We start from the raw sequence: 57,355 nt of genomic DNA on the forward strand, positions 1-57,355 counted from the left end.
GGTCCCACGCACGCAACTCGACTTGGTCACGTTGTGCGCGCATCAATCTCGGCGAGACCTCAGCCTGTGCACGCGGCTGCCCGGCCTCTGCCGGCACCGGCACCGCACCTTGCTCGAACAGTTCCCCCGTGCCTTCTTCACTCCCCGTCGCCTTGGTGTTTGTGCTCATGGGCTCCTCAACGTCAAACACGGGGATTGGTTCACACCTTCTGAGCCTGTCGAAGCCCTCGTGCCGTGCGCGCGACCCTTCGACAAGCTCTCAAGAAACAGCACACCCCCGTTCGCCCTGAGCCTGTCGAAGGGCCCGATCATCCTGAGCTTGTCGAAGGACCTGAGCAGCGACCGAGCTTGTCGAGGGCGCGTCCGTCGAAGGGTTGCGTCCGAAGCGGGGCAGGCCTTCGACAAGCTCAGTCCGACCCTTCGACAGGCTCAGGGCGAACGGGGTTTCTTTGCAACTGCTGGGTCCCTTCGAGGACCTCTTGGGCTCAGGGCGAACGGGTCTGTTTCTGACCGCGATCACGAAAAAACGTTGTCCAGCTGGCGAATCCACGCTGCTTTCTGACCACCATCCACGAAACTCGCCTCGAAGCTGTTCTTCGCCAGCTGATGCGCCTGCCGCGCCCCGAGCGCCGGCAGCGCCTCGAAGGTCGCGAGGAAGTTCGCGTTCATGTAGCCGCCGAAATACGCCGGATCATCCGAGTTGACCGTCGCGCACAGGCCCGCATCGAGCAGGGCCCCCAACTGGTGCGCCGCCATGTCCGGGTACACGCACAGCTTCACGTTCGACAGCGGGCACACCGTCAGCGGCACGCGCTCGGCGGCCAGCCGCTTGACCAGCGCCGGGTCTTCGACGCAGCGCACGCCGTGGTCGATGCGCTCGACCTTCAGCACGTCGAGCGCGCTCCAGATGTAGGCGGGCGGGCCTTCCTCGCCGGCATGCGCGACCAGCCTCAGCCCGAGCTCGCGGCACTTCGCGAACACCCGCGCGAACTTCTCCGGCGGGTGGCCGCGCTCGCTGCTGTCGAGGCCGACGCCGATGAAGCGCTCGCGAAACGGCAGCGCCTGTTCCAGCGTCTCGAACGCCGCCTCTTCGCTCAGGTGCCGCAGGAAGCACAGGATCAGCGCGCTGCTGACGCCCAGCTCGCGCTTCGCCACCTCGCCCGCGCGCGTCAGCCCGTTGATCACGGTCTCGAAGCTCACGCCGCGCTCGGTGTGCGTCTGCGGATCGAAGAACAGCTCGGCATGCACGACGTTGTCGGCGGCCGCGCGGCGGAAGTAGGCCATCGCCATGTCGAAGAAGTCCTCCTCCTTCAGCAGCACGCTGGCACCGGCGTAGTAGATGTCGAGGAAGCTCTGCAGGTCGGTGAACGCATAGGCCTCGCGCAGCGCCTCGACGCTCGCGTACCGGATCGCCACGCCGTTGCGCTGCGCCAGCGCGAAGATCAGCTCCGGCTCCAGCGAGCCCTCGATGTGGATGTGCAGCTCGGCCTTCGGCATCGCGCACAGCAAGGCGGGCAGGCGGTCGCGGGGGATGGCGTCGAGGTTCATGTCAGGGCTCCAAAACAGATGCCGCGTTCGCTGAGGAAGCGGCGGTAGGCGGCCGAACTGCGGTCGGCCGCGCAATGGACCTCGCCGCCCGCGAGCGGCAGCCGCCTGGGCTGCTGCGACTCGAGGACGGGCTGGTCCTGCGTGAAGATGGTGTGCTGGAACGCGCGCAGCGCGTCGTCGCTGGAATCGTGGTCGGTCACCGCGAGGCGGAACCAGACGCGGCTGCGTTCCTCGTCGAGCGGGCAGACGAACAGGCCGATCACGTCGCGATAGTCCCCCTGCGCCTGCGGCAGCTTGGTCAGCACCGCGCTGAACGGCGCCGTCAGCTCGTAGCGGTAGTCGACCCAGCTGCCTTCGGTCGACAGCCGGTTGCTCTGCGGTTGCCAGGCCTTGCAGCCGGTCGCGACGAAGCCGGTGGGCGTGGGCTGAACGGTGTAGGCGGGCGTCTGCGGCTGCGCGCGTTCGCCGAGCCAGCCGTCGTGCACGAAGCCGAAGTGCGACAGGTCGAGGAAGTTCTCGACGATGCGGCCGGCACTGGTCGCCACGTCGTACGGGCCGCACAGCAGCTTGCGCAGTTGCGGGGCGGCCTCGGCCTCGAAGGCGGGCAGCGGCGTGTCACCGGGCTGCAGCCGCACCCACACGAGGCCGTGCGCCTCCTGCGCTTCATGCGCGCAGGCCGCGTGCGAGGGCGGCGGCGTGAACGACGGCTGCGACGCGATCAGCACGCAGCCGCCATCGCCGCCGAAGCGCCAGCCGTGGTACGGGCATTCGAGTGCCGCGCGGCCGTCGTGCTGCACGATCCGGCCGAGCGAGAGCCGCGTGCCGCGGTGCGGGCAGCGGTCAGTGAAGACCCGTGCGCGACCGGCGTCGTCGCGCCACAGCACCAGGTCCTGCGACAGCAGGCGCACCGGCAGCGGGGAGGTGCCGAGCGCCTCGCTGCCGGCCACCGGGTGCCACAGCGTCGCTTCGATCAAGGCCTACTTGCCTCCAGGAACCTTGCCTTCGACGCCCTTGACGAAGAACTTGATCCCGCTCATGAACTTGTCATCGGCGACCTCGTCCTTCTTCAGTACCTCCTTGCCGTCGCTGCCGACGATCGGGCCCTTCCAGATCGCGAAGCTGCCGTCCTTCAGGCCGGCCTTCACCTTCTCGACCTTGTCCTTCAGCTCGGCCGGTACCTTGTCGGAGATCGACACCAGGTCGATCGCGCCTTCCTTGACGCCCCACCACGACGCGCTGTTGCCGGTCCACTTGCCGTCCAGTGCATCCTTGGTCGCCTTGATGTAGTACGGCCCCCAGTTGATGACGCTCGAGGCCAGGTGGGCCTTCGGGCCGTAGGCGGTCATGTCGCTGTCCCAGCCGAACGCGTACTTGCCGGCCTTCTCGGCCGTCTGCAGCACCGCGCTCGAATCGGTGTTCTGCATCAGCACGTCGGCGCCGCCGTTGATCAGCGATTGCGCGGCCTCGGTCTCCTTCGGCGGGTTGAACCATTCGTTGACCCAGACCACCTTGGTCTTGATCTTCGGGTTCACCGACTGCGCACCCAGCGTGAAGCTGTTGATGTTGCGGATCACCTCGGGAATCGGGATCGAGCCGACCACGCCCAGCGTGTTGGTCTTGGTCATGCCGCCGGCGATCACGCCGGCCATGTACGCGCCTTCATAGGTGCGGCTGTCGTAGGTGCGCATGTTCTCGGCCTGCTTGAAACCGGTGGCATGCTCGAACTTCACGTCCTTCAGGTCGGCCGCGACCTTCAGCATCGGTTCCATGTAGCCGAAGGTGGTGCCGAAGATCAGCTTGTTGCCCTGGCCGGCCATGTCGCGGAACACCCGTTCGGCATCGGCCGCCTCGGGCACCTTCTCGACGAAGCTGGTCTGGATCTTGTCGCCGAATTCCTTCTCGAGCGCCTTGCGCGCGTTGTCGTGCGCGAAGGTCCAGCCGCCGTCACCGACCGGGCCGACGTAGGCGAACGCGATCTTCAGCGGCTCGGGCTTCGGCGCCGGGGCCGACGCGGCGGCCACCGGGGTCGGCGCCGGCGCGGGCGCCTCTTCCTTCTTGCCGCAGCCCACCAGCGCCGTGCCGGCCGCCAGCGTGCTCCACCCTGCGAGCTTCAGCAGGGCACGTTTCGAGATTGAGGTCATGGGAACTCCAGGTGAGGAACGCAAGAATTTATCAGCAGCTAGCTGCCCGGGAAAAAGGGCTTGCCCAATGAGGCCGGCATGTTCACGCGGATCCAGCCGGCATTGCGCGAGATCAGCACCAGCACGACGATGGTCGACAGGTAGGGCAGCATCGTCAGCAGCTGCGCCGAGACCTGCACGCCTTCGCCCTGCAGGTAGAACTGCAGCATCGTCACGCCGCCGAACAGGTAGGCGCCGAGCAAGACGCGTGCCGGTCGCCAGGTCGCGAAGGTGGTGAGGGCCAGCGCGATCCAGCCCTTGCCGGCGATCATGCCCTCGACCCACAGCGGCGTGTAGACCACCGAGATGTAGGCGCCCGACAGCCCGCACAGCGCGCCGCCGGCCAGCACCGCGGCGAGGCGGATGCGGCGCACCGGGTAGCCGAGCGCATGCGCCGATTCGGGCGATTCGCCGACCGCGCGCAGCACCAGTCCGGCGCGCGAGCGGTACAGGAACCACGCGAGCCCGGCCGTCAGCGCGATCGCCGCATACACCATCGGGTGCTGGCGGAACAGCGCCGGGCCGAGCAGCGGGATGTCGGCCAGGAACGGCAGCTCGAAGTGCGCCCGCTCGCTCAGCTTCGCCTGCACGAAATTGATGCCGAGGAAGGCCGAGAAGCCGCTGCCGAACAGGCTGAGCGCGAGGCCGGTCGCGTACTGGTTGGTGTTGAGCCAGATCACCAGCACGCCGAAGGTGGCGGCCAGCAGCGCGCCGGCCCCGGCACCGGCGGCGAACGCCAGCCAGTCGTTGCCGGTGTGCACCGCGGTCGCGAAGCCGGCGATCGCGGCGATCAGCATCATCCCCTCGGCACCGAGGTTGACGATGCCGGCGCGCTCGTTGATCAGCAGCCCGAGCGCAGCCAGCGCCAGCACGGTGCCGGAGTTCAGCGTCGCGGCGATCAGCAGGGCGATGGCGTCCATCAGGCTTGTCCTTCGACTGGCACGTGCGCCGGCTTCCAGCGGAGGCGGTAGTGGATCAGCGTGTCGCAGGCCAGCAGCGTGAACAGCAGCAGGCCCTGGAACACGCCGGTCAGCGATTTCGGCAGGCCGAGGCGCGACTGCGCGAGCTCGCCGCCGATGTAGAACATGCTCATCAGGATCGCCGAGAACACGATGCCCACCGGGTGCAGCCGGCCGACGAACGCGACGATGATGGCCGCGAAACCGTAGCCGGCCGGCACGTGCGGCGTCAGCTGCCCGAGCGGCCCGGCCGCCTCCAGCCCGCCAGCGAGCCCCGCCATGCCACCCGACAGCAGCAGCGCCGTCCACAGCGCGCGCCGTGACGAGAAGCCGGCATAGCGCGCCGCGGCCGGCGCCAGCCCGCCGACCTGCAGCTGGAAGCCGGCGTAGGTGCGGAACAGGAAGGCCCAGAAGCCGGCCACCGCGAGCAGCGCGATCACCAGGCCGATGTTGACGCGCGAGCCGGCGAACAGGCGCGGGATCTTGGTCGCCTCGAGGAAGGTGATGGTCTGCGGAAAGTTGTAGCCGTCCGGGTCCTTCCACGGGCCGTACACCAGGTAGCCGAGCACCTGGTCGGCGACATAGACGAGCATCAGGCTGACCAGGATCTCGTTGGCGTTGAAGCGGTCGCGCAGCAGCGCGACGATCGCGGCCCAGGCCATGCCGCCGAGCACGCCGGCCAACAGGATCGGCACGACGATCCAGCGCCCCGTGCCCGGCTCGGCCAGCATCGCGACGCCGCCGGAGGCGATCGCCCCGAGCACGAACTGCCCCTCGGCGCCGATGTTCCAGACGTTGGAGCGGAAGCACACCGCCAGCCCGAGCGCGATCAGCAGCAGCGGCGTCGCCTTGACGGCCAGCTCCGACAGCGCGTACACGCTCTTCAGCGGCTCGACGAAGAACACCTGCAGCCCGCGCAGCGGGTCCTTGCCGAGCAGCAGGAACAGCACGACGCCGATCACCACCGTGATCGCCAGCGCCAGCAGCGGCGAGGCGACCGACATCACGCGGCTCGGCGCCGGGCGCGGCTCAAGCTTCAGCATGCTTGGCCTCCTGGTGGAAGGCCGCGCCGCGCGGCGCCCACAGCCCGCTCATCCATTCGCCGATCTGCTCCACCGTTGCCTGCGAGGTCGCGATCGACGGCGACACGCGGCCCTGCGCGATCACCACCAGCCGGTCGCAGACCTCGAACAGCTCGTCGAGTTCTTCGCTGACGACCAGCACCGCGCAGCCTTCGTCGCGCAGCTTCAGCAGCTCGCCGCGGATCTGCGCGGCCGCGCCGACGTCGACGCCCCAGGTCGGCTGCGAGACGATCAGCAGGCGCGGCGCGGCGTCGATCTCGCGGCCGACGATGAACTTCTGCAGGTTGCCGCCCGACAGGCTCTTGGCCGGCGCGTCGGGGCCGCCGGCCTTCACGTTGAAGCGCTGGATCAGCCGGTTCGCGAGCGCGGCGACCTCGGCGGTGCGGATCCAGCCCTGCGCCGTCACCGCGGTGGTGCGCGTCAGCAGCGTGTTCTGCGCGAGCGACAGCGACGGCACCGCGCCGCGGCCGAGGCGTTCCTCCGGCACGAAATTCAGCCCCTGCGCGCGGCGGCGGCGCGGCGACTGGCGGCCCACCGGCCGGTCGAACAGCACGATGCTCTCGGCCTCGGCGCGCGGGTCCTCGCCCGAGAGCGCCGCCATCAGCTCCTGCTGGCCGTTGCCGGAGACGCCGGCGATGCCGACGATCTCGCCGCAGCGCACGTCGAAGCTGATGCCGTGCAGGTCCATGCCGAACTGGTCGCGCTTCGGCACGCCGAGCTCGCGCACCGACAGCGCCACGTCGCCGAGCCGCGCCTGCAGGTGCTGCAGCTGCGGCGGCTCGGCGCCGATCATCAGGCGCGACAGGCTGGCGTTGGTCTCCTGCGTCGGGTCGACCTCGCCGGTGACGCGGCCGCCGCGCAGCACGGTGCAGTGGTGGCACAGCGCGCGGATCTCGTCGAGCTTGTGGCTGATGTAGAGGATGCTGCAGCCCTCGGCGGCGAGCTGGCGCAGCGTGATGAACAGCGTCTCGACGGCCTGCGGCGTCAGCACCGAGGTCGGCTCGTCGAGGATCAGCAGCTTCGGGTTCGTCATCAGCGCGCGCACGATCTCGACGCGCTGGCGCTCGCCGACCGACAGCGTGTGGACCGGGCGCAGCGGGTCGACCTCGAGGCCGTAGACGCGGGCGACCTCGGTGATGCGCTGCGTCACGGCGGCGAGCGTCAGGGACTTGTCGAGGCCGAGCCAGACGTTCTCGGCGGCGGTGAGGGTGTCGAACAGGCTGAAGTGCTGGAACACCATGCTGATGCCCAGCGCGCGCGCCTCCTGCGGGTTGCGGATCTCGACCGGCAGGCCGTTCCAGCGGATCACGCCGGCATCGGGGCGGACGGCGCCGTAGATCATCTTCATCATCGTCGACTTGCCGGCGCCGTTCTCGCCGAGCACGGCATGGATCTCGCCCGGCTTGACGCGCAGGTTGACGCGGTCGTTGGCCTTGACGGCGGGGTAGCTCTTGCTGAGGTCGGTCAGTTCCAGTCGAAGCATCGCTGTCCCCTCAATCGCGTCGCCCATGCCGTTGCACTCCGTTCACCCACGTCGACACCAGATTCCGCTCGTCCGCCAGCGTCATCCACGCAAAAACCTTCTCATGCAAGCCCCGCGCCACCTCCATCCGACGCTCGGCGACCGACCCCACCGCCCAGTCCCAGACGCACAGGTCGGCGACCCGCCCGATCTCCAGCGAGCCGATCTCGTCGGCCAGCCCGAGCACCTTGGCCGCGCCCCGCGTGCAGGCGTGCAGCGCCTTCCACGCCGTCAGCCGCTCGCCGGCCATCGCCTGCACCCGGTAGGCATCGCTCGCCGCGCGCAGCAGGCACAGGCTGGTGCCGCCGCCCACGTCGGTCGCCAGGCTCACCGCGCAACCGGCCGCCTCGGCCGCGCGCCAGCCGAACAGCCCGCTGCCGAGGAACAGGTTCGACGACGGGCTGTGGGCGATCTGCGCACCGCTCGCGTGGATCGCGGCCCGGTCGGCATCGTCCAGCCAGATGCCGTGCGCCAGCACGCTGCGCTCGTTCAGCAGCCCGGCGCGGGCATACACGTCGAGGTAGCTGCGCGCCTCGGGGAACAGCTCGGCCACCCACAGCACCTCGTCGCGGTTCTCGGCCACGTGGGTCTGCATGTAGATGCCGGGGTACGCCGCGCACAGCCGGCCGGCCATCGCGAGCTGTTCCGGCGTGCTGGTCGGCGCGAAGCGCACCGTCACCGCATAGGCCAGCCGGCCGCTGCCGTGCCAGCGCTCGATCAGCTCGACGCAATCGCGCTCGGCCTGGTCGACGTCGTCGCGCAACCCATCGGGTGCATGCCGGTCCATCAGCACCTTGCCGGCGATCAGCCGCATGCCGCGCGCCTGCGCGCCGGCCAGCAGCCGGTCGGCGCTGACCTTGTGCACCGTGGGGAACACGACCGCGGCGGTCGTGCCGTGCGCCAGCAGCGCATCGAGGAAGCGCGCGGCGCCGCGCTCGGCCTCGCCGTCGTCGGCGTAGCGGCGCTCGGCCGGGAAGGTGTAGGTGTCCAGCCAGTCGAGCAGCGCGGTGCCGTAGCTCGCGATCACGTCGAGCTGCGGGCTGTGCACGTGGGTGTCGATGAAGCCGGGCATCAGCAGCCGGCCGCGGTGGTCGTGCAGCTGCCAGCTGGCGTCGGGCGTGTCGTGCTGCGCGCCGGCGATGCGGCCGTCCTCGACCAGCAGCCAGTGGTCGGGGCGAAAGCGCACGGCCGGCGACTCGGTGGCGCCCCAGTCGGGTGCGGCGGTGAAGTCGAGCAGGTCGGCACGCAGCGCGATGCGGCGGGGTGTCATGCGGGAAGGATCCTCGGGCGGGCCCGTGAATTGCAAAGCCAGGGCGTCGGGGCGCATCGTATCCCGGCGGCGACGGAGGTTTACCCTTGCGGAGTCTGTCCTATGCTTGTCGAGCAACCCCGGATTTCCATGAGCACACAGCCCATTCGCTTCTTCCACCGCGGCGAGGTCGTCGAGGTGAGCGGCGTTCATCCGACGCGCTCGGTGCTCGACTGGCTGCGCGAGGACGCGCACTGCACCGGCACCAAGGAGGGTTGCAACGAGGGCGATTGCGGTGCCTGCACGGTGGTGGTGGGCGAACTGGTGGATGAACAGACGCCGCCGTCGCAGCGCGTCGGCGGCCTCGCGCTGCGCACCGTCAACGCCTGCATCCAGTTCCTGCCGACGCTGGCCGGCAAGGCGCTGTTCACGGTCGAAGACCTGAAGGACCAGGCCGGTGGCGTGCTGCACCCGGTGCAGCAGGCGATGGTCGAGTGCCACGGCTCGCAGTGCGGCTTCTGCACCCCGGGCTTCGTGATGTCGCTGTGGGCCGGCTACGAAGGCCACCGCGCCTGCGGGCAGATGCCGACCCGCCAGCAGCTGGCCGACGAGCTGTCGGGCAACCTGTGCCGCTGCACCGGCTACCGGCCGATCCTCGATGCCGGCGAGCGCATGTTCCGGCTGCCGCCGGTGTCGCTCGACACCGCGCCGGTGGTCGCCGCATTGCAATCGCTCGCAAGCAGCGGCGACGGCCTGCACTACGCCGGCTTCAACCGCCAGCGCGACGGCGCCCCGCGCGTCGACGACTACTTCGCGCCGCGCACGCTGGAGGCGCTGGCGACGCTGCGCGAGCAGCACCCGAAGGCGACGCTGCTGGCCGGCTCGACCGACATCGGGCTGTGGGTCAACAAGCAGTTCCGCGACCTCGGCGAGATCCTCTACCTGGGCGACGTGGGCGAGCTGAAGCGCATCGACGAGCGCGACGGCCACCTGCACATCGGCGCCGGCGCGTCGCTCGAAGACGCCTGGTCGGCGCTCGCGCGGCGCATCCCGGCGTTGACCGAGGTGTGGCTGCGGTTCGCGTCGCCGCCGATCCGGCATGCCGGCACGATGGGCGGCAACGTGGCGAACGGCTCGCCGATCGGCGATTCGGCGCCGGTGCTGCTCGCGCTCGACGCCGAGCTGGTGCTGCGCCGCGGCAGCAAGGCGCGGCGCGTGCCGCTCGCGGCCTTCTACCTCGACTACATGAAGAACCAGCTGCAGCCCGGCGAGTTCGTGCAGGAGATCGTGGTGCCTTTGGCCGCCATGACAACGACAGCGCGGCGGCAGACCCGCGCCTACAAGATCAGCAAGCGCAACGACTGCGACATCTCTGCGGTGTGCGCCGGCCTGTCGATCGCGCTCGCGGCCGACGGCACGGTCGCGCAGGTGCGGCTCGCGTTCGGCGGCATGGCGGGCATCGTCCAGCGCGCCGCGCAGGCCGAGGCGGCGCTGCAGGACCGGGCCTGGGACGAAGGCGCGCTGAAGGCCGCGCAGGCCGCGCTGGCGCACGACTTCGCGCCGCTCACCGACATGCGCGCCAGCGCCGCCTACCGGATGCAGGTCGCGCAGAACCTGCTGCGGCGCTTCTGGCTGGAGACGCGGGCGGTGGATCCGCTGCCGGTCGAGGCCACGCGGGCCTGGAGCGTGGTCGCATGAACAAGCCGCTCGATCCGTTCCTGCAGGCCACCGGGCCCGAGGCCGAAGCCATCGCGCTGCGCGAGGGCGCGCGCGTCGGCATCAGCCGCCCGCATGAGTCGGCGCACCTGCACGTCGCCGGCGAGGCGGCCTACATCGACGACCTGCCGGAGCTGGCCGGCACGCTGCACGCGGCGCTCGGGCTGTCGCCGATCGCGCATGGCCGGCTGCAGGCCATCGACCTCGCGCTGCTGCGCGCGCAGCCGGGCGTCGTCGCGGTGCTGACCGCCGCCGACATCCCCGGTGCCAACGACTGCGGGCCGATCCTGCACGACGACCCGATCCTCGCCGACGGCGAGCTGCGCTACCTCGGCCAGCCGGTGTTCGCGGTGATCGCGACGACGCGCGATGCGGCGCGCCGTGCCGCGGCCCGGGCCAAGGCGGTGCTGAAGGTGGAGCCGCTGCCGCCGATCCTGACGCCCGAGGCCGCGCATGCGGCGGGCGCCTACGTGCTGCCGCCGATGCACCTGGTGCGCAGCACGCAGGACGGCGGCGCACGGGCCGCGATCGACGCGGCGCCGCACCGCCTGAAGGACACGCTGAGCGTCGGCGGCCAGGAGCAGTTCTACCTCGAAGGCCAGATCAGCTACGCGATCCCGAAGGAAGACCGCGGGCTGCTGCTGCACTGCTCGACGCAGCACCCGAGCGAGATGCAGCACCTGGTGGCACATGCGCTGCAGCTGAACTCGCACCACGTGCAGGTGGAATGCCGGCGCATGGGCGGTGGCTTCGGCGGCAAGGAATCGCAGTCGGCGCTGTTCGCCTGCGTGGCCGCGGTGGCCGCGCAGAAGCTGCGCCGGCCGGTCAAGCTGCGGGTCGACCGCGACGATGACTTCCTGATCACCGGCCGGCGCCACTGCTTCTGGTACGAGTACGAGGTGGGCTACGACGACGACGGCCGCATCCTCGGCAGCGAGGTGACGATGGTGTCGCGCGCCGGGCATTCGGCCGATTTGTCGGGCCCGGTGATGACGCGCGCGCTGTGCCACTTCGACAACGCCTACTGGCTGCCCGACGTGGCCATGCACGGCTTTTGCGGCAAGACCAACACGCAGAGCAACACCGCGTTCCGCGGCTTCGGCGGGCCGCAGGGCGCGATCGCGATCGAGAACATCATCGACAGCGTCGCGCGCGCGCTCGGCAAGGACGCGCTGGACGTGCGGCGTGTCAACTTCTACGGCACGGACGCGAATCGCACCACGCCCTATGGCCAGTCGGTCGACGACAACATCCTGCACGAGCTGTGCGCGCAGCTCGAGGCCGACAGCGACTACCGCGCACGCCGAGAGGCTGCCGCCGCGTTCAACCGCGCGAACCCGGTGCTGCAGCGCGGCCTCGCGTTCACGCCGGTCAAGTTCGGCATCTCGTTCAACGTGAAGCACCTGAACCAGGCCGGCGCGCTGGTGCACGTGTATGCCGACGGCTCGATCCTGGTGAACCACGGCGGCACCGAGATGGGCCAGGGGTTGAACACCAAGGTGGCCCAGGTGGTGGCGCACGAGCTGGGCGTCGGCTTCGAGCGGGTGCGCGTCAGCGCGACCGACACGCACAAGGTCGTCAACACCTCGGCCACCGCCGCCTCGACCGGCAGCGACCTGAATGGCAAGGCGGCGCAGGACGCGGCGCGCCAGATCCGCGAACGGCTGGCCGACGTGGCCGCGCAACGGCTGGCCTGCCGCGCCGACGAGTTGCGCTTCGCGAACGACGAGGTGACCGGCCCGGCCGGGCGCATCGGCTTCGTCGAGCTGGTGATGCAGGCCTATCTGGCACGCGTGCAGCTGTGGTCCGACGGCTTCTACGCGACGCCCGGCCTGCACTGGGACAGCGCGACGCTGACCGGCCGGCCGTTCTTCTACTTCGCGTACGGCGCCGCGGTCAGCGAGGTGTTGGTGGATACCCTGACGGGCGAGTGGAAGCTGCTGCGCGCCGACGTGCTGCACGACGCCGGCCGCTCGCTGAACCCGGCCGTCGACATCGGCCAGGTCGAGGGCGCGTTCATCCAGGGCATGGGCTGGCTGACCAGCGAGGAGCTGGTGTGGCACCCGCAGACGGGGCTGCTCGCGACGCATGCGCCGAGCACCTACAAGATCCCGACCGCCAACGACTGCCCGGCCGTCTTCAACGTGCGGCTGTACGACGGCGAGAACGTCGAGGACAGCATCCACCGCAGCAAGGCGGTCGGCGAGCCGCCGCTGCTGCTGCCGTTCTCGGTGTTCTTCGCGATCCGCGATGCGGTGTCGGCGCTCGGCGGGCACCGCATCGACCCGCCGCTGCGCGCGCCGGCGACGCCGGAGGCGATCCTCGATGCGATCACCGCGGTGCGCGCGGCCGTCTGACAGGCTCTCGGCGCAAGCAGACGCAACCGAACGCAACGTGGTCGAGCAAACAGCGCAAGACGGGCCGTATTCGTGCGGTATTCACGCACGAACCCCCGGGCCGAGGGAGACGGCAAAAGAGCTGCCGTCGATATCCTTGGCGTCGATTCGCAGGCGTCCGCACCGGGCGCCGATGTCCGGTCGATCCTCCGCGAGCTCCAGCCGTCTTCATGAGCGCCACCTCTTCAGCGTCCACTTCTGCTTTCGCCCCCGTTGCCACGCCGCCCGCTTCGCCGGTGGTGTTCTCGCGGGCGGCCGCCACCGACAGCCAGCTGATGAAGGGCTGGGACGGCCTGCTCAGCGACAGCGGGCATGTCTACCGCATCTACCAGTCGCCGGAGTGGTGGAACCACCTGGTCGCCACCCGACCGGCCGACGACCTGCTGCTCGGCGTGCTGCCGGCGCAAGCGGGCGCCGAGGTCGGCGTGGTGCCGATGGACGTGCAGCCGTACCCGCTCGCGTTCTCGGCCGGCCGCTGGACCTTCGCCTCGCTGAAGCTGCGCGCGGCTCACTTGCTGGGCGGCGCGCCGCTGGTGGCCGGCCGGCCGCAGGCGCTGGCCGACGTGGTCGAGCGGCTGTGGCGCGAGCGCCCCGACCTGGACGCGCTGTTCCTGAAGGGCATTCCCGCGGGTTGCAGCGCCTGGGCCGGCTGGGAGGCCCAGCTGCGCCAGCGCGGCGGCTCGCTGCTGTACAGCGAGCATGGCAAGCGCCCGCTGTACACGATCGCGCTGCCCGAGACCTTCGACGCCTACCTGGCGCGCTTCGGCAGCAAGAAGCGCTACAACCTGCGCCGCCAGGTGCGGGTGCTGGAAGAGCAGATGCCGGGGCTGGAGCTGGTGCGTGTCGATGCCGAGGAGCAGGTCGCCGAGTTCGTGCGGCAGGCCCAGCACATCGCGAAGCGCACCTGGCAGCACCAGGCGATCGGCCCGCTCGGCATCGAGCGCGACGACATCGCGCTGCGGCTGTCCGACCTGGCGCGCCGCGGGCTGCTGCGCAGCTACGTGCTGCGCAGCGGTGGGCGGGCGCTGGCCTTCGTGCTGGGCTACCAGGGGCGCGGCGTGTTCCATTACGCCGACATCGGCCACGACGCGGAGCTGTCGAAGTTCAGCCCCGGCACCGTGCTGCTGTACCGGCTGATCGAAGACCTGATTGCGCACCAGCGCCCGCAGACGCTGAACTTCGGCATCGGCGTGTCGGAATACAAGCGCCAGTTCGCGACCGAGGTGCGCGAGGAGACCTCGCTGCTGATCCTGCGCGACACGCTGCGCAACCGGCTGCGCGTCGGGCTGCACCGCGGCTGGCGCGGGCTGCTGACGAAAGCCAAGGCGGCGCTGCGCCGGCCGAAGCTGGTGCTGGCCGGCGTGCTGACGCACGAGGCGGTGTACGAACTGGTCGGCACGGTGATCAACTCGCCGCTGCCGGTGCTGGTGGGCTGACGGAGGTCTCCCGATGAGCGCGCTGCGCCGTGAGGCGTTGGCGCTGCTCGCGGCCGGTGTCCCCGCGATGGACGTGCAGGTGCTGTCGCACCGCGGCTCGGTGCCGCGCGAGACCGGCACGCACATGCTGGTGACGCGCGATGCGGTGCTCGGCACGATCGGCGGCGGTCACCTGGAACTGGCGGCGATCGCGCAGGCGCGGCAGCGGCTGGAGGCCGGCGACACCAGCCCCCATGACGCCGAGTTCGCGCTCGGCCCCTCGCTCGGCCAGTGCTGCGGCGGCGCGTTGACGCTGCGCACGCAGCGCCTCGGCAAAGCGGTGCTGGCAGCGTGGCGCGACAACGCCCCGCGCTTCTTCCTGCAGCTGTACGGCGCCGGCCACGTGGGCCGCGCGATCGTCGCGCTGCTGGATGGCATCGACTGCCGGGTGCAGTGGATCGACGAGCGCGACAGCGAGTTCCCCGCGCAACCGCTGCCGCCGCACATCGAGCGCCTGTGCGTCGAACCGGTGGAGGCCGAGGTGGCGCAGGCGCCGCCCGGCACGCACTACCTCGTGCTGACCCACAGCCACGACCTGGACCTGCGCATCACCGAGGCCATCCTGCGCCGCGGCGATTTCGCGTACCTCGGCCTGATCGGCAGCCGCACCAAGCGCGCGCGCTTCATGCATCGCTTCGAGGAACGCGGGGTGCCGGCCGAGGCGCTGGCGCGGCTGACCTGCCCGATCGGCGTGCCGGGCATTGCCGGCAAGGAGCCGGAGGTGATCGCGGTGGCGGTGGTGGCGCAGCTGCTGCAAGGGTGAAGACCGGCGCGGCCCAGTCCTACAGGCAGGGCGGCTGCCTTCCGATGTCGGTGGGGGTGGATGCTTCCTACAGTGAAGGGATCCGCAACCCTGACCCCGAACGGAGATGGCCATGCTTCAGAAAGTCGCCCCTGACAAGAATTCGAACGACAAGAACGAGCGCAAAGGACAGACGCTGCGCCTTGACGAGACCGCGCTGGAGGCCGCCCGCAAGCGCACCGAAGACGGCGCCGTGACGCCGAGCTTCGGGCCCTGGCGCGACGACATCGTCAAGCTGCTGAACGATGCGCTGGCCACCGAGCTGGTCTGCGTGCTGCGCTACAAGCGCCACCACTTCACCGCGCACGGCATGTCGTCGCCGGCGATCGCGGCCGAGTTCATGGTGCACGCGAACGAAGAGGCAGCGCATGGCGACCTGATCGCCGAGCGCATCGTGCAGCTCGGTGGCGAGCCCGACTTCGCGCCGAACACGCTGCTCGAACGCAGCCATGCGCAGTACGACGACTCGTCCGACCTGAAGGCGATGATCCGCGCCAACCTGGTGGCCGAACGCGTCGCGGTGGAGGCCTACCGCCAGATGATCGCGCTGATCGGCGACAAGGACCCGACCACGCGACGCATGCTGGAAGGCATCCTCAGCGACGAGGAGGAGCATGCCGACGAGATGAAGGACCTGCTGGAGCAGTGAACTCCCGGCCGGGTCACAGCACCAGCGTCGCGCGGAAGTCGTTGACGTTGGTGAAGGTCGGGCCCGGTACCACCAGGTCGCCGAGCGGCGCGAAGAAGTTGTACGCGTCGTTGCGATCCAGTCGATCGCGCGCACTGAGCCCGAGGGCCTCGGCGCGCGCGAGCGTGTCGGGCGTGACGATCGCCCCGGCGTTGTCCTCGACGCCGTCGATCCCGTCGGTGTCCGCCGCCAGCACGAACACGCCCGGCTGCCCTTGCAGCGCGAGTGCGCAGCCGAGCAGGAACTCGGTGGCCCGCCCGCCGCGGCCGCCCTTGCTGGCGACCGTCACCGTGGTTTCTCCGCCCGACAGGATCACGCACGGCGTCCTGAACGGCTGCCCGCGCTTCGCGACCTGCCGCGCGAGCGCCGCGTGCACCTTGCCGACCTCGCGCGATTCGCCCTCGATCTCGTCGCCGAGGATGTGCGCCTCGATGCCCGCTGAGCGGGCCAGCGCAGCGGCGGCTTCGAGCGACTGCTGCGGCGTCGCGATCATCCGCACCTCGTGGCCGGCGAAGCGCACATCGCCGGGCTTCGGCGTTTCGAAGGCGCCGCTCTCCAACCCGGCCCGCGCGGCGGCCGACACCTCGATGCCGTAGCGCGCCAGGATCGCCAGCGCATCGGCGCAGGTCGTCGCATCGGGCACCGTCGGGCCGCTCGCGATCACCTCGGGCGAGTCGCCCGGCACGTCGGAGATCAGCAGCGTGAGCACCTTGGCCGGCGCGCACATCGCCGCCAGCCGCCCGCCCTTGATGGCCGACAGGTGCTTGCGCACGCAGTTCATCTCGTCGATCGCGGCGCCGCTCTTCAGCAGCGCCTTGTTGATCGCCTGCTTCTCTTCGAGCGTGACGCCGTCGGCCGGCAGCGCGAGCAGCGCCGAGCCGCCGCCGGACACCAGGCAGAGCACCAGGTCGTCGGCCGTCAGCCCTTGCGCGAGCGCCGCGATGCGCTGCGCCGCCTGGCGCCCGGCGGCATCGGGCACCGGGTGGGCCGCCTCGACGACCTCGATGCGCCCCGGCTGCGCGCGGTAGCCCGGCGGCACATGGCCGTAGCGCGTGACCACCAGCCCCGACAGCGGGGCGTCAGCGGGCCACAGCGCATCGAGCGCCTCGGCCATCGCGCCGCCCGCCTTGCCGGCGCCCAGCACCAGCGTGCGCCCGCGCGGCGGTGGCGGCAGGAAGGCGCCCAGCGTCTGCGCCGGCAGGGCCCGCGCGACCGCGGCGTCGTACAGCGCGCGAAGAAATCCACGGGGATCGGTGTGCGGCGAGGGTGCAGTCATGGCCCAATTATCGAATGGCCATCGACATGCAGGCGGTGCTCGACCGCATCCACGACGAAGCGCAGCCCTTGCTCGAGCAGGGCGAGGTCGCGCGCTACATCCCCGAACTCGCGAAGGTGCCGAAGCACCGCTTCGGCATGGCCGTCAGCATGCTCGACGGGCGGCTCTACACCGTCGGCGATGCGCGCGAGGATTTCTCGATCCAGTCGGTCTCGAAGCTGTTCTCGCTGACGCTGGCGTTCCAGCTGGTCGGCGACACGCTGTGGGAGCGCGTCGGGCGCGAGCCCTCGGGCACCGCGTTCAACTCGCTGGTGCAGCTCGAGACCGAGCAGGGCAAACCGCGCAACCCGTTCCTGAACGCCGGCGCGCTGGTCGTGACCGACGTGCTGAGCACCCGCTTCGTGCAGCCCGAGATGGCGCTGGTGGAGTTCGTGCGGCGGCTGTCGGGCAACCCGGCGCTGCAGTACGACGACGCGGTCGCGCGCTCGGAGCTGGCCACCGGCTCGCGCAACCGCGCGATGGGGCATTTCATGCACAGCTTCGGCAACCTGAAGAACCCGGTCGACGCGGTGATCGAGGCCTACTGCCGGCACTGCGCGATCCGCATGAACTGCGTCGACCTGGCGCGAGCGGTGGGTTTTCTCGCGAACGGCGGCGTGAGCCCGGTGAATGGCGAGCAGGTGGTGGACGCGAGTTCGGCCAAGCGGCTGTCGGCGCTGATGCTGACCTGCGGCACCTACGACGCGGCCGGCGATTTCGCCTACCGCGTCGGCATCCCGGCCAAGAGCGGCGTGGGCGGTGGCATCGTCGCGCACATCCCGCGCACGCTGGGCGTGTGCGTCTGGTCGCCGGGGCTGGAGCACACCGGCAATTCGCTCGCGGGCAGTTTCGCGCTGGAGCGGTTCACGTCGCTGATCGGGCAGTCGTTGTTCTGAGTAGCCCAAGCCCATGAAGGGCCTGGCGGTTGCAGGAAGACCCCGTTCAGCCTGAGCAAAGCAGGTCCGTGAAGGAACCGGACGGCGGCAAAGAAACACCGTTCGCCCTGAGCTTGTCGAAGGGTAGGACTGAGCTTGGCGAAGGCCCTGCGCGCTTCGGGCTCAACCCTTCGACGGACGGGCCCTCGACAAGCTCGGTCCCTGCTCAGGCCCTTCGGCAAGCTCAGGACGATCGGGCCCTTCGACAGGCTCAGGGCGAACGGGTTTTGTGCAGCTTCTTGAGAGGCATGACGCCGTCGATCTCATCCCAAAGCTCACCCCGTGTTGCGCAACCCCGCCGCCACCCCATTGATGGAGATGTGGATCCCGCGCTGCACCCGCTCGTTCGCCGGATCGCCCTCGCGCCGCTGGCGGTAGCGCCGCATCAGCTCGACCTGCAGGTGGTTCAGCGGATCGAGGTACGGGAAGCGGTGCTCGATCGAGCGCGCGAGCGACGGGTTCGACGCGAGCCGATGCTTCTCGCCGGTGATCAACGACACCGCGTCGCTGGTGCGCTGCCACTCGGCCTGGATCAGCCCGAAGATCTTCCGGCCCAGCTTCTTGTCCTCGACCAGGTCGACATAGCGCGCCGCGATGCCGAGGTCGCTCTTGGCCAGCACCATGTCCAGGTTCGACAGCAGCGTGCGGAAGAACGGCCACTGCTTGTGCATGCGCTGCAGCAGCACCAGCCGCTCCTTGCGCTCGGCCGGCACCTTGCCGAGAAAGGCCTCGATCGCCGAACCGAAACCGCACCAGCCCGGCAGCGCGACGCGGCACTGCCCCCAGCTGAAGCTCCACGGGATCGCGCGCAGGTCCTCGATCGCGCGGGTGGCCTTGCGCGACGCCGGGCGCGAGCCGATGTTCAACTCGGCGATCTCGCGGATCGGCGTGGCCGAGAAGAAGTAGTCGGTGAAGCCCGGGGTCTCGTAGACCAGCTTGCGGTAGGCCGCCATGCTGGCCTCGCTGATCGCCGCGGCGGCGTCCAGGAAGCTCTTCGGCGCGCTCTTGGTCGGGTGCAGCAGCGTCGCCTCGAGCGTCGCGGCCACCAGCGTCTCGAGGTTGCGCCGGCCGATCTCCGGGTGCGCGTATTTCGACGAGATCACCTCGCCCTGTTCGGTCAGCCGGATCTGGCCGTTCACCGTGCCCGGCGGCTGCGCCAGGATCGCCTGGTAGCTCGGGCCGCCGCCCCGTCCCACGGTACCGCCGCGGCCATGGAACAGGCGCAGCGTGATGCCGTGCTGCTCGCCCAGCTTGCCGAACAGCTCGACCAGCGCGATCTCGGTGCGGTACAGCTCCCAGTTGCTGGTAAACGAGCCGCCGTCCTTGTTGCTGTCGCTGTAGCCGAGCATCACGTCCTGCTCGCGGCCGGAGCGCTTGATCAGGTCGGCGATGCCCGGCAGCGCGTAGTAGTCGCGCATGATCGGCTCGGCGTTGCGCAGGTCGCCGATGGTCTCGAACAGCGGCGAGACGATCAGCTGGCACACGGCGCCGTCATCCAGCGTGCCGTGCATCAGCCCGGTCTCCTTCTGCAGCAGCAGCACCTCCAGCAGGTCGCTCACGTCTTCGGTGTGCGAAATGATGTAGTGGCGCAGCGCCTCGCGGCCGTAGCGGTCGAGCATCTTCAGCGCCGCCTCGAAGATCGCCAGTTCGCCAACGCTGTGCTCCGAGTACGCCGCGCCGTGCACGCGCAGCGGACGCGCGTCGTTCAGCAGCTTCATCAGCAGCGTGCGACGCGCGGGCTCGTCGAGCAAGGGGTAGTCGGCCTCGATCTTCGCGGTCTTCAGCAGCTCGGCGACCACCGCCTCGTGCTTGTCCGAACTCTGGCGCAGGTCGACAGTGGCCAGGTGGAAGCCGAACACCTGCACCGCGCGCATCAGCGGCCGAAGGCGTGGCGCGATCAGCGCATCGGCATGGTGCGAGCGCAGCGAGGTCTCGATCACCTTCAGGTCGGCCCCGAAATCGTCGCTGCGCCGGTACGGGTCCTGCGGCGCCACCGCATGGCGCAGCGCCTCGGTGCCGGTGAAGGCCTGCAGCGTCGCGGCCAGCCGCGCATACATGCCGATCAGCGCGCGGCGGTAGGGCTCGTCCTCGCGGTGCGCGCTGTGGTCGGGCGAGCGCTCGGCCAGCGCCTGCATCGCGGCCGTCACCGGCGCGAGCGTGGCCGAGATCGACAGTTCCGCCCCCAGCTCGTGCACCTCGGTCAGGTAGAAGCGCAGCACCGTCTCGCTCTGCCGGCGCAGCGCCATCTGCAGCGTCTCGGCGCTGACATTGGGGTTGCCGTCGCGGTCACCGCCGATCCAGTTGCCCATGCGGAAGAACGGCGCGATCGGGTGGCCGGGCAGCGCTTCCTCGATCTCCTGGTAGAGCTTCGGGATCTGGCGCAGGAAGGTGGCCTGGTAGTAGCTGAGCGCGTTCTCGATCTCGTCGGCCACCGTCAGCTTGGTGTAGCGCAGCATGCGCGTCTGCCACAGCTGCGTGACGCGGGCGCGCAGCAGCGCCTCGTTGTCGGCCAGCTCGCGCGCGCTGCGCAGCTCGTCGCGCTGGCCCACCAGCTCGGCGATGGCGCGCTCGGCGTCGAGGATGCTCTTGCGCTGCACCTCGGTGGGATGGGCCGTCAGCACCGGCGAGATGAAGGCGCGCTGCAGCACGCCGGCGATGTCGGCCGCGCGCACGTCGGCCTCGGCCAGGCGCTCGAAGCTCATCGCGAGCGAGCCTTCCTGCAGGTGGCCCTGGCGCTCGTGGTGCTCGCGGCGGCGCACGTGGTGGCGGTCTTCGGCGATGTTGGCCAGGTGCGAGAAGTAGCTGAAGGCGCGAATCACGCTGACCGTCTGGTCGCCGCTCAGGCTCTTGAGCAGCCGGTCGAAGGTCTTGCCGGCCTGCGCGTCGCGCTTCAGCCGGTACGCCACCGACAGCTGCCGGATGCGCTCGATCAGGTCGAACGCGCCCTGGCCCTCCTGCTCGCGGATCACGTCGCCGAGGATGCGGCCGAGCAGGCGGATGTCGTCGACCAGCGGGCGGTTCTTGTCGGCGGCCTCGGCAGCGCTCTCGCGGGCCGGCTTGGCCGAGGCCTTGCGGGCAGCAGTGCGGACGGCGGTCTTGGGGGCAGGTGTGGCACGTGGCATCTTTGTCCTCAGGGCCTCGTCGAGGCTGTAACTTGGTTACGAACCGCGATGGTATCAGCGCGGCAACAGGGATCAGCCATACCGTCAGGCAAGAGGTGGGCCTGATAGCATTTGCCGATGTCTTCGCTGCCCGAACCCCTCGTCATCGCCACGCGCGAAAGCCGCCTCGCCCTCTGGCAGGCCGAACATGTGCGCGACCTGCTGCAACAACGCTTCGGGCTGCGCGTCGAGCTGCTCGGCATGACGACCCGCGGTGACCAGATCCTCGACCGCACGCTGTCGAAGGTCGGCGGCAAGGGCCTGTTCGTCAAGGAACTCGAGGCCGCGCTCGAAGACGGCCGTGCGCACCTGGCCGTGCATTCGCTGAAGGACGTGCCGATGGACCTGCCGGACGGCTTCGAGCTGGCCGCGGTGCTGGAGCGCGAGGACCCGCGCGATGCCTTCGTCTCCAACCGGTTCGCGACGCTGGCCGAGCTGCCGCAGGGCGCCTGCGTCGGCACCTCGAGCCTGCGGCGCGTGTCGCAGCTGCTGGCCAGCCGGCCTGACCTGCGCATCGAGCCGCTGCGCGGCAATCTGGACACCCGGCTGCGCAAGCTCGACGACGGCCAGTACGACGCGATCGTGCTCGCCGCGGCCGGGCTGAAGCGGCTGGGCCTCGCGCAGCGCATCCGTTCGGTGTTCGCGGTCGACGAGATGATTCCGGCAGCCGGGCAGGGCGCCCTCGGCATCGAGATCCGCGGCGACCAGCCGGCGCTGCGCGACACGCTGGCGCAACTGAGCGACCGGCCGACCTGGTGGGTGGCCCAGGCGGAGCGCGCGGTGTCGCGCTCGCTGGGCGGCAGCTGCAGCATGCCGCTGGCCGCGCATGCGGTGTGGGATGGCGCGCAGCTGCGCATCACCGCCGCGCTCGGCCATGTCGACGACCCGGCGCGCCCGCTGCTGTACACGACGGCCGCGGCCGTGGTGGCCGACGATGGCGCGGCCCGTGGTCTGGGCGAACTCGCCGCGGCGCAACTGAGGTCTGCGGGTGCCGATGCCTACCTCGGCACCGGCTGACGTCGATTCGCCGCTGCGCGTGCTGGTCACGCGGCCTGCGGCCCAGGCGCGCGAGTGGGTCGACGGGCTGCGCGCGGCCGGGCTCGATGCGCAGGCCCTGCCGCTGATCGACATCCGGCCGATCGACGATCCCGCTGCGCTGCACGCCGCCTGGCACGGGCTGGCGGAGGTCGGGCTCGTGATGTTCGTGAGCCCGAATGCGGCCGAGCAGTTCTTCGCGCATCGCCCGCCTGGGGCCGTGTGGCCGGCGGCGCTGCAGGCCGCTTCGCCGGGCCCGGGCACGACGCGCGTGCTGCGTGCGCTGGGCGTGGCGCAGGTCGTCGAGCCGGCGGCCGATGCGCTGCAGTTCGATTCGGAGGCGCTGTGGGCGCAGCTGCGCAGGCAGGCCTGGACGGGGCGCCGCGTGCTGATGGTGCGGGGCACCAGCGGGCGCGACTGGCTGGCCGATCGCCTTCGCGAGCAGGGCGCCGAGGTGTCGCTGGTGTGCGCCTATGGCCGCAGCGCGCCGGTGTTCGACGACGCCGGCAGCGCGCTGCTGCAGGCCGCGCTCGACCGCCCGGCGCGGCATCTGTGGTTCTTCAGCAGCTCCGAAGCGGTCGACCACCTGGAGGCCCTGGTGCCGTCGGCGAGCTGGGCCGCGGCCCGCGCGCTCGCGACGCACCCGCGGATCGCCGCCCGCGCGCGGGCCCTCGGCCTCGGGCAGGTGCTCGAATCCCGGCCGTCTCTCGCGGAAGTGGTGGCCTGCATACAATCGATCGCATCGTGACCGACCCCGTCTCCTCTCCGAACGCCCTCACCGAGCCGGTGCAGACAGCATCCACGCCGGCCGTGGCCGTGCGCCGCCTGCCCGGCTGGCTCGCGCCGGCGGTGCTCGCGCTGCTGGTGCTGCTGATCGTCATCGCGCTGGTGCAGGCCTGGTCGGCGCAGCAGCGGGTGCGCACGCTTGAACAAGAACTGGTGCGCCGCCAGCAAGACAGCGGCCGGCTGTCCGGCGAGGCGCAATTGATGGCGCGCCAGGCCCAGGAGGTCGCACGCGACAGTGCGGCCAAGGTCGCGCTGCTCGAGGCCAAGCTGTCCGAGGTCGCGATCCAGCGCAGCCAGCTCGAGGACCTGATCCAGTCGCTGTCGCGATCGCGCGACGAGAACGTGCTGGTCGACATCGACGCCGGCCTGCGCGTCGCGCAGCAACAGGCGGCGATCACCGGCAGCGCCGAACCGCTGGTGGCCGCGCTGAAGCAGGCCGACGAACGCCTGGCCCGCTACAGCCAGCCGCGGCTCGACGGCGTGCGCCGCGCGATCGCGCGCGACATCGACCGCGTCAGGTCGGTCGGCGTGGCCGACATCGGCGGGCTGTCGATCAAGGTCGACGAGGTGGTGCGGCTGGTCGACGAACTGCCCTTGCTGTCGCAGGCCGAGCCGCGGCGCGAGACACCCAAGCCGGCGGCCTCGGCGGCTTCGGTGCCGCGTCCGAGCGCGCGCAGCGCCTCGCCGGTGGGCAGCACGCCGACGCCGGTGGGCGGCGGGCTGGCCGAACTGTCCGATCGCCTGGGCGCTCTGTTCGACCGCGTCTGGGGTGAGACCCGCTCGCTGGTGCGCGTGAGCCGCGTCGACAACCCGGACGCGATGTGGCTGGCGCCCGAGCAGGCCTTCTTCCTGCGCGAGAACCTGAAGCTGCGGCTGCTGAATGCGCGGCTGGCGGTGCTGAGCCGGCAGTTCGATGCGGCGCAGACCGACCTGCTGAGCGCCCAGCAGGCGCTGGAGCGCTACTTCGACCGCAGCTCGCGCCGCACGACGGTGGCGCTCGAGCTGGTGAAGCAGGTGGCGGCCGGCGCGCGCCAGGTGGTGCTGCCGCGTCCCGACGACACGCTCGCGGCGCTGGCCACCGCGACGGCCGGACGTTGACCTGAATCCCCCGCTGCCGATGCGTGCTGTCATCTGGTTCGTGCTGTTGTTCGTGCTGGCGGTGGTCAGCGCGTCGGTGCTCGGCACCAACGACGGCCTCGCCTCGTTCTACTGGGGCTCATGGCGGCTCGACGTCTCGCTGAACCTGTTCCTGATCGCGCTGGTGGCGACCTGCTTCGCGCTGGTCGCGGTGATCCAGGCGATCAATGCGCTGATCGGGCTGCCGAGAAGGGCGCATGAATGGCGCGTCGCGCGCCGCGACCGCACCGCGCAGGCGGCGCTGCGCGATGCGCTGTCGCAGTACTTCGGCGGGCGCTACAGCCGGGCGCAGAAATCGGCGCAGCGCGCGCTGCTGATCCAGAGCGACACGCCCGACCTGGTGCAGGACAACGAATTCACCGTGCTCGGCCACCTGCTGGCCGCCGGCAGCCTGCACAAGCTGCAGGATCGCGCGCATCGCGACGAGCAACTGCGCCTGGCGCTCGACCTGTCGAGCCGCAGCGGCCTCGCGCGGCCGGCCGAAGAAGGTGCGCGCCTGCTGGCGGCCGAATGGGCGCTCGACGACCGCGATGCGGCGCGCGCGCTCGAACTGCTGGGCGAGTTGCCGCCGGGGGTCGCGCGCCGCACGCATGCGCTGCGGCTGCGCCTGCAGGCCACGCGCCTCGCGCGCCAGCCGCACGAGGCGCTGAAGACCGCGCGGCTGCTGGCCAAGCACCAGGCCTTCTCGAAGGAGGCGGCGCAGGGGCTGCTGCGCTCGCTCGCGTTCGAATCGCTCGATGGCGCGCGCGATGCCGACCAGGTGCGGCGCGTGTGGCTGTCGCTCGAGGCGGTCGACCGGCGCGACCCGTTCGTCGCGGCGCGCACCGCGACGCGGCTGTCGAAGTTCGGCGCGCAGGCCGACGCGCGCAATGCGCTGCGGCCGTTCTGGGAGCGGCTGGGCGAACTCGGCATCGACGAGCGCTGTGCGCTGGCCGAGGCGCTGGTCGCGTCGATCGACGGCATCGGCGCCGATTGGCTGCCGCGGCTGGAAGCTTCTCTGCAGGCGTTCCCGCGCGAGCCGGCGCTCGCGCATGCGGTGGGCCGGGCGCTGGCGCAGCGCGAGCTGTGGGGCAAGGCGCGGCTGCTGCTGCAGCAGGCCGCCGATGCCGAAGAGTTGCCGATGGCCGCGCGCCGCGACGCCTGGGTGCTGCTCGCGCACCTGGCCGAGCAGCAGGGCGATGTCGAGCGCACCGCCGATTGCTATCGACACGCCGCAACGCTGGCGGAGATCTGAAAAAGTCGTGCTACACTGCGAGGCTCAGCGGCTGTAGCTCAGTTGGATAGAGTACTTGGCTACGAACCAAGGGGTCGTGGGTTCGAATCCTGCCAGCCGCACCAAAAAACAAGAAATGATTCAACGCCTTAGAGGTTCACGCCTCTAGGGCGTTTTTTCTTGCCGGGGGACTTTTGGGGGAGTGGCCGTCGCGCGAGCCGCCTCCTGCTCCATCCGCAGCGTGGCCAGGCTCTTGTTCCAGCGGCCCGAATCCTCCTTGATCTTCTCCAGCGCCGCGTGAAGCTCCACGACCTGAGCCATGCTGTAGTGATGCGTCATCGAGCGGCTTGAGTGCCAGAAGATGTCGCTGCAGGTCGCCTCGGATACGCCAGCCTCACGCAGCCGCATGCCAGTGGTGTGACGGAGGTCGTGAACGTGCAAATCTCCAAGTCCGGCCTTCTTCCGTGCTCGCTGCGACGCCGTGTTGTTCATGGTTCCCAACCCCGTCCCGATGCCCACGAGATCAAGGCCGATGCCGCCACGCAGTGGGTGCTCGACATGACCGAGATCCGGCGCGATGTCTTGCCTTCCAGGAGCCGTGGGCAAGTGCCATCGCGCACGAGATCGTGCAGGGCATGCGCGCGCGGTTTGGTGGTGACGATGTCTACGTGCTGGCGCCAGACAAGTCGGCGCGAGACGAGCGCGTGCGGGAGATGTTCAACGGCAGGAACATCAAGCAGCTGATGCAGCTGTTCGGACTAGCGCGGTCCACGGTTTACCGGATCGTCGGTCAGCGAGGGCAGTAGCGTCAGCAGAACACGAGTCTGGGTTCGCATTTCTAAGTGACCTGTCTAGGCTATCGCATGTTCGGCCGGAACAATGGCCTGCCACACCGCCGGGATCTCGGCCCCTCTTGTCTCAAAGAGGCAGGTCCAGGCAACGCAGCAAAGCACCAAGTGCTACTGGCGTCCGACGGTGCCGGCCTCAACTCCCCGATCATTGCCACATCGGCCGATCAAGTCCGCCATCCTGACGAGTTCCGGGACCGAGGCCGCCTTCATTTTGCGCATGACCTGACCGCGATGGAGCTTTACGGTAGCTTCGGTGACATTGACTCTTTCGGCAATCTGCTTGTTCAGCAGCCCGGCGGTGACGAGTGCCATGACTTGGCGCTCGCGTTCTGTGAGCAGAGCGTGTCTTGAACGCAGTGCCGCGACGCGCTCGACGTCACCACGCCTTTGGGTCGTCAGCTTGATGGCGCGATTGACCGCATCCAGCAGGTCCTGCTCGCGCACCGGCTTGGTGAGGACATCGACCGCACCTGCCTTCATTGCTCGCACGGCCATCTCTACGTCGACGTGGCCACTGATGAGTACGACCGACTGCGCAGCGCCGCTTCGCGCCAGCGCCTCTTGGAATTCAAGACCGCTTTGCCCGGGCAGCCGGATGTCGAGCACGATGCAGGACGGTCCGTGGGGTGGCTCGGCGGCCAGGAAGGCTTGCACGGAGCCATAGGTTCTAGTCAGGAGCCCAACCGATTCGAAGAGGCCGCGCAGCGCCTCGCACACGCTGGTGTCATCATCGATCACGACGACGGTCGCCGGCTGGTCGTCCGGATGCTTGATCATCGAGCCGCTCCCGCAGCCAGGGGAACGGTGAAGCTGAAGGTGCTGCCGCGCGGAGAATGGTTCGAGGCAGAGATCGATCCCCCATGGGCCTCGACGATGGACCGGCAGATCGACAAGCCCATGCCGATGCCTCCCGCCTTGGTGCTGAAGAAGGCTTCGAAGATCCGATCCATGTGATCCTGCTCGAGGCCCGTGCCCGTGTCCTGAACGCTGACCCGGGCGAACCTGTCGGGGCCGGCCGCACTGCGGATCGTCAGTTGCCCACCCATCCGTACTCCAACCGCGTCGGGCTCGGTCATCGCCTCCACGCTGTTCATCACCAGATTCAGCAGCACCTGCTGCAGCTGCGTGCGATCGCCGAGCACGATCGGGGCCTCAGGTCCGGCCTGGAAACTCGCATCGATGCCGCGGCGCCGAAACTCGCCGTTCAACACCAGCAGCACCTCCCGGATCGCTTCGTGCAGATCGGTCGGCGTCATCCGCGTGGGTTCCTTGCGCGCCAATGCGCGAATGCTTGCGACGATCTCCCCGGCGCGATGCCCGTCCCGGACAACGCGTTCGGCGGCCTGCCGCGCGCGAACCGCGTCGAACTGCTTCTCATCGAGCCAGCGCAGGCAGGTCCCCGCGTTGGTGACGATCGCCATCAGCGGCTGGTTGACCTCGTGCGCGATCGAAACCGCCAATTCGCCCAAGGTGGTAACTCGCGAGACCCGGGCAAGCTCACTCTGGCTGCGGCGCAGTTCCTCTTCGGCGCGCTTGCGGTCTTCGATCTCGATGAGCGCGCCGTACCATTTCACGACAGCGCCGTGGGCGTCCAGTAGCGGGCACTGCCGCAAGGTGAACCATCGGTACTCGCCGTCCGCACGCAGAATGCGCGCGTCGACTTCCTCGCCGCGCTTGCTGGAACGTACGCGATCCCAGATGCTGCGCATCGCCTCAAGATCGTCCGGGTGGAAGATGCGGTAGAAGCCTTCGTCCATCACGTCTTCGAATCGAAGACCGCAGAAGTCGAGCAGGTTCTTGCTCCAGAAGTCGACCTCGCCATCTGCCGTGGCCGACCACGCCATCGCGGGAATCGTGTCGATGATCAACTTGAGCCGGTGCTCGCTCGCCTTGAGTGCATCCTCGGCGCGCTGCAGTTCTTCGAACTCCACGTTCGCGCCGACCCAGCGCACCACGCCGTTCGCATCGGTGATCTTCTGCCCGGCGAAATAGAACCAGCGGTACTCCCCATCGAATCGCCGGATGCGTCCCTTCAGGCCCAACTGGTCCTTCGTCGCGAGGCAGTCCTTCCAGATGTCCACCATGCCTTCCACATCGTCGGGATGGTAGAAGTCGAGGAAGCCCCACTCGAGGATCTGTTCGGGTTCGACGCCGACATAGGCGGCCCACTGTCGGTTCACGAATTCAGCCGAGCCATCCGGTCGGGCCACCCATGCGAGCACCGGAAGCGAGTCGATGATGAGGCGAAGGTTCTGCTCGCTGGCGAGAAGTGCCGACCTGGCTTCCTCCAGGGCGTTTTCGGCGCGCTTGCGGTCTTCGATGTCCAGCACGACGCCGTACCACTTCACGACCTTGCCCTGCGAGTTCAGCAGGGGGTTCTGCCGCAGCGTGCACCATCGGTAGTGGCCATCGGCACGCCGGAGCCTGCCTTCGACTTCCCGCGAGCGCTTCGACGCCATGATGTCCTGCCAGGTGGACAGCAGTGCGGCCACGTCGTCCGGATGAAAGATGCGATAGAAGCCAAGCCCGAGGATCTCGTCGGCAGGCAGCCCGACGAAGTCCACGAAATGCTGGTTGCAAAAATCCAGCATGCCGTCCGAAGTCGCCGACCATGCGATGGCCGGGATGGTGTTGATGATGAGGTTGAGCCGCCATTCGCTTTCTGCGAGCGCCTCGCCCGTGGGCTTCTCGACGCGTGTATCAGCAGGCGGCCTGCGGTCGGTGAGCTCGCGGACCTCGCGGCACGCGAGGCTCGCCTGGGTCGCCGCGATCTTCAGGCGCAGCGACTCGAGACGTTGTGGAAACCCCGCTCGCCGGGAGCCTGTCACCAGCACGCCCATGCCGGCGATGTCGCCCATCGCCACGGCCACGACGGATAGCACGTCGCTGCCGAGCGGCAGGGTTGATGGCCCGAGCTGCGGGTTGTCTGCAAGCCATTCATCGACCGAACGCCGGATGGTTTCGGGATCGTGCGCGGTTGCGGGCGTCTTGCCGGTGCGCAGGAAGATGTGCACCGTCTCGCTGAAGCGCAGTCCGGCGAAGTCCAGGTCCAGCATGTCGACCAACGTCTCCAGGACGTCTTCGACGATGGAGGTCGGGTCAAGTCCCTGCCACGTCGCAGGCAGGTGGGTCAGGTGCTCGATGTCGTCGTGGCACTGCTGCAGCTGCTGCTCTTCGGCGGCCGCACGGGAAGGCGATGTGATGTGGGCGTGTGCACTCATGGCTCGACTGCGAGCGATGAGCATACCGCGCCGAAGGTGGGCATGAACCTCGACCAAGGTCGAGGAGCTTGCGACTTTCCGCGAGGGCAGGACGACCAACGGCCAATCCCGCGAACCCCGATCGTGGATTCTCGGCAGAGACGCTCGCGATTCGGACCCGGGCAACGACCTCCAGCCAGCGATCGTCGATCAAAGGAGGATTGAGCGCGTGCAGCGCAGGGGAATAGGCTTCAGTGGCCGGACCAATGACCCTCTACGACGCGAGGCACGCATGCACCTATCGATCAACGAACATCTTCCGGATCTCTTGGGAGATCGGGAGCACGTCTTCTTCGAGCGCGAAGTGCCCCGTGTCGAGAAAGCGCAGTCGCGCGCTGGGAATGTCCCGAAGATAGGCGTGCGCACCCGCAGGAAGAAAGATCGGATCGTTCCTGCCCCACACGATGAGCGTCTTCAGCGGGCGTGTTCGCATGAAGGCTTGCCAGTGCGGGTAGTCGATGACGTTGCTGAAGTAGTCCGACATCAGGCCGATCTGGATTCTCCGGGCGTCGGGGTTCTCGAGGAGCCATGCGTCCAGAGTCCATCCGGTGGGGTCGATGGACGCGAAGTCCCGGCTGCCGGTCCGGTACATGAACATCGTGAAGTCACGGGACACGAGCTGCTCGACCTGCCGGCGCCCTTCCGGGCTGAGGCCCTTCGCACGGGCGCGCATGCCGTCGAGCTGGTCCGCTGCAATGCCTTCGACATACGCGTTGGCGTTCTGGATGATCAGACCCTCGACCGCCGCCGGATTCTTCACGGCCATGCGAAAGCCCACGGGGCCGCCGAAGTCCTGCAGGTAAAGGGTGTAGCGCTGCAATCCAATCTGGGAGGCGAACGCAGCCATCACGTTGGCCAGGTTGTCGAATGTGGGCGTGAACGTCTCGGCAGGTGGGGCCTCGCTGAAGCCCGCGCCCGGGTAGTCGGGTGCCACCAGATGGAAGTCGTTCGAAAGCAGCGGAATCAGCTCCCGGTACATGTGCGAGGAGGAAGGAAAGCCGTGCAGCAGCAGCAGCGTCGGCTTGCGAGGGTCGCCCGCTTCGCGATAGAAGATCCGGATTCCTTTCACGACGGCCGTCCGGTACTGCACGCGCGACGTCTGCGGCGACTCGCCGGCCGATGCGGCGCGACCGGCGTGGCTGACGGTGCACGCGCCGAGGCAGCAGCTCAGGACGGCGGCAGCGAGTGCTCGCCAAAGAAGGTTCGAATGCATGGTTCGCAGCTTTCAGGGTTCGAGATGGCACATCGAACCGAGCCTATCCCGAGGCCATGCGCCATGCGCCCTTCCTGCGGCCTGCATGCAGGTGGCCCGAGGGCGTAGGGCGCGCGCTACCGACTTCCGAGGCATCGAGATTTCACCGCAGTTAACTCGCGCTGGTTGCATCGGAAGACGACCATGCAGAAACCACATGAATGGAGCATTGCGATGTCTTCGAACACACCCACGGTGATAGAGCTGGCCCACGACGATCCCGTCATCGAGGCGGGGTTGCGCTACATCCTCGGCGCATGGCCCGAATTCGAGTTGCGGTCTGCGACCGACCTGGATTGCACAGACCGGGCGCGCAGCGCACCTGCCGACGTGTTTATCCTCGACCACGATAGTGGTGTCCGTAGGGCAGCGAGCCTCCAGGCCGATTGCCGACAGGGCGCCAAGCTGATGGTTGTTGCCATGAAGGGCCAGGAGCTCGACGTGCGAAGCGCGCTGGAAGTGGGCATCCGCGGCTACGTGGTGGTCGGCTGCTCGGCGGACGAGATCGTGAGCGCCGCCCGGGCCGTGGCGGCCGGGCGTCGGTATCTGTGCAGCGCTGCGACGCTTCGCATGGTCGACAGCCTGTCGCGGCAGGCCCTGACCGTGCGAGAGGATGAGGTGCTGGCGCTGGTTCGCCGTGGCCACAACAACAAGGAGGTGGCCCGCTCGCTGGGGATCTCGGTGGGAACGGTCAAGGCACACATGCGAGGGCTTCTGTCGAAGCTTGGTGCGCGATGCAGAACCGAAGCGCTCTGGATCGCGTCGCAGCAGGGATTGGCCCCGCGTCCGTCACGCGCAGCATCCGCTCGACCCTCGGTGGCCGCCCGGATGCCGGCCGCCGAAATGAACAAGTTCCAGGGAGCACTCGAATGTTCACGCTCGACCGTCTGAGCTGGAGGGATTCCCCCCAGGCGCGCGCTCTGCATCGACTCTGCCTGCTGCTGCTGTGCTCGGCTTACATCCAGGGCGGCCTGGAGAAGGCCCTGGATTTCGACGATGCCATCGCGGAGATGACCGCATTCGGCTTGAGGCCTGCGTGGTTGCTCGTGGTGGCGGCCATCGCCATCGAGCTGGCGGGTTCCGTACTGGTGCTTGTCGGCCGCGGGCGCAGCGTCGGCGCGTTGCTGCTCGCAGCCTTTACGCTGGTCGCGACGCTCATCGCGAATCGGTTCTGGGAGGCACAGGGCGTGCCACGCACGATGTTGACGCACGCCTTCTTCGAGCACCTCGGGCTGGCCGGTGCGCTCGTGCTTGTCGCCTGGAACGACCGCCTCGAGCGCGACGCCGGATTTCGTCAGAGTCCGAGGGCGCTCAGGCCAGCGTGATCGTCTGGCCGCCGGCCGAGCGGCCAGAAGAACTTGCGGTCCGATTCCGCGATGGGGAGGTCGTTGATGCAGGCATACCGGTGGGCCATCAGGCCCGCCTCATTGAATTCCCAGTTCTCGTTGCCATAGCTGCGATACCAGTTCATCGAGTCGTCATGCCATTCGTAGGCGAAGCGCACGGCGATCCGATTGGCGTCGAACGCCCAGAGTTCCTTGATCAATCGGTACTCGAACTCGCGCTGCCATTTCCGTTGCAGCAGGGCCTGCGCGGCCGATCGCCCGGTCGCGAATTCCGAGCGATTCCGCCAATGGGTGTCCTCGCTGTAGGCCAGCGCCACGCGTGCCGGATCTCGTGTGTTCCAGCCATCTTCGGCCAAGCGGATCTTCTGGATCGCGGTGTCGCGCGAAAACGGAGGAAGTGGGGGACGTGTTTCCATGGAGGACACCTTGGTGTTGAAGTTTGAGTGGCTCCATCGTCGCCAGTCATTGGGACGCAGGCATCCGGCTGCGGGCTGGATGAACGCTGCACCTAAAGGCGGGGAGGCACCTGGATTCCTCAGATGGCGTGGGATGCTGCGCGCCTGCATCGTCATCGTGTTGTGCTGCCCCGCCGCCTGGGCCCTGCCGGCGCAGCACGGCATCGCGCAGCTGTATCACACCCGGTGGACCGCCCAGGATGGCGTGCCGACAGGCATCGAGGCCCTTGCCCAGACCCGCGATGGCTTTCTATGGTTGGGCACCTCGGGTGGACTGTTCCGCTTCGATGGCGTGCAGTTCGAGCGCTTCTCAGGCGCCGGTGGCGTCCCGCTCCTATCGCAGGACATTACCGGGTTGCATGTGGCCGCGGATGGCGGTCTGTGGATCGGGCATCACCTTGGTGGCGTGAGCCATCTGCTCGAAGGTCGCCTGGTCAACTACGGGCAGGCCCAGGGACTGCCGAGATCGTCCGTGGCGGGCATGGCGAAGGCAGGGGACGGCACCCTGTGGGCCGGGACGACCCGCGGGTTGTTTCGACTCGTTGGTGGACGGTGGCAGCCGGCGAATGCCACCTGGAAGGTTCCTGCGGATCCGGTGGACGAGATCCTCCTGGATCGCGATCGCACGCTGTGGGTCATGAGCAATGACCAGATCTTCTACCTTCGAGATGGAGCGAACCGGTTCGAGAAACTACCCGTCGCGGTGCCTCGCAGCAATTCCCAGACGATGCTCCTCCATCCTGGCGGGGCAGCCATGGTGTGCACGTCCGAACGCGTGCGCACGCTGACATTGACCACGCCGCCCGTGTCCGGTGCCGCCGTCCCTGCATGGGCTGACCAGGGCATCGCGAACAGTGCGGAGGCCCGGTGTGCCTTCGACCGCGAAGGCCACCTGTGGGTCGGAGGCGCCAAGGGCGCCGCGCGAGGTGAGGGACCCGGATTCGTGCCCCTCACCGGTGAATCCGTCTCCCGGATACTCGAGGATCGCGAAGGGAACATGTGGTTCGCCACGCGCGGCGGACTCGACCGATTTCGCGCACCGGTGTTCCTGAAACTGCCATTGGATGCGGGATCCAACGAGTTCTGGCTGGCACCCGCCGGTCAAGGCGACGCATGGATCGGCACTGCCCTCGGGAACATTTTCCGCTCGCAGCGCGCCTCGCCTGAGCCGATCGGCTTCGGACATCTGGCCGGAACGGGACTCGCCGCCCTCTACAGCGACCCGTCGGGCACGCTATGGGCGGCCGGGGGCGATTCGCTCTGGAAGCTTCGAGCCGATCGACGCTGGCAGCGGCTGGCGCATCGCGGAGCGCGCGCCTCTTCTTCCTTCAACTACGCCGGCATCCAGGCCATGACGCAGGACGCACAGGGTGCGATGTGGGTGTCCGTGCTTCGGGTCGGCGTCTATCGTGTGGTCGGCGAGGAGTGGACCTTGTGGGGAGGGCGCACGGACATGCCCACCCACAACGTGTCGGCCTTGTTCACCGACGCGCGAGGTCGCGTCTGGTTCGGCTATGACGACGGGGCGGTCACCGTCCTCGACGGCGATCGGCTCGCGGTGGTGCTGCCCGCGAGGGAATCTCCATCGCACCTGGCCCTGGGGTCGGTGGAGACGTTCGCGCAGCAGGCCGATGACCTCTGGATCGGGGCCGAAAAGGGCCTGTGGCGACTGACCGGCGACGCGATCCATCCTGTGACGGGACCGCGCGGTGCGTTCATCGGGGTCAAGGGCATCGTGCCCGGCCCGACAGGTGACCTGTGGGTGAGCACGGCGGACGGCATGGTTCACATCGCGGCCGAGGAACTGCAGCAGGCGTTTCGCCGCCCTGAGCATCGCGTCCGCCATGATCTGCTGGACTACCTGGACGGGCTGCCAGGAGTGCCCGAGACGGCGATGGGCAACGGCGGTCGTCTCTGGATCGCCACCGCGAACGGCGTGGTCTGGACCGACCCGACGCGCATGCCGCACAACACCATCGCGCCCAGGGTGATCGTCAAGTCGATCACGGCGGACGGCCTTGCCCATGCATTCGATGCGGGCGACGCGACGCAGTTGCCGGTGCATACGCACGACCTGAAGATTGCCTACACCGCGCCGAGCCTCACGATGCCCGAGCGCGTGAGGTTCAGGTATCGCCTTGGCGACGAGCATGCCGAATGGCAGGACGCCGGCACCCACCGCGAGGCCAGCTTCAGGGACCTGGCGCCCGGCCGCTATCGATTCCAGGTGATCGCTGCCAACAATGACGGCGTGTGGAATGAATCCGGCGCGAGCGTGTCGTTCGCCATTCCTCCCACCTTCGTGCAAACGGGTTGGTTCATCGCGTTGTGTGCGGCTGCGGCTGCGGCCGCCGCGTGCCTGCTGTTCTCATGGAGACTGCGCGCGGTCAAGGCCCGCTTGCGGCTGCGCTGGGAGGTGCGGACGGTCGAGCGGGAGCGCATCGCCCGAGAACTCCATGACACCTTCCTGCAGGCCGTGCAGGGCCTGGTGATCCGGTTCCACGCGGCGATGGAACAGATTCCGCCGCACGAGCGCTCCCGCGACCTGATGCGCAACGCACTGGACTTGGCCGACGAAGTGATCGCGGACGGACGGGATGCGGTGACGGACCTGCGGGGGGTGACAGGCACCTCGACGGATTTTGCCGATGGCCTGCAATTGGTCGGTGAGCGCTGGTCGGCAGACACCGGCGTTTCCTTTGCGATGCACGTCGACGGTGCGGCCCGCGAACTCGATCCGGTCTGCGTGCCCGAGCTGCAGCGCATCGCCACCGAGGCCCTGAGCAACGCGTTCCGGCACGCGGCAGCCACGGGCGTCCAGCTCGGCGTGGCCTTTGCATCGAGGCAGCTCAGGCTGCGAATCGCGGACAACGGCTGCGGGTTCGACCCGAAGCAGTTGCACGCCGGGCGCTGGGGCCTGGTCGGGATGCGAGAACGGGCGGATCGCCTGGGCGGGCGTCTGGGCGTCCACTCGGATGCACGCGGCACCACGGTCACGCTGGAGGTCCCGGCCAGGATCGCCTACCGACACCGGCGGCGCGGGTGGGACGGATGGCGCGGGTGGTGCAGAAGAGGGCCGGTCAGGGATCGAGGATCCCCCGTCTGAGGGAGATCATGACCGCATGCGTGCGGTCGCGGGCGGAGAGCTTGCCCATGATGCTCTTCATGTGGGACTTGACCGTGTCCTCGGTGACACCGAGCTCACCGGCGACCCGCCGGTTCGAGTTGCCGGCCGCGACCTGCTTCAGCACGTCGAGTTCGCGCACGGACAGCGGGTCGTCGGTCAGGTGCGCGGCCAGCTCCGCGGCCACCTCGCGAGGGATCCACCGCTCGCCGGCATGAACGGATCGGATGGCGGCGAGAAGCTCGTTGCGGATCATGCTCTTGAGCAGGTAGCCGCTGGCACCCGCCTGCAGCGAGCGGCGCGCCTGCGTGTCGCCCCGGTAGGTCGTCAGCATCACGATGCGAGCGTCGGACCATTGCGCACGGATCGCCACCGTGGCTGCGACACCGTCGACCTCCGGCATCTGCAGGTCCATCAAGGTGACGTCGGGGCGGTGCTCGGCAAAGCGTTCGATCGCCTCGCGCCCGTTGCTCGCCTCGGCGACCAACAACATGCCGGGCTCCCTCTCGATCACGGCAGCGATGCCCTCGCGCATCAGGGGGTGATCGTCGACGACGAGCACCTTGATCGGCTGGCTCGTCGGGCCCACGGCGTGCATCGGGTGTCTCACTGGAGTCGAATGGTGCTCGCGAGTTTACACACGGGGTCGGTGCGGCACCTGGGCCAAAGGGAGAGGACGCGGCCGCCCCACGGGTCGTGGCGGCAAGACACGACAAGCGGCTCAATGTGTCGTCTCACAACCCGACATTCGGAGGATTCACCATGTCGATTCAATTCGATCAACGCCCGGATCGGCGCGAGTTCCTGCAAGCGGCGTCCCTGCTGGGCCTGACCGCGCTGGCCGGTCCGGTGACCGCGCTGGCGCGCGACGCGCGCGKCGCGCCCGACCTGGTTCTGTACAACGGCCGCATCAGCACGCTGGACCCCGCACGACCCGATGCCAGCGCGGTGGCCATCAAGGACGGCATGGTGCTGGCGGTCGGCAGCGACGCCGAGCTGGTGCCCCTCGCCGATGCGCAGACCCGCGTCGTCGATGTCGAGCGGCGCCGCGTGATCCCCGGCCTGACCGACTCGCACACGCACGTGATTCGCGGCGGCCTCAACTACAACATGGAGCTGCGCTGGGATGGCGTGCGCAGCCTGCATGCGGCGCTCGAGATGCTGAGGGCCCAGGCGCGCGTGACGCCACCGCCCCAGTGGGTGCGCGTCGTCGGCGGCTGGAACGACACCCAGTTCGTCGAGAAGCGCCTGCCGACGCTGAAGGAGATCAATGACGCGGCGCCCGACACGCCCGTCTTCGTGCTGAATCTCTACAACCAGGCCTTCCTGAACCGCGCCGCGCTGCGTGCGGTGGGCTACACGCGCGACACGCCACAACCGCCGGGCGCCATCATCGAGCGCGACCACAAGGGCGAGCCCACCGGCCTGCTGCTGGCCGAGCCCAACGCCTTCGTGCTCTACAACACGCTGGCCAAGGGCCCGAAGCTGGACTTCGACGACCAGGTGAACTCCACGCTGCATTTCATGCGCGAGGAGAACCGGCTCGGGGTCACGTCGGTGGGCGATGCCGGTGGTGGCTTCCAGAACTACCCGGACGACTACGCAGTCATCGACAAGCTGGCCAGGGAGGGGCGGCTGACACTGCGCTTCGCCTACAACCTGTTCCCGCAGAAGGCGAAGGCGGAGCTCGACGACTTCCGGCGCTGGATCGCGACGGGCAAGCCCGGCGACGGCAGCGACATGTACCGCCTCAACGGCGCCGGCGAGATGCTGGCCTTCTCGGCCGCCGACTTCGAGGACCTCCTCGTGCCGCGGCCCGAGATGCCGGCGACGATGGACGCCGACCTCGAGGGCGTGGTGCGTTTCCTCGCCGGCAACGGCTGGCCCTGGCGCATGCATGCCACGTACGACCAGACGGTCTCGCGCGCGCTCGACGTCTTCGAGAAGGTGCACCGCGACCTGCCCATCGACAAGCTGGGGTGGTTCTTCGACCACTGCGAGACGGTCACGCCGCAGAACCTGGAGCGCATCAGGAAGCTCGGCGGCGGCATCGCGGTGCAGAACCGGATGTCGATGCAGGGCGAAGCCTTCATCCGCCGCTACGGCCTGTCGGCGGCTGCCGAGACGCCGCCGGTGAAACGCATGATCGAGATGGGCTTGCCGGTCACACTGGGCACCGATGCGACGCGGGTCAACAGCTACAACCCCTGGCAGTCCCTCTACTGGCTCGTGTCGGGTCGCAGCATCGGCGGCACGGTGCTCTACCCGGAAGAGCGCCGCCTGGACCGGCTGGCCGCGCTGGGGCTGATGACGGCCAACGGCGCCTGGTTCTCGCGCGACAGCGGCAGGAAGGGCGTGCTCAAGCCCGGGGCGCTGGGCGACGTGGCGGTGCTCGATCGCGACTACTTCGCCGTGCCCGAGGATCAGATCCAGGACATCGTGTCGGTGCTGACGGTCGTGGCGGGCAAGGTGGTGCATGGCGCGCAGCGCTTCACCGCGCTGGCCCCGCCGCTTCCGCCGGCGTCGCCCAACTGGTCGCCGGTGCGAACCTTCGGCGGCTACCAGGCGCGCAAGTTCACGCTGGGGGAGAGTGACCGGCGCTACCAGTACGCCGCGGCATGCGCGTGCCGCTCGGGTTGCGGGCTGCATGCGCATGACCACCTGAAGGCGGCCGGCACCCGGGTGCCGGCGGCGGACGCGCCCGCCTTCTGGGGGGCGCTCGGGTGCAGCTGTTACGTCTAGAGGCTCAGTGAGCGGGCCGCCTCGATGATGACGGCGGCCACTTCCGCAGGCCGCCTCATCATCACGGCGTGCCCCGCGTCCACGCTGGTCACCTTCGCACCGGCCCGTTGCGCCATCGCCTTCTGGGCCGGCGGCGGGATCATGTGATCCTGCTCGGCCACGACATACCAGCTGGGCTTGCTCTTCCACGCGGGCACGCTGACCTTGTCACCAAAGCTCCGTGCGGCGATCGGCTTCTGGTTGACTGCCAGCAGGGCGGTCCGCGCGGCCGGCAGGTCCTGCGCGAAGTGCTCGCCGAAATTGCGGGTGCTCATCCACAGATAGCCGTGCGAATCGGGCTCGATGCCGGCCAGGCCCGGCGGCGGGGGGATGTCCTTGTTGGCGAGCATGTCGTTGACCGACTCGCCCTCGCCTGGCGCGAAGGAGGCCACGTAGACCAGGCCGGCCACCTTCTCCTGCCGGCCCACCTCGGTGATGACCGCGCCCCCCCACGAATGCGCCACCAGCAGCACCTTCCCCGGTTGCCGGTCGATGGCCCGTTGCGTCGCGGCCGCATCGTCAGCCAGCCCGCTGAGCGGGTTCTGCACGGTCACCACGGTCAGCCCCTTCGCCTGAAGCAGGGGCACGACGTCGTTCCAGCTGGAACCGTCTGCCCACGCACCGTGGACCAGGATCACGCTGACCTGCTTGTTGTCGGCCGCTGCCGCGGTGGCCGGCGCGGCGGCCACGACACCGGGGCTCAGCCAGGCACCGAGCGCGAGGCTGGAGGCGGCTGTCAGCGCGCTCATCTTGGGAAACAGTGAAGTCGTCATGGCAGTTCCGATCTGCAGTTGTGGAAGGCCCACTGTGGCTGGATGCCTTCGCTTTCGCCATTGGTCCGAGGAGGCAGGACGGGGTGGCCCCAGGTGCGTTGTGGGTGCGTGCCGTGGCCGGGAGACTGTGGGCTCGCAACCCGTCAACCCGTCCTCGAAGGAGAGATCCCATGCCCCTCACTGCCAAGCCCGCCGCGGGCTCGCGGTTGCTCACCCCGACCGATCACACGCTGGTGTTGATCGACTTCCAGCCGCAGATGGCATTCGCCACCCAGTCCATCGACGGCGTGAGCTTGCGCAACAACGCCAGCATCGCGGCGCGCGCGGCCGCAGGCTTCAAGGTGCCGACCATCCTGACCACCGTGGCGGCGAAGAGCTTCTCGGGGCCGATGTTCGACGAGGTCATCGAGGCCTTTCCCGACCAGGAGATGCTCGATCGCAGCACGATGAACTGCTGGGAAGACGCGAACGTCATCCGTGTCGTCAACGCCATCGCAAAGCCGCGCGTGGTGCTGGCCGGTCTCTGGACCTCGGTGTGCATCGTCGGGCCGGCGCTGTCGGCGATCGAGCAGGGCTTCGAGGTCTTCGTGCTCACCGATGCCTGCGGTGACGTGACGGCCGAAGCCCACGAGCGCGCGGTGCAACGCATGGTGCAGGCCGGCGCGCAACCGATGACCGCGCTGCAGTACCTGCTCGAACTGCAGCGCGACTGGGGGCGCGGCGAGACCTACGACCTGACCACCGGCATCGCCCGGCAGCTGGCCGGCGGCTACGGCGTGGGCATCGCCTACGCCAAGGCGATGTTCGGCGCCACCGAAGGCTGATTCATCCCGATCGACCCACCCACTGAAGGACACACCATGAAATTCTCTGTCAGCGCCAAGCGCTTCGCCTCCCTCCTGCTGCTGGCGCTTGCGGCGCACGGCGCCCAGGCCACCACCGCTGCCGCGAGCGAACCGTCGAACTCCGTCAGCACCGCGGCCGTCAGCTACCGCACGGTCAAGGTCGACGGCATGAACGTCTTCTACCGCGAAGCCGGTCCGAAGAACGCGCCGGTCGTGCTGCTGCTGCACGGGTTCCCGACCTCGTCGCAGATGTTCCGCAACCTGATCCCGCGGCTGGCCGACAAGTACCGCGTGATCGCGCCCGACTACCCCGGCTACGGCCAGAGCGACATGCCGGCGATGGACAAGTTCGAGTACAGCTTCGACAACCTCGCCCGCGTGATCGACAAGTTCACCGAGGCGGTCGGTGCGAAGAAGTTCGCCCTCTACGTGCAGGACTACGGCGCGCCCATCGGCTTTCGCATCGCGGCGGCCCATCCCGATCGCATCACCGCGATCGTGGTGCAGAACGGCAATGCCTACAACGAAGGAATCGACAACGAGTTCTGGGCACCCGCCAAGGTGTACTGGGCCGACAAGTCCGAAGCAAACGGCGCCAAGCTGCGGTCGCTGTTCGAGATCGGCGCGACGAAGTGGCAGTACACGGAAGGCATTCGCGACGTGAGCCACATCAGCCCGGATGCCTGGACAGTCGACCAGGCCCGCATGGATCGCCCCGGCAACAAGGACATCCAGCTGGAAATGTTCTACAGCTATGGCACGAACCCGCCGCTGTACCCCGGCTGGCAGGCCTACTTCCGCAAGCACCAGCCGCCGATGCTGATCGTCTGGGGCAAGAACGACAAGATCTTCCCGCCGGCCGGCGCGCACCCCTACCTTCGCGATCTTCCGAAGGCCGAGCTGCACCTGCTGGACACCGGGCACTTCGCGCTCGAGGAGGACAGCGAAACCGTCGGCCGGCTGATGCGCTCGTTCCTGCAGCGCAACGTCAAGTCGGGCAAGTGATGGCGGGGCAGCGGCACTCGGCCAGCAGGCGGGCCGCTGCCCTCAGGTCATGCGTCGCGAACCCTTCGGAAAATTCATCGACGATGGGCGACAGCATCCGGCGTGCATCGTCCGTTCTCGACCCGGCGCACCAGAGCCCGGCGAGGTCGGTGGCCGCGCGCAAACGCCATGACAGCGCGCCGTCCTTGCGGGCCGACGCCATCGACTGGCCGAGCAGGACTTCCGCGTCGCGCTTGCGCCCCTGGGCCACGCGCAGGGACGCCTGGATGCGCAGGACCTCGGGCAGGCACCAGCCCTCGTCGTGCGCATGCGCGATGTCGAGTGCGTTGCGGATCGTCGATTCGGCTTCGCCGAGACGGGCGTGACGCACGAGCGCATCCGCCAGGACGCTGAGGTAGTACGGCATCCGCGCCAGGTGGTTGATGCTGCGGAACTCCTCGACGGCCTGTTGCAGGGCCGCCACCGTGTCGCACGAGGTGTCGCCCCGCGTGTGTGCCAGCGCGGCCCGGTAGAAGCTGGCGACCGGGCGCCGGGCGGCGAGGCCATGTCGAGTGACGTGCTCTTCCAGCATCGCGACATGGCGGTCACAGGCGTCGACGTTCCCGCTCCAGTAGAGGACCGGGCAGATGTACGACAGCAAGTTGTTGAGCGAGAGGTGATGCCCGAGCCCGCGTGCGCTTTCCAGCGCGGCTTGTGCCGTGCGCACGGCCGTGTCGGCGCGGCCCGTCAGCCACTGCACCTGCCCCAGCACCCCGCCCGCGAGGACGATGGGATCGGAGAGGTACCGGATGTCGTACGAGCCGAAATAACGCTGGTCGCGCGCGTGGAGGACTTCGAGCCGCTGCTCGGCGGCGTGCAGGCGTCCGAGAAAGAGCTCGGCGATGGCCGTGTGCACGTCGGCCTCGGGCAGGATGGACGGATCGTTCTTCGCGGCGACCGCCCCGAAGTCGTCGAGCGTGCGCAGCGCTGCAGCGTGCTCGCCCGTGAACAGCTCGTAGATGCCGATCATCATGAGGCAGCGGAGCTGGTAGTCGGTGTCGCCGATCCGCACCGCGATCTCCAGCGCGCGGCGCAAGGCTGTCATCGCCCGGGGCTTGAGCCCGCGCGTGAACATGGTGGCGCCGCCGAGCCACAGCTTGAGCTTCATCTCGAAGGCCGTTCCGGCGAGGTCCGCGGCCTCGAGTTCGTCGACCGCCTGCGACACATGGACGCCGCTCTCCTCGGTCAGCGAGAAATGATTCCACAGCAGCAGTCCGGCGACCGTCAGCCGGATCCGGAGCGATCGATTCGCCGCATCGCGACCGGTCCAGGCCAGTGCAGCGCGCAGGTCGTCGATGACACGCCCGTAGGCACGACCCCATTCCGCCGCCGGGCGCCGGGCCCACTCGCCGGCGGCGCGCTCGAGCGTCGCGCACAGATGTTCCGCGTGGCGTTGGCGGACCAGCGGATCCTCGTCGCCGGCTCGCAGGCGTTCGAGGGCATAGGTTCGCGTGGTCTCGAGCAGGCGGTAGGCGATGCCATCGGCATCGAGGTCCGTGGCCAGCAGCGACTTCGCGGCCAGCTGCCCCAGGATGTCTGCCGCTTCCGCGGGAGCGCGGTCTGCCACAGCCGCAGCCCCTGCGACGTCGAACACGCCCGCGAACACGGACACGGAGCGCAGCACCGCGGCCTCGCCGGGCGGCAGCAGGCTGTAGCTCCAATCGAGCGTCGCCGTCAGCGTGCGGTGTCGCTCCGGTCCCGCCCTGCGCCCGATCAGCAGGCGGAACCGGTCGTCCAGCTGCTGCAGCAGATCGCGCACGCTGAACGCATCGATGCGCGTCGCGGCGAACTCGATAGCGAGTGCGAGCCCGTCGAGACGGCGGCAGATCTCCGCGACGATGGGCGCATCTGCATCGTTGAGCCGGAACGACTCGAGCCTGTCGGTGGCGCGGTCCACGAAGAGCTGGATGGCGGGAAACGTGAGCGCTTCGTCGGCATTCAACCGGGATGAGAGCAGGGGTGCACCGAGCCCGGGCAGCCTGCGCACCCGTTCTCCCTTCACCAGCAGCGGCTCGCGGCTCGTGACGAGGATCTTCACGCCGACCGCCGTTGCGATGATCCGGTCGACACAGGAGGCGGCGATGTCGATGATGTGCTCGCAGTTGTCGATCACGAGCAGCATCGAACGGTCGCGCAGGTACTCGCAGAGCGGGATCAGCATGCTCTCGGAATTCGCGGTCAGGCCGATCGCCGTCGCGATGGCATGGGGTGCCAGGGCCGGGTCCTTGAGCATCGCCAGGTCGATCAGCCAGACGCCGTCGCTGAACGATCCGAGCACCTGTTCGGCCACGGCGAGCGCCACCGTGGTCTTGCCGATGCCGCCAGCGCCGACGATGGACACGAGACGCGATCCTTCGAGTTCGAGCCGGATGGCATCGATGGCCTCCGCCCGGCCGAAGATGCGCGTCGTGGCGGTCGGCAGGTTGTGGCTGCGCCGCTGCGTCGCCGCGGGGGTCGGCATGAAGCCGGGTGCTCCGTTAGCCTGGACGGGGGCGACGAACCGGTAACCTCGGCCGGTCACCGTCGCGATGTACGTGGCCATGCCCACGCCGTCGCCGATCGCGCGCCGCAGGGCCGCCATGTTGACCTTCAGGTTGCCCTCGTCGACGACGACGTCCGGCCAGGCACGCGCCATCAGCTCGCGCTTGCGGACCAGTTCGCCCGGGCGCTCGACCAGCGCCGTGAGGATGTCCAGCGCACGGCCCCCGAGGCGGACCGGTGCATCGCCCTGCAGCAGCAGCTGGCGTTCGGGAATGAGCACGAAAGGTCCGAACGCAAAGGAACGTGCAGCCCGCCCGGTCGGTTCAGTGATCACGGAACTGATGCGGTTCGTGCAGGCCATGCGTGGCTCCTTGGGGCGCGGGGGATTGAACGATAGGTCTTCCATCGCCGCGGCAGAACCCCAATTCGTTTTACCCGCCGTTCACTCGATCGTGTGAGCGCGGCGGCTCGCGCGGGTCGAACAGGCGATCGAGTTGTTGCCTCAGCACGTCTTCGGCGCAGTCCAGCACCTGGGCGAGTGCAGCCCGCGCCGGGTCGTCCGAGGCCATTCGATCGGTCGCCGCCTGGAAGCGCAGGATCAGGCCCTGGATGCTTTGCACCAGGGTGTCATGGAGTTCGCGCGCCATGTGATCGCGCTCGGCCATGCGTTGCTCATGAAGGCGGCGCATTCTCGTGGCGGCCTGGCGCACGCGGAGCCATGCGACGCACCAGATCAGCGCACCGGCACCGGCCACGCAAACGACGAAGAACCAACCCGTCTGGACGCAGTTCGGCGGGATGACGAAGTCGAGCGTCACGCGAAAGAGTCAACGCTACGCCGGCAACCCTGCGAGGTGGTGGTGAATCTGTGCGACCGCCGCAGCGCCCTCGCCGATGGCGCCACCCACGCGCTTGACCGAGCCGGAGCGCACGTCGCCGACGGCGAACACTCCCGGCACGCTGGTTTCCAGCGGCGCGGCCTTCCAGCCCGAGGGATCGGCCGCGACGCCGGCGCCCGTCAGCACGAAGCCTTGCGGATCGACGCCGACGCTGCACCCGCCAAGCCAGTGCGTCTCGGGCTCGGCCCCGACGAACAGGAAGACGTTGCGCAGCGGGCGATGCTCCTGCGATGCCGCCCGGCGGTCGGCCCAGGTCACCCCTTCCAGCCCGCTCATCGGCTCGCCATGCAACTCGACGATCTCGGTGTGGGGGTGCAGTTCGATGTTGGCCGCCGCACCGATGCGATCGATCAGGTAGCGCGACATGGTGGCCCGCAGGCTCGGTCCGCGCATCAGCACGTGCACCTTCGAGGCGTGCTGTGACAGGAAGACGGCGGCCTGGCCCGCCGAATTGCCGCCCCCCACGACCACGACTTCGGTTTGCGCACACAGCGTGGCCTCGAGTGCCGAGGCCCAGTACCAAATGCCGCGGCCTTCGAAGGCGGACAGTCGATCCACCTCCAGGCGGCGGTAGCGCGCGCCGCTGGCGATGGCCACCGTGCGCGCACGCAGGCGCCGGCCATCGGCGAGGTGCAGCCCGAGTTCACGCTCCGGCCCCGCACGAGCGCAGTCCAGCGACCGCACCTCGGCCGGGATCAGCAGTTCGGCGCCGAACTTCTCGGCCTGCACGCTGGCGCGCCCGGTCAGTGCGGCGCCGGAAATGCCGGTCGGAAACCCGAGGTAGTTCTCGATGCGCGCGCTGGCACCGGCCTGCCCGCCATAGGCGCGCCGGTCCAGCACGACGACGCGCAGGCCTTCGGAGGCGGCGTAGACGGCCGTCGACAGCCCGGCCGGGCCGGCACCGACGATCGCCACGTCGAAGATCTCTTCGCGCTCGGCGCTGTCAACCATGCCGATGCAGCGGGCCAGGGTTGCTTCGGTCGGGTTCACCAGCACGGCACCGTCCGGGCACACGACCACCGGCTCGCCGGGGGCGGCGCCGTACTGCTCGATCAGCGCCGCCGCGCGGTCGTCGTCGCGTGCATCGATGACCCGGAACGGCTCGCCGTTGCTGTGCAGGAAACTCTCGAGCCGCAGCAGGCCGGCCGAGTTCGGATGGCCGATCAGCACGGGCCCGCTGGCGCCCTGCTCGATCAGCGCCACGCGTCGCAGGATGAGCGCGCGGATCAGGCGCTCGCCCAGATCGGCCTCGGCGATCATCAGCGAGCGCACCTGTCCGGGCGGCAGCAGCAACGCCTCGACATATTCCCGGGCCACGGCGTCGACCAGGGAAGGCTTGCCGGTCATCGTCGCCAGTTCGCCCGAGAAGTTGCCCGGACCGTGTTCGACGACAGGTGTCTCGTTGCCCATGCCGTCGCGCTGAAGGACGGCTACCAGACCTGTCACGACCACGAACAGGCCCGGTCCGCGCTCGCCGGCACTGACAATGCGGGTGCCAGCCGGATAGGCCTGAAGTGTTCCGAAGCGTTGCATCCGCGCGATGTCGCCCTCGCTCAAGCGAGGGAATGCCTGGTGGCGGCGACTCGACAGGACGTCCGAAGCAAGGCTGGGATTCATGGCATCAGTCCCTCTGTTGACTTAGCACCACATCGTCGTGCACGAGTCCGGGGGGCACAAGTAAAGCGCGGTAAATCGTCGGGGGCTCGAGCCACTCCACCAGATGCTCGACGAGCTTGCGAACGGCGAGCGGTTGATGGCGCCGCGACGGGTAGCAGAGGTGCAGGGACACCGGGTCGGCATGCCAATCTCTCAGCACCCGGCACAGGCGGCCCTCGGCCACGCAGGCTTCGGCCATGAACAGCGGCAGCTGCACCAGGCCGGCCCCGTGGACGGCGGCCTCCATCAGGACTTCATCATGGGTAGACTGAAGGGCGCCCGCGACCGGCACCTCGTGTCGCAGCCCGCTGTCCCTGTGCACGAAGGTCCACCCGGCTGGGCGCGCCGGGCGATGGACGAGGCAGTCGAAGCGGCTCACGTCCAGCGGCGTCGCGGGGCTTCCGCTGGCGAGCAAGAAATTACGCGAGGCGAACCAGCCCACGTCCAGCCTCGCGAGCTCGCGAGCGACATGCGATTGCCGCAGGTGGCCTTCCAGGCACAACGCCAGGTCTGCATCGTCCGCGAGGACATCCACTGGGTCGTCACGCAAGCGCAGGTCCACCGAGACCCGCGGCCACCGTGCCCGAAAAGCCGCCAGTGCCTTTCCGAGGTGAAGCCGCCCATACGACGCGGCGGCCGCAAACCGGATCAGCCCGTGGGGTTCGTGGGCCGACTCGCTGCTGAAGGCTTCGAGTTCGTCATAGGATGCCAGTAGCTCCGTGGCTCGCTCGAGCACCGATTCTCCGACCGACGTGGGCGAAACGCTGCGCGTGGTGCGCAACAGCAGGCGCACCCCCAGCAGTGCCTCCAGGTCCTGCACCGTTCGCGTGACCACGGAGCCCGACATGTCGAGTGCCACCGCCGCACGCGAGAAGCCACCATGCTCGACGACCGACTTGAAGACGGCGAGGGCTTTCAGGCGATCCATGGAGACTGCTTTCGCGCACAGTGAGAATCGTCGTGTGCCATCGCGGTGAAGGAAGCCGACACCAGGGCGACCAGCATGACGACGGCATAGAGCGTCCGAGCCCGCTCGCGGTGTCGACCCTCCATGGAGTGAAAACGTGATCGTTCAGTAGCGGGCCGCATGGCGCCCACCTGGGTGACGAGCGCGCCGCGGTCGCCTTCGGGGGCGTGACGCGTTCGCCATTGCCCGATTGACGACTCCCAGTAGCCCGCAGCATCACGCCATTGCAACGGCTTCCCCCAGTCTCGGCTCGCGCCGAAGACATAGATCCGCGCATCCTGGGAGAGGCCCGCCTGGATGAAGGCGCTGGAGACCGGCGGCGGTTGGTCCGCAGGCGCCGCCTGCGCAGTGGGGGTTGCAACGTGGAGGGCCAGCGGTCCGGCCCCCAGACGAGTGTGTCGATTCAGAAGACAGGACTGCAGCGGCATGGCGAACCTCGTGAGCGATTGTCATGAGGGTGCATTGGCTCGGGCTGTCGGTCATCTACCTTCCAGCCAGTATCGGAGACCTCCAGGAGGTGGGGGCGGACCGATCTCCGACTCGTCATTGCTGAGTCTGGTGTCGCAGTTGAATCACCGCGGCGTGGCACTGAATGTGTACCTGAAGTTCGTCCACGACCGACAGCAGTCGCTGCGCAGCCTACGACGGCTAGACTGGTCGCGGTCAGTCAGGTCCGGCCGCCGAACGACGGCTCCACCCATAGCGGTCAACGGCCAGGCCGGATTGGGCGGCCGAAAGCGGACGTTCGTCCCGTCGAACGGCGAATGACCAGTATGGGGGACCCGACGTTCGCCGGATCAGGCCAGACGCCCGACAGCTGACATACGCCCTGTCGAGCAGAGGCAGTCTGCTTCCGACCGAGGCTGTGTGAAAACTCGAGACTCGAAGCATTTCGGGGGTCTTCTCACCCCTACCTTAAGGTCTATCGTCGAATACAGCGCGATCTGAGAGGTCGATTTCGGTGGCCACCTTCAACGCGGCGAGTTTTCACACGGCCTCGGCCGACAGTAGGCGTTCGTCTTCAGGCACCGTCGAGCGAGGCCGATCGCAAGCGGTTCGTCAACGAGTCGGGGCGAGCGAATGTGGTCTGGCGCTCGACCAACGCTAACGCTCAACGCTGCTCGCAACGGCCAGAACGTCCTTTCCAAGAATGGTGCTCAAGTGCGCCGCAACAATCGACGCCTGAACTTCGTCTGCTGTCCTGCCGATCCGTAGCCGACGTCCGCTGAGAAGGTGAAGGCTGACGACCCACCATTCGAGCCTCTTGCCGTTGCGGCAGTGCTGTACCTCAACGGATTGAATGGCTTCGAAGCTGGCAACGGATCGCCCAGCTGCAGAGACAAGGCGACTGACCTTGTCGGCAATCACATGACGAGTATTCACGCTCAGGACGAGGCGATCCTTCTTCTCCTCGACGATCTCGATCCAAGAGTAGGCCGCGAAGAACTGCCCGAGCGCAGCGACGAGCGCCTGCCAGATTCGCTTGAGGGTACTCATTGACGGATTCTCCAACACGGCCATGGCTTCACCGAAAGCGGGCACAGGCGCGCGGCGGGTCTTGGCCGGTTGCGGGCGATCTGCCGGTGCTCACTGGTTTTCAACCCACGCTCTGGTAGGGCACCAACTCCCATAGGCGCTTAGGCATAGGTTTCACACATGGCAACTCGAGGCGACCATAACTCGACGACAACCCCAAGCGACGGCACCAGTTGTGAATGTAGAACGCGACTCGGAAGCGAGGCAGCAACGGCACCTTCGGCGACGGCTGCCTCGAGCGGTCACCGCCCGCGATGGTCGACGCGCGGTAAGGGCTGCCACCGGTGATCTCGTCCGGCAGCATCTGGCCTTTGGCGTCATAGGGACGGGTGCCTTAGATCAGTGCATACCCCGACAGTTGAGTTCCGAACTTGAGCAACTGGCCAAGCGCGGTCTTCTCTTCGAGTGAATAGAAGTCGGCGCATGCCGCCCCCACGACTGCCCGCATCATGCCCGAACCTTCCTGAACGCCTTGCGGAGTTCTTCGGTGAAGATCGTCGGCTGTTCGAAAGCTGCAAAGTGACCGCCGCGGTCCACCCTGTTCCAGTAGATGAGGTGGGGCCAGTGCGCCTCCGCCCACGATTTCGGCGTCGTGAAGATCTCCTTAGGAAACATGGTGGCCGCCATCGGCAGGTCGATGACACCGGCGTTGAAATTGGCGGAGCCCTTGCGCGTGTTTTCCCAGTAAAAGCGTGCGGACGAGGCAGCCGTGTCGGTGAACCAGTAGACGGAGATGTCGTCGAGCATCTCGTCCATCGTTAGTACCTTGTCGACGCTGCCGGGATTGTCCGTCCACGCCTGAAACTTCTCGTAGATCCAGAGGGCCAAGCCGCCCGGCGAGTCTGCCAGCGGGTAGCCGATGGTCTGCGGGCGGGTCGCCTGCTCCCTGAAGTAGCCGGCCCAGTCGCCCGTGAACTGCGCGGCACGATCCATGGCGTATCGCTCGTCCGCTGTCGGGTCCACCGGCAGCTTGTCCGGGAAGACGAAGGCCCAATTCACGTGCGCGGCCACCAAGCCCTCGGGCTTGACATGGCCGAGCGCGTGGGTCACACCGGATCCCCAGTCGCCGCCTTGGGCAACCCAGCGGGCATAGCCCAGGCGCTTCATCAGGACACCCCAGGCCTTGGCCGTGCGGACGACGTCCCAGCCCGTATCGGTGGGCTTGCCCGACCATCCGAACCCCGGGAGGCTGGGAATGATGACGTCGAACGCATCTTCAGTGCGGCCGCCGTACGCAGTCGGGTCCGTCAGGGGGCCAATCACCTTGAGAAATTCGACCACCGAGCCCGGCCAGCCGTGGCTCATGATGACGGGCAGCGCGCCCGGATGCTTCGACTTCACATGGATGAAGTGGATGTCGAGGTCGTCAATGCGCGTCCTGAACTGCGGGTAGCCGTTGATCTGGCGCTCGAACCTTCGCCAGTCGTACTTGTCGTGCCAATAATTGATCACCTGCTTCGCGGTGTCCAGGGGCACGCCTTGCGACCAATCGGAAACCGTTTCACGCTCGGGCCAACGCATCATGGCCAAGCGGCGCTTCAGGTCGTCAATGTCGGTTTGTGGCACGGCGACCCGAAATGGCCTGATCGCTTCTTGCGCAGCGGCACTCTGGCCGGCGAACTCGGTCGCCTGGGCCAGAAAGCTCGTTGTAAACGCAGCAGCCGAGGCACCGCGCGCGATGCCGAGAACCGCATCGCGGCGTGAAATTCTTTCGGCGGACAGCCTTTTCAAGAGATCGGACATGATGGGCCCTCAATCCTTCTTGAATGCGGCGGCAGCCGCTGCGGTGTCGAGTGCTTCGCGCAGCAGCTTGATCTTGCCGTTCTCCGCAATCAACACGCCGGCATAGGTCTGGCGGTACACCTTGCCGGTGTCGGGCACCAACGCTTCGACCGAATACTCGGCGAATGCCTTGTCGGGCGTGTCGATGAATGACTTGAATTCCTTGAACCTGAAATCGGGCACACGCTTCAGTAGGCCGGTCAGGAGTCCTTCGACTCCGACAGGTCCGGTGACATGCACCTTGATAGTCGGAAGTTCCAGCACGCCATCGTCTGCGAAGAGCGCACCGGCGGCGGCGGGGTTCCGTGCGTTGTCGGTATAGGCTTTGAGGAGGTCGAGTGCAGTTTTCATGGTGAGGTCGCGTTCAGGTGGATCGAAGGTCGTGGACGGAGTCCGGTAGTTGGGTTTGCGGAGTACGGAGGCTCAGGGCGGTGGGCTGATGGCCACGAGCCCCCTGGACAGCAGGCTCTGCGCCGCAGAGGCCACGGCGTCTTCGCTGCTGCGTGGTGCCCAGTCCAGCAGTTGGCGGGCCTTCCGGTTCGAGATGTGCTTGTCCTTGCCCAACTCTGGGAGAACCTGCCTGAGCTCCGGCTTGAAGAGCGCGGCGACGCGCACCAACCAGTCGGGAAGCTCCCTGGTGGGCGCCTTGGCCGCGACGTCGCCGAAGCGCTCGCGGAGCATGGCAGCGACCTGGAGCATCGACACGCAGTCGCCGGCCGAAGCGAGAAAGCGCTCGCCGGACGCCTTTGGGTGAGTCATGGCCCGGATGTGAAGGTCTGCGACGTCGCGCACGTCCACCACGCCGAAATACACCTTGGGACAAGCGCTGACCCGGCCCTCGAGCATGTGCTTGATCAAGGAGATCGACGACGAGTAGTCGGTGCCGAGAACGGGGCCGAAGATCCCCACTGGATTGATCACCGTCAACTCCATGCCTTGCCCTTCGGTGGCGACAAAATTCCAGGCCGCCTTTTCGGCCAAGGTCTTGGACTTGACGTAGGCGCTGGAACTCGCATCGAGGTGAGTCCAGGACGTCTCGTCGAGGGCTTGGCCGGCACGCCCGTGGCCGTAGCCGATCGCGGCGAAGGAAGATGTGAGGACGACCCGCCTCACTCCGGCGTTTCGTGCGGCGGTCAGCACGCGCAGAGTGCCCTCGCGGGCGGGGACGACAAGGTCGTCTTCATGCTCCGGTGCGGCGGGCGGGAAGGGGGACGCGACGTGGAGGACGACCTCGCAGTCCTTGACCGCATCGGCCCAGCCTTCGTCCCGTTGCAGGTCGGCCATCGCGAAGCCCAGTCGGTCATCGGCATGGGGCCTGCCTTGACCCACCATGGAGCGAACGAGTGCCCGCCGGCTTTCCGAGCGCACGGTCGTACGCACTTCGTGCCCGCTCTGGAGGAGTTGCTCGATGCAGTGGCTACCGAGGAAGCCGGAGCCGCCAGTGACGAGAATCTTGCCCATGCCCATCGGATCCCTCACTTCTTCACGTGACAGCAGACTCGAACACAGAGCCGAAGGCGCTCCGAGAATTCGCGCGGAGAGGGCGAACCCTCCTTCCACGTGAGACCGCAGAGGAACAGCACCTGCGCCACCTCTTTTGCCGAGCGGTTCGCACCGGACGTCGTGAATTCAGGCGACGCGGCCAGCGCTCCGGCGATGCGCTTCATGAACGCGCCCTTAACCTCCTCGACCGCGGCAGGAGACAGCTGATCGCCCGTCACGATGACGTCGAACGACGCGGGACTGAACGTGGCCAGGTGCCTTCCGAACCAGGCATCCAGCGCCGCCGTCAGGCGGTCGACCAGCGACAGGTCGGTCCGGCCGAGCGCCTTGTCCACCAGGGCCATGCAGTCGTCGAGGTACTTCTGCATCGCGGCTAGGAAGACCTCGTTCTTCCCCGCGAAATGCAGGTAGAGACCCTGCTTGGAGATGTCGGCGGCAGCGGCCAGATCTTCGATCGAGGTCTTCCGGTATCCGTGCCGCCCGAACTCCTTGACGGCGGCGTCGAGGATCGAGTTCCTCCGGGCCTCCGCCGCCGACTGAGGTGCTTCGCTCGATTTGCTTGCCATTTACCAAGTGTACTCAAACGATCAATCTGGTCAACCATTCGGTCGGCATCTTCGGGTCGGCACTCGGTCCCGATGCCTCGTCTTCCATCGCCAAGCGCATGCTGGAGGGAACCATGCCGGGCTTGCCGCATATCTCGCTCGGCATCGTGGATGTCTGCGACGTGGTTGGTATCCGCGGCCGAATGAAGACCTCGTGTCGACGGCGGAGAGCCTGCTGCGGCTCGGCCCGATCTCTCGCTGAAAGGCCGGGCCGAGCGCTTGACGGCGCCGGCTCGGCTGCACGTTCAATCCTTGCTGAAGGCGCGTGCAGCAGCCGCGGTGTCAAGTGCCTCGCGCAGCAACTTGATCTTGCCGTTCTCCGCGATCAACACGCCGGCATAGGTCTGGCGGTACATCTTGCCGGTGTCGACCACCACCGCCTCGACCGAGTATTCGCCGAAGACCTTGTCGGGCGTGTCGATCCAGACCTTGAAGTCCTTGAAGCGGAAGTCGGGTACCTTGGCCAGCAGGCCGGAGAGCAGGGCCTCGACGGCTGCGGGGCCGCGGGCATGCGCCTGGACCGTCGGCAGTTCGAGGACGCCATCGTCCGCGAAGAGCGCCGCAGCGGCGGCGGGAGTGCGGACATAGTCTTGATAGGCCTGAAGCAGTTCGAGTGCGGTTGTCATGAGACTTTCCTTGACAGGTGAGGGGTTCGTCGATGGGCAGTTCAGACCTGCGCCATGCCACCATCGGCGAACAGTTCGATGCCGGTGATGAACGACGAATCGTCGGAAGCGAGGAACAGCGCCGCCCTGGCGACGTCGTCGGGCTGTCCGATGCGGCCGATCGGCACCTGTGCGGTCAGGTAGTCGAGCAGGCCCTGCTGCTGCGCGGCCTCGGGCCCTGCGAGCTCGACCAAGCCGGGCGTGTGGATCGGCCCTGGCGACAGCGTGTTGATGCGGATCGCACGGCCCTTCAAGTCCAGAACCCAGCTGCGGGCGAGGTTGCGCACCGCGGCCTTGGTCGCGCTGTAAATGCTGAAGTTGGCAGTGCCCTTCACGCTGGTCGTCGAGCCCGCCAAGATGACGGAGGCGCCGCGTGTTGCCTTCTCCAGCAAAGGCAACGCCTTCTGCACCGTGAACACGACGCCCTTCACGTTGCGTTCGAAGGTCTGGTCGAAATGCTCTTCAGTGATTGCGCCCAGCGGCAGCATCTCGCCCCCGCCTGCGTTCGCGTACAGCACGTCAACGCGGCCATGCTGTGTCCGCACCAGGTCGTAGAGCTTGTCCAGTTCGTCCAGCTTCGTCGAGTCGGCTCGCACACCCTGGGCGTTCTGCCCGATGGCGGCGACGGCCGCATCCAGCTCGGCCTGACGCCGTCCCGTGATGTAGACGAACGCGCCTTCGGACGCGAAGGTCTTGGCGGCTGCCAGACCGATGCCGATGGTGCCACCGGTGATGACGGCAACCTTGCCGGCGAGTTTGTTTCCCATGTCGTGCTCCTGAGTTGAGAGGGTGAGCGAAGCTTACGAATGTCATGGGCAGGAATAAAGGTGCGGATTTGCACTTCTTATTTCATGTGCTTGAATAATGGGGGCGAAACAACCCAACAGCCAACGCTATGGACCAACTGCTGGCGCTGCGCGTCTTCGTGCGGATCGCCGAATCCGGGGCTTTCTCGCGCGCCGCCGACACAATGAACATTCCGCGACCCACGGTGACCAAGCTTGTCCAGGATCTGGAGCGCCACTTGGGAACGAAGCTTCTGCATCGGACCACGCGACGCCTCAGCGTGACGCCGGAGGGCGCGGCCTACTACGAGCGGGCCACCCGACTGATCGGCGAACTCGACGAGATGGACGAAAGCGCTTCGCGCACGCGCGCCCAGCCGCGTGGGCGCATCCGGGTTGACGTCGGCTCGGTAGTTGCCAACATGATCCTCATCCCCGCGCTGCCGGGATTCCGCGCGCGCTACCCGGATCTGCATGTCGATCTCGGCGTCAGCGATCGTCCGATCGACCTCGTTGGCGAAGGCGTGGACTGCGCGATTCGGGGCGGGCCGTTGCCGGACACGTCGCTTGTGGCGCGACGCATCGCCGACATGGATTGGGTGACCTGTGCAAGCCCGGTCTACCTGAAGGCACGCGGCGTTCCGAAGCACCCTTCCGAACTGATGCCCCGGCCGGCGCAGGACGAGAGCAAGCGCCGCGTTCCTGGTCACGCCATTGCCGGCTATTTCTCGTCGCTCACCGGACGGGCGTTCCCGCTCGAATTCCACAACACGGGCGAGCAGATATTGGTGCACGGCCAAGTGGAGGTGGCCGTCAACGAGAGCACCGCGCATTTGAGCGCTCTACTGGCTGGCGTGGGAATCGGACAGGCATTCAAGTTCATGGCCGCGCCGCACCTCGAGAACGGCCGTTTGACCCGCCTGCTCGACGACTGGACGCGCCCGCGCCAGTCCTTCCACGTGCTGTACGCGAGCAACCGGCACCTGAGTGCCAAGATCCGGCTATTTGTGGACTGGGTGGCCGAAGTGTTCGCGCCATTCGACGATCGGTAGGCCTCGAAGAACAGGGCTCGAGGAGGCGACGGCACCTGTTCGACCATCAGCGACCTGGCTTGCCCGGCCTGTCCGCCAACCCGTGCCTGCCTTTCAGCGGATTGTTTGAATCCACAACAGAGGTTGGTCGAGGAGGATCGCGGGCCTCAGCTGCGCAAAGTTCCCCTGCGGCTCGCTGTGTTGTCACCTGTGCCTCGCCTTGCCTGCTTCGTCGCAATAAGCGGACGCTCGACGATCGCGATCGACCGGCTGCAACCGCTGCATAGCGGCCGGAGATGTGGGGGATTTTTGGGGGACTGGCTGGTGTGAGGCAACGCACACCAGGGCAATGATGCGACTCTCTTCCAAGAGCCGAACCTTATGAATCAACAAGTTACGCGCGGCGACAGAACTACGAACCAAGGGGTCGTGGGTTCGAATCCTGCCAGCCGCACCAAAAAACAAGAAATGATTCAACGCCTTAGAGGTCCACGCCTCTAGGGCGTTTTTTCTTGCCGGGGGAGTTTTGAGGGAGTGGCCGTCGAGCGCGCTGCCTCTTGCTCCATCCGCAGCGTGGCCAGGCTCTTGTTCCAGCGGCCCGAATCATCCTTGATCGCTGACCTCCGATGCAGCAGGGGGCAGGCATTGCCGGCCGAACTCATCAATCGGACAGGAGACTTGAGCGTCTCGAACTCACTGCGCTGAAGCGGCCCCGTGCGTGCGCGCCTGCTGAAAGGCGTGCGAGGCCTGGGACCCGCAGTTCTCTCCCGCCGCCAGATGCCGCGCCCGCTGCAGATCCGGTTGCGCTGAACCGTCGTCGATGGCGTTCAGTATTGTCAACAGCGTGCCTCTCGCTGACGCCCGCTCAGCGGAGCCTGCCGCAGCCACCTCGAAGAGGCTGATGGCAATCCGCAACGACCAGAAACGCGCGCCTTGCTCCACGCTGAGCTCGAATGCCGCGCGGAGCTCGGCGATACAGCGGCCCCGGCCTGCTTCATCGTGCGGATCAAGCGCCGCCAGTGCGGCCAGGCGCAGTACCTCCGGAGCGCACCAGCCCACCTCGCCCCGACGTGCTCGGGCCAGCGTGATGGGGTCCGGCGCGGCCAACTGCAATGCGGCGCATATGTCCATCAGCACGGCGTTCTTGGCCAGCAGTTGGCCCTCGTCGCGGTCGGGCAGCAGCGGCCGGCCGGCCAGAAGGCAGTCGAACACCTGGGCGAACGATTGCCAGTAAGGCACGTTGCCGCGCACGGAATGGTTCAGCAGTTGGTGGTTCCACAGGGCCGCTGTCTGCATGTCGCCGCGCCAGATGGCGATGGGAATCGCCGCGAAAGCAAGTGGATGGATCTTGATATAGATGTGAGCCTCGTCGTCACTCACGACGATGTCCTGAACCATCGCCCAGGCCACCCGGAAATCACCGCGCAGCCAATGGATGCGAGCCAGTCTGATCTGCATCGAGAGCTGAAAGGGCAGCGGGCTCTGAAAGCGCGACTCGAGCCCATCGGCGTCCAGCTTCATCACCCGGTGAGCCAACCGCTCCGCGGCATCGTGCTGACCCAATTCGTGCAATGCAATCGCCGTGAGCCGGTCGCCCACGGCGACAGACAAGATTTCCAGATCCCCTTGCGCGAGCTCCCGTATTTCCTCGCAGCAGCTCAACACCTGCAGATAGTCACCTCGCCCGAAAGCGCTCGCGCACAGGGCGAAGAGCGCCTCGATCTTGTCCCCATGGCCGTCGAACTGGTCCACGAGGCGTCGATCAATGGCCATCCCGCGCTGGTGACTTTCGCTGTCTGCCAGCGCTTGGCCTGACAGGAAGGTCTGCAGCAGTTGCAAACGCGTGAGAAGGCGCGCGCCCGCCACGCCGGCACGCCCGGCCTTGTCGGCCGCGGCGATCAGGTGGAGACCGTACTCTTCGAACAGGCCCGCCATGTGCCACTTCGGCATGGACTCGGCGACCACCTCCACTCCGAGCGCGAGGTCGTTCTCCTCCAACAACGCCCAGGTGATGGCGGCGCGCAATTCGGCGATGGCCGACGCCAGCGCAGCGCTGCGGCGGAAGCGGGAGAGTTGCTGCCGGCCCTTGTTCGAATCCACCGTGCAGCCCAGCACGAAGACGGCATGCCGGCGGTGCACCTGCACAGCTTCCGGCATGGCCGCAAGGATCCGCTCGGCGAACAGGCGGGTGACATAGAGCAGCCGATGGCGCGGTGAACCACCGCTGCCCGTCTCAAGCACCATCAGCGACTTCCCGCACAGGCTCAACACGCTGTCAATGACCTGCTGTCGGAGCAGTTCGGGGCCGGCTGCAACGGCAACGGCGGCCTCCAGGTCGAAGGCACTCCTGAACACCGCCAGGCGCTGCAGCACCCGCCGTTCGGTCTCGGTCAGCAGCTCGTAGCTCCAGTTCATCACCGCATGCAGGGTCTGGTGGCGGCTCATGGCGGTACGCCGCCCCCGCGTCAGCAACTCGAAGGCGCTTTCCAGGCGCAGCAGCAGCCCTTGCGCGCCC

General features: G+C 68.0%; 47 protein-coding genes and 1 tRNA gene (1 of these 48 cut by a window edge). 19 read left to right on the plus strand and 29 right to left on the minus strand.

The window, feature by feature from the left end; all coding sequences use genetic code 11:
- Positions 1-516: 516 nt before the first annotated feature.
- The 7 genes from ACXJLU_RS15740 to guaD are packed head-to-tail and all read right to left on the minus strand — an operon-like array spanning position 517 to position 8,561.
- Entirely contained in the window at positions 517-1,548 is a 1,032-nt protein-coding gene (locus ACXJLU_RS15740) for an adenosine deaminase (RefSeq protein WP_457332463.1), read from the minus strand.
- Positions 1,545-2,522, minus strand: a complete 978-nt coding sequence (locus ACXJLU_RS15745; protein WP_457332465.1) for a Rieske 2Fe-2S domain-containing protein — start codon at positions 2,520-2,522, stop codon at positions 1,545-1,547. The genes ACXJLU_RS15740 and ACXJLU_RS15745 overlap by 4 nt, the downstream gene beginning before the upstream one ends.
- A 3-nt stretch (positions 2,523-2,525) precedes the next feature.
- Positions 2,526-3,689: a BMP family ABC transporter substrate-binding protein gene (locus tag ACXJLU_RS15750; protein WP_457332467.1), complete on the minus strand. Its 1,164-nt coding sequence runs from the start codon at positions 3,687-3,689 to the stop codon at positions 2,526-2,528.
- A gap of 38 nt (positions 3,690-3,727) precedes the next feature.
- The gene (locus ACXJLU_RS15755) at positions 3,728-4,648 is read right to left on the minus strand and encodes an ABC transporter permease (protein WP_457332469.1); all 921 of its coding nucleotides are present in this window, start codon (positions 4,646-4,648) and stop codon (positions 3,728-3,730) included.
- The gene (locus tag ACXJLU_RS15760) at positions 4,648-5,730 is read right to left on the minus strand and encodes an ABC transporter permease (RefSeq protein WP_457332471.1); all 1,083 of its coding nucleotides are present in this window, start codon (positions 5,728-5,730) and stop codon (positions 4,648-4,650) included. Before ACXJLU_RS15760 ends, ACXJLU_RS15755 begins: the two co-directional genes overlap by 1 nt.
- Positions 5,717-7,252 carry an ABC transporter ATP-binding protein gene (locus ACXJLU_RS15765; RefSeq protein ID WP_457332473.1) on the minus strand — a complete coding sequence of 512 codons (1,536 nt, stop codon included), beginning with the start codon at positions 7,250-7,252 and terminating at the stop codon, positions 5,717-5,719. The genes ACXJLU_RS15760 and ACXJLU_RS15765 overlap by 14 nt, the downstream gene beginning before the upstream one ends.
- A gap of 10 nt (positions 7,253-7,262) precedes the next feature.
- Complete coding sequence (guaD, locus tag ACXJLU_RS15770) at positions 7,263-8,561, minus strand: guanine deaminase (protein WP_457332475.1); 1,299 nt, start codon at positions 8,559-8,561, stop codon at positions 7,263-7,265.
- Between the two features lie 129 nt (positions 8,562-8,690).
- Between guaD and xdhA the strand changes: the two genes are divergently transcribed.
- The 5 genes from xdhA (at position 8,691) to ACXJLU_RS15795 (ending at position 15,578) form a co-directional block, all read left to right on the plus strand.
- Positions 8,691-10,238, plus strand: coding sequence for a xanthine dehydrogenase small subunit (gene xdhA, locus ACXJLU_RS15775; RefSeq protein ID WP_457332477.1), 1,548 nt, complete (start codon positions 8,691-8,693; stop codon positions 10,236-10,238).
- Positions 10,235-12,613: a xanthine dehydrogenase molybdopterin binding subunit gene (gene xdhB, locus ACXJLU_RS15780; protein ID WP_457332479.1), complete on the plus strand. Its 2,379-nt coding sequence runs from the start codon at positions 10,235-10,237 to the stop codon at positions 12,611-12,613. The genes xdhA and xdhB overlap by 4 nt, the downstream gene beginning before the upstream one ends.
- A 209-nt stretch (positions 12,614-12,822) precedes the next feature.
- The gene (locus ACXJLU_RS15785; protein WP_457332481.1) at positions 12,823-14,088 is read left to right on the plus strand and encodes a GNAT family N-acetyltransferase; all 1,266 of its coding nucleotides are present in this window, start codon (positions 12,823-12,825) and stop codon (positions 14,086-14,088) included.
- Positions 14,089-14,101: 13 nt separating this feature from the next.
- The gene (gene xdhC, locus ACXJLU_RS15790; protein WP_457332483.1) at positions 14,102-14,890 is read left to right on the plus strand and encodes a xanthine dehydrogenase accessory protein XdhC; all 789 of its coding nucleotides are present in this window, start codon (positions 14,102-14,104) and stop codon (positions 14,888-14,890) included.
- 112 nt (positions 14,891-15,002) lie between these two features.
- Complete coding sequence (locus ACXJLU_RS15795; protein ID WP_457332485.1) at positions 15,003-15,578, plus strand: ferritin-like domain-containing protein; 576 nt, start codon at positions 15,003-15,005, stop codon at positions 15,576-15,578.
- 13 nt (positions 15,579-15,591) lie between these two features.
- On the opposite strand, the gene ACXJLU_RS15800 is transcribed toward ACXJLU_RS15795, so the two are convergent.
- The gene (locus ACXJLU_RS15800) at positions 15,592-16,893 is read right to left on the minus strand and encodes a glycerate kinase type-2 family protein (RefSeq protein WP_457332487.1); all 1,302 of its coding nucleotides are present in this window, start codon (positions 16,891-16,893) and stop codon (positions 15,592-15,594) included.
- Between the two features lie 20 nt (positions 16,894-16,913).
- On the opposite strand from ACXJLU_RS15800, the gene ACXJLU_RS15805 reads away from it, so the two are divergent.
- Positions 16,914-17,828, plus strand: a complete 915-nt coding sequence (locus tag ACXJLU_RS15805; RefSeq protein ID WP_457332608.1) for a glutaminase — start codon at positions 16,914-16,916, stop codon at positions 17,826-17,828.
- 314 nt (positions 17,829-18,142) lie between these two features.
- Here the strand turns inward: ACXJLU_RS15805 and ppc are convergent, their stop codons facing one another.
- Entirely contained in the window at positions 18,143-20,989 is a 2,847-nt protein-coding gene (gene ppc, locus ACXJLU_RS15810; RefSeq protein ID WP_457332489.1) for a phosphoenolpyruvate carboxylase, read from the minus strand.
- 117 nt (positions 20,990-21,106) lie between these two features.
- Here ppc and hemC point away from each other — a divergent pair, with 117 nt between their 5' ends.
- The 5 genes from hemC to ACXJLU_RS15835 all read left to right on the plus strand — a co-directional run bounded on the left by hemC (position 21,107) and on the right by ACXJLU_RS15835 (position 25,324).
- Positions 21,107-22,045, plus strand: coding sequence for a hydroxymethylbilane synthase (gene hemC / locus ACXJLU_RS15815; protein WP_457332491.1), 939 nt, complete (start codon positions 21,107-21,109; stop codon positions 22,043-22,045).
- Positions 22,023-22,811, plus strand: a complete 789-nt coding sequence (locus ACXJLU_RS15820) for a uroporphyrinogen-III synthase (protein ID WP_457332610.1) — start codon at positions 22,023-22,025, stop codon at positions 22,809-22,811. The genes hemC and ACXJLU_RS15820 overlap by 23 nt, the downstream gene beginning before the upstream one ends.
- The gene (locus tag ACXJLU_RS15825; RefSeq protein ID WP_457332493.1) at positions 22,808-23,947 is read left to right on the plus strand and encodes a uroporphyrinogen-III C-methyltransferase; all 1,140 of its coding nucleotides are present in this window, start codon (positions 22,808-22,810) and stop codon (positions 23,945-23,947) included. The genes ACXJLU_RS15820 and ACXJLU_RS15825 overlap by 4 nt, the downstream gene beginning before the upstream one ends.
- Before the next feature lie 19 nt (positions 23,948-23,966).
- Entirely contained in the window at positions 23,967-25,220 is a 1,254-nt protein-coding gene (locus ACXJLU_RS15830; protein WP_457332494.1) for a heme biosynthesis HemY N-terminal domain-containing protein, read from the plus strand.
- 27 nt (positions 25,221-25,247) lie between these two features.
- A tRNA-Arg gene (locus ACXJLU_RS15835) sits at positions 25,248-25,324 on the plus strand.
- 40 nt (positions 25,325-25,364) lie between these two features.
- On the opposite strand, the gene ACXJLU_RS15840 is transcribed toward ACXJLU_RS15835, so the two are convergent.
- A complete protein-coding gene (locus ACXJLU_RS15840; RefSeq protein WP_457332496.1) occupies positions 25,365-25,805 on the minus strand; it encodes a tyrosine-type recombinase/integrase in 441 nt (146 codons plus the stop codon).
- 29 nt (positions 25,806-25,834) lie between these two features.
- On the opposite strand from ACXJLU_RS15840, the gene ACXJLU_RS15845 reads away from it, so the two are divergent.
- Positions 25,835-26,005, plus strand: a complete 171-nt coding sequence (locus tag ACXJLU_RS15845; RefSeq protein ID WP_457332498.1) for a Mor transcription activator family protein — start codon at positions 25,835-25,837, stop codon at positions 26,003-26,005.
- Between the two features lie 153 nt (positions 26,006-26,158).
- Here ACXJLU_RS15845 and ACXJLU_RS15850 read toward each other — a convergent pair whose 3' ends face one another.
- From ACXJLU_RS15850 to ACXJLU_RS15860, 3 genes are all read right to left on the minus strand, one after another.
- Entirely contained in the window at positions 26,159-26,827 is a 669-nt protein-coding gene (locus ACXJLU_RS15850; protein ID WP_457332500.1) for a response regulator transcription factor, read from the minus strand.
- Positions 26,824-29,271 (minus strand): PAS domain-containing sensor histidine kinase, encoded by a 2,448-nt coding sequence (locus ACXJLU_RS15855; RefSeq protein ID WP_457332502.1) that lies wholly within the window; start codon positions 29,269-29,271, stop codon positions 26,824-26,826. The genes ACXJLU_RS15850 and ACXJLU_RS15855 overlap by 4 nt, the downstream gene beginning before the upstream one ends.
- 277 nt (positions 29,272-29,548) lie before the next feature.
- Positions 29,549-30,523: an alpha/beta fold hydrolase gene (locus ACXJLU_RS15860; protein WP_457332504.1), complete on the minus strand. Its 975-nt coding sequence runs from the start codon at positions 30,521-30,523 to the stop codon at positions 29,549-29,551.
- A gap of 183 nt (positions 30,524-30,706) precedes the next feature.
- Between ACXJLU_RS15860 and ACXJLU_RS15865 the strand changes: the two genes are divergently transcribed.
- Positions 30,707-31,453, plus strand: a complete 747-nt coding sequence (locus ACXJLU_RS15865) for a response regulator transcription factor (protein ID WP_457332506.1) — start codon at positions 30,707-30,709, stop codon at positions 31,451-31,453.
- Positions 31,432-31,887: a DoxX family protein gene (locus tag ACXJLU_RS15870; RefSeq protein ID WP_457332508.1), complete on the plus strand. Its 456-nt coding sequence runs from the start codon at positions 31,432-31,434 to the stop codon at positions 31,885-31,887. Before ACXJLU_RS15865 ends, ACXJLU_RS15870 begins: the two co-directional genes overlap by 22 nt.
- Here ACXJLU_RS15870 and ACXJLU_RS15875 read toward each other — a convergent pair.
- A complete protein-coding gene (locus ACXJLU_RS15875) occupies positions 31,857-32,324 on the minus strand; it encodes a nuclear transport factor 2 family protein (RefSeq protein ID WP_457332510.1) in 468 nt (155 codons plus the stop codon). The genes ACXJLU_RS15870 and ACXJLU_RS15875 overlap by 31 nt on opposite strands.
- 133 nt (positions 32,325-32,457) lie before the next feature.
- Here ACXJLU_RS15875 and ACXJLU_RS15880 point away from each other — a divergent pair, with 133 nt between their 5' ends.
- The gene (locus tag ACXJLU_RS15880; protein WP_457332512.1) at positions 32,458-35,469 is read left to right on the plus strand and encodes a sensor histidine kinase; all 3,012 of its coding nucleotides are present in this window, start codon (positions 32,458-32,460) and stop codon (positions 35,467-35,469) included.
- Here the strand turns inward: ACXJLU_RS15880 and ACXJLU_RS15885 are convergent.
- Positions 35,444-36,085 (minus strand): response regulator, encoded by a 642-nt coding sequence (locus ACXJLU_RS15885; protein WP_457332514.1) that lies wholly within the window; start codon positions 36,083-36,085, stop codon positions 35,444-35,446. The genes ACXJLU_RS15880 and ACXJLU_RS15885 overlap by 26 nt on opposite strands.
- A gap of 164 nt (positions 36,086-36,249) precedes the next feature.
- Between ACXJLU_RS15885 and ACXJLU_RS15890 the strand changes: the two genes are divergently transcribed.
- Positions 36,250-38,229 (plus strand): amidohydrolase, encoded by a 1,980-nt coding sequence (locus tag ACXJLU_RS15890; protein WP_457332516.1) that lies wholly within the window; start codon positions 36,250-36,252, stop codon positions 38,227-38,229.
- Here ACXJLU_RS15890 and ACXJLU_RS15895 read toward each other — a convergent pair.
- Positions 38,226-39,017 (minus strand): alpha/beta fold hydrolase, encoded by a 792-nt coding sequence (locus tag ACXJLU_RS15895; protein WP_457332518.1) that lies wholly within the window; start codon positions 39,015-39,017, stop codon positions 38,226-38,228. The two genes, ACXJLU_RS15890 and ACXJLU_RS15895, sit on opposite strands and share 4 nt — an antisense overlap.
- A gap of 194 nt (positions 39,018-39,211) precedes the next feature.
- On the opposite strand from ACXJLU_RS15895, the gene ACXJLU_RS15900 reads away from it, so the two are divergent.
- Positions 39,212-39,865: a hydrolase gene (locus ACXJLU_RS15900; RefSeq protein WP_457332520.1), complete on the plus strand. Its 654-nt coding sequence runs from the start codon at positions 39,212-39,214 to the stop codon at positions 39,863-39,865.
- Positions 39,866-39,901: 36 nt separating this feature from the next.
- Entirely contained in the window at positions 39,902-40,891 is a 990-nt protein-coding gene (locus ACXJLU_RS15905) for an alpha/beta fold hydrolase (protein ID WP_457332522.1), read from the plus strand.
- On the opposite strand, the gene ACXJLU_RS15910 is transcribed toward ACXJLU_RS15905, so the two are convergent.
- From ACXJLU_RS15910 to ACXJLU_RS15965, 12 genes are all read right to left on the minus strand, one after another.
- Complete coding sequence (locus ACXJLU_RS15910; RefSeq protein ID WP_457332524.1) at positions 40,875-43,772, minus strand: ATP-binding protein; 2,898 nt, start codon at positions 43,770-43,772, stop codon at positions 40,875-40,877. The genes ACXJLU_RS15905 and ACXJLU_RS15910 overlap by 17 nt on opposite strands.
- 70 nt (positions 43,773-43,842) lie before the next feature.
- The gene (locus ACXJLU_RS15915; protein ID WP_457332526.1) at positions 43,843-44,229 is read right to left on the minus strand and encodes a histidine kinase; all 387 of its coding nucleotides are present in this window, start codon (positions 44,227-44,229) and stop codon (positions 43,843-43,845) included.
- Positions 44,230-44,244: 15 nt separating this feature from the next.
- A complete protein-coding gene (locus ACXJLU_RS15920; protein ID WP_457332528.1) occupies positions 44,245-45,927 on the minus strand; it encodes an FAD-dependent oxidoreductase in 1,683 nt (560 codons plus the stop codon).
- 4 nt (positions 45,928-45,931) lie between these two features.
- Positions 45,932-46,894, minus strand: coding sequence for a LysR family transcriptional regulator (locus ACXJLU_RS15925; RefSeq protein ID WP_457332530.1), 963 nt, complete (start codon positions 46,892-46,894; stop codon positions 45,932-45,934).
- Entirely contained in the window at positions 46,882-47,361 is a 480-nt protein-coding gene (locus ACXJLU_RS15930) for a hypothetical protein (protein ID WP_457332532.1), read from the minus strand. The genes ACXJLU_RS15925 and ACXJLU_RS15930 overlap by 13 nt, the downstream gene beginning before the upstream one ends.
- A 676-nt stretch (positions 47,362-48,037) precedes the next feature.
- Positions 48,038-48,430 (minus strand): hypothetical protein, encoded by a 393-nt coding sequence (locus ACXJLU_RS15935; protein WP_457332534.1) that lies wholly within the window; start codon positions 48,428-48,430, stop codon positions 48,038-48,040.
- A gap of 486 nt (positions 48,431-48,916) precedes the next feature.
- Positions 48,917-50,212 carry an epoxide hydrolase family protein gene (locus ACXJLU_RS15940; protein WP_457332536.1) on the minus strand — a complete coding sequence of 432 codons (1,296 nt, stop codon included), beginning with the start codon at positions 50,210-50,212 and terminating at the stop codon, positions 48,917-48,919.
- A 9-nt stretch (positions 50,213-50,221) separates the two neighbouring features.
- Positions 50,222-50,602, minus strand: a complete 381-nt coding sequence (locus tag ACXJLU_RS15945; protein WP_141287456.1) for a nuclear transport factor 2 family protein — start codon at positions 50,600-50,602, stop codon at positions 50,222-50,224.
- A 72-nt stretch (positions 50,603-50,674) separates the two neighbouring features.
- On the minus strand, positions 50,675-51,712 hold the full coding sequence (locus ACXJLU_RS15950) for an SDR family oxidoreductase (RefSeq protein WP_457332538.1): 1,038 nt from the start codon (positions 51,710-51,712) through the stop codon (positions 50,675-50,677).
- 14 nt (positions 51,713-51,726) lie between these two features.
- Positions 51,727-52,320, minus strand: a complete 594-nt coding sequence (locus ACXJLU_RS15955; protein WP_073468920.1) for a TetR/AcrR family transcriptional regulator — start codon at positions 52,318-52,320, stop codon at positions 51,727-51,729.
- 284 nt (positions 52,321-52,604) lie between these two features.
- The gene (locus ACXJLU_RS15960; protein ID WP_457332540.1) at positions 52,605-52,985 is read right to left on the minus strand and encodes a nuclear transport factor 2 family protein; all 381 of its coding nucleotides are present in this window, start codon (positions 52,983-52,985) and stop codon (positions 52,605-52,607) included.
- A 41-nt stretch (positions 52,986-53,026) separates the two neighbouring features.
- Entirely contained in the window at positions 53,027-53,791 is a 765-nt protein-coding gene (locus ACXJLU_RS15965) for an SDR family oxidoreductase (RefSeq protein WP_457332542.1), read from the minus strand.
- Positions 53,792-53,919: 128 nt separating this feature from the next.
- On the opposite strand from ACXJLU_RS15965, the gene ACXJLU_RS15970 reads away from it, so the two are divergent.
- Positions 53,920-54,861, plus strand: a complete 942-nt coding sequence (locus tag ACXJLU_RS15970) for a LysR family transcriptional regulator (protein WP_073468923.1) — start codon at positions 53,920-53,922, stop codon at positions 54,859-54,861.
- A 672-nt stretch (positions 54,862-55,533) separates the two neighbouring features.
- On the opposite strand, the gene ACXJLU_RS15975 is transcribed toward ACXJLU_RS15970, so the two are convergent.
- A protein-coding gene (locus ACXJLU_RS15975; RefSeq protein ID WP_457332544.1) for an ATP-binding protein crosses the window boundary here: on the minus strand, positions 55,534-57,355 show its 3' portion. Its footprint extends 1,070 nt past the window's final position; the window shows 1,822 of its 2,892 coding nt (coding positions 1,071-2,892); its start codon lies beyond the right edge, outside the window; the stop codon is at positions 55,534-55,536.

This window comes from Rhizobacter sp. P5_C2, from assembly GCF_054049715.1.

Coding starts and splice junctions, on each gene's coding strand:
- ACXJLU_RS15955 (WP_073468920.1), bottom strand. CDS start 52,320: ATGGCAAGCAAATCGAGCGAAGCACCTCAGTCGGCGGCGGAGGCCCGG.
- ACXJLU_RS15970 (WP_073468923.1), top strand. CDS start 53,920: ATGGACCAACTGCTGGCGCTGCGCGTCTTCGTGCGGATCGCCGAATCC.
- ACXJLU_RS15740 (WP_457332463.1), bottom strand. CDS start 1,548: ATGAACCTCGACGCCATCCCCCGCGACCGCCTGCCCGCCTTGCTGTGC.
- ACXJLU_RS15950 (WP_457332538.1), bottom strand. CDS start 51,712: ATGGGCAAGATTCTCGTCACTGGCGGCTCCGGCTTCCTCGGTAGCCAC.
- ACXJLU_RS15925 (WP_457332530.1), bottom strand. CDS start 46,894: ATGGATCGCCTGAAAGCCCTCGCCGTCTTCAAGTCGGTCGTCGAGCAT.
- ACXJLU_RS15760 (WP_457332471.1), bottom strand. CDS start 5,730: ATGCTGAAGCTTGAGCCGCGCCCGGCGCCGAGCCGCGTGATGTCGGTC.
- ACXJLU_RS15965 (WP_457332542.1), bottom strand. CDS start 53,791: ATGGGAAACAAACTCGCCGGCAAGGTTGCCGTCATCACCGGTGGCACC.
- ACXJLU_RS15850 (WP_457332500.1), bottom strand. CDS start 26,827: ATGATCAAGCATCCGGACGACCAGCCGGCGACCGTCGTCGTGATCGAT.
- ACXJLU_RS15855 (WP_457332502.1), bottom strand. CDS start 29,271: ATGAGTGCACACGCCCACATCACATCGCCTTCCCGTGCGGCCGCCGAA.
- ACXJLU_RS15750 (WP_457332467.1), bottom strand. CDS start 3,689: ATGACCTCAATCTCGAAACGTGCCCTGCTGAAGCTCGCAGGGTGGAGC.
- hemC (WP_457332491.1), top strand. CDS start 21,107: ATGTCTTCGCTGCCCGAACCCCTCGTCATCGCCACGCGCGAAAGCCGC.
- ACXJLU_RS15755 (WP_457332469.1), bottom strand. CDS start 4,648: ATGGACGCCATCGCCCTGCTGATCGCCGCGACGCTGAACTCCGGCACC.
- ACXJLU_RS15765 (WP_457332473.1), bottom strand. CDS start 7,252: ATGCTTCGACTGGAACTGACCGACCTCAGCAAGAGCTACCCCGCCGTC.
- ppc (WP_457332489.1), bottom strand. CDS start 20,989: ATGCCACGTGCCACACCTGCCCCCAAGACCGCCGTCCGCACTGCTGCC.
- ACXJLU_RS15900 (WP_457332520.1), top strand. CDS start 39,212: ATGCCCCTCACTGCCAAGCCCGCCGCGGGCTCGCGGTTGCTCACCCCG.
- ACXJLU_RS15870 (WP_457332508.1), top strand. CDS start 31,432: ATGTTCACGCTCGACCGTCTGAGCTGGAGGGATTCCCCCCAGGCGCGC.
- xdhC (WP_457332483.1), top strand. CDS start 14,102: ATGAGCGCGCTGCGCCGTGAGGCGTTGGCGCTGCTCGCGGCCGGTGTC.
- ACXJLU_RS15865 (WP_457332506.1), top strand. CDS start 30,707: ATGCAGAAACCACATGAATGGAGCATTGCGATGTCTTCGAACACACCC.
- ACXJLU_RS15905 (WP_457332522.1), top strand. CDS start 39,902: ATGAAATTCTCTGTCAGCGCCAAGCGCTTCGCCTCCCTCCTGCTGCTG.
- ACXJLU_RS15820 (WP_457332610.1), top strand. CDS start 22,023: ATGCCTACCTCGGCACCGGCTGACGTCGATTCGCCGCTGCGCGTGCTG.
- ACXJLU_RS15845 (WP_457332498.1), top strand. CDS start 25,835: ATGCGCGCGCGGTTTGGTGGTGACGATGTCTACGTGCTGGCGCCAGAC.
- ACXJLU_RS15885 (WP_457332514.1), bottom strand. CDS start 36,085: ATGCACGCCGTGGGCCCGACGAGCCAGCCGATCAAGGTGCTCGTCGTC.
- guaD (WP_457332475.1), bottom strand. CDS start 8,561: ATGACACCCCGCCGCATCGCGCTGCGTGCCGACCTGCTCGACTTCACC.
- ACXJLU_RS15830 (WP_457332494.1), top strand. CDS start 23,967: ATGCGTGCTGTCATCTGGTTCGTGCTGTTGTTCGTGCTGGCGGTGGTC.
- ACXJLU_RS15940 (WP_457332536.1), bottom strand. CDS start 50,212: ATGTCCGATCTCTTGAAAAGGCTGTCCGCCGAAAGAATTTCACGCCGC.
- ACXJLU_RS15795 (WP_457332485.1), top strand. CDS start 15,003: ATGCTTCAGAAAGTCGCCCCTGACAAGAATTCGAACGACAAGAACGAG.
- ACXJLU_RS15860 (WP_457332504.1), bottom strand. CDS start 30,523: ATGCATTCGAACCTTCTTTGGCGAGCACTCGCTGCCGCCGTCCTGAGC.
- xdhA (WP_457332477.1), top strand. CDS start 8,691: ATGAGCACACAGCCCATTCGCTTCTTCCACCGCGGCGAGGTCGTCGAG.
- ACXJLU_RS15880 (WP_457332512.1), top strand. CDS start 32,458: ATGCTGCGCGCCTGCATCGTCATCGTGTTGTGCTGCCCCGCCGCCTGG.
- xdhB (WP_457332479.1), top strand. CDS start 10,235: ATGAACAAGCCGCTCGATCCGTTCCTGCAGGCCACCGGGCCCGAGGCC.
- ACXJLU_RS15935 (WP_457332534.1), bottom strand. CDS start 48,430: ATGAGTACCCTCAAGCGAATCTGGCAGGCGCTCGTCGCTGCGCTCGGG.
- ACXJLU_RS15800 (WP_457332487.1), bottom strand. CDS start 16,893: ATGACTGCACCCTCGCCGCACACCGATCCCCGTGGATTTCTTCGCGCG.
- ACXJLU_RS15920 (WP_457332528.1), bottom strand. CDS start 45,927: ATGAATCCCAGCCTTGCTTCGGACGTCCTGTCGAGTCGCCGCCACCAG.
- ACXJLU_RS15930 (WP_457332532.1), bottom strand. CDS start 47,361: ATGCCGCTGCAGTCCTGTCTTCTGAATCGACACACTCGTCTGGGGGCC.
- ACXJLU_RS15945 (WP_141287456.1), bottom strand. CDS start 50,602: ATGAAAACTGCACTCGACCTCCTCAAAGCCTATACCGACAACGCACGG.
- ACXJLU_RS15910 (WP_457332524.1), bottom strand. CDS start 43,772: ATGGCCTGCACGAACCGCATCAGTTCCGTGATCACTGAACCGACCGGG.
- ACXJLU_RS15895 (WP_457332518.1), bottom strand. CDS start 39,017: ATGAGCGCGCTGACAGCCGCCTCCAGCCTCGCGCTCGGTGCCTGGCTG.
- ACXJLU_RS15875 (WP_457332510.1), bottom strand. CDS start 32,324: ATGGAAACACGTCCCCCACTTCCTCCGTTTTCGCGCGACACCGCGATC.
- ACXJLU_RS15785 (WP_457332481.1), top strand. CDS start 12,823: ATGAGCGCCACCTCTTCAGCGTCCACTTCTGCTTTCGCCCCCGTTGCC.
- ACXJLU_RS15960 (WP_457332540.1), bottom strand. CDS start 52,985: ATGACAACCGCACTCGAACTGCTTCAGGCCTATCAAGACTATGTCCGC.